Below are 56939 nucleotides of genomic sequence, written 5' to 3'. Positions count from 1 at the left end.
GGGGTATTGGCGGAAACCGGACGCATCGTCGGCTGCATTTGAAGACGGCTGGTTACGCACGGGGGACATCGGGCGTGCCGACACAGAAGGCTGGTTTTATGTCGTAGACCGCTCAAAGGACATGATCGTCGCATCCGGATTCAAGGTCTGGCCGCGCGAGGTCGAGGACGTGTTGCTTGAGCATCCAGCGATTAGCGAGGCCGCGGTGATTGGAGTGCCTGATAGTTACCGTGGCGAAGCACCAAAAGCGTTCGTCGTGTTGCGTCCATCGGCGACGATTACGCAAGAGGAGTTGACGCTGTTTTGCCGGGAGCGACTGGCGTCGTACAAGGTGCCGCGCCTGATCGAGGTCCTCGACGAGTTGCCTAAGACCAATTCGGGCAAGGTGCTACGGCGTGTTCTGCGGGAGAAATCGGTATGAGCAATGGCGCAGGCGGGCCATTTGATTTATCCGGACGGGTCGCCGTTGTGACCGGGGGATCGAGAGGACTGGGCGCCGCGGCGGCTGCCGCCTTGGCCGCTGCAGGAGCGCATGTCGTGTTGGTAGCACGTAACCAGCAATCGCTTGATGAACGGGCCGAAATCCTGGCAGGCGCTGGTGCGAAGGTTTCCTGCGTCGCTGGAGATCTGTCGCAACCTGGAACTGCGGAAGATGTGGTGGAAGCGACGATCAGACACGCCGGTAGCGTCGACATTCTCGTGAATTCTGCTGGCGCGATTGCTCGTGGAACGTTGCAGACCACGTCGGATGCCGACTTCGAGCAGGTCATGCGGGCGAACGCATACGGCGTATGGTCGATTTGTCGCGCCGCGGTTGCGCACATGAAACCCGGCAGTGCGATCGTCAATGTTGCATCCACCGCAGGGCTGATCGGAATGAGCGAGCGCTCGGCATATGCCGCCTCCAAGGGAGCGGTGGTGCAGATGACAAAAGCGCTGGCTGTCGAACTTGCGCCACGTGGCATTCGCGTCAATGCGGTTGCACCCGGACCGTTTGCTACAGAGATGTCGCAACAGAGCCAGGCAAGCGAGCGCTGGCGCATGCTCATTCAGCACAAGGTGCCGCTCGGTCGCGCTGCCCATCCAGACGAGATAGGTCCACCGATTCTATTTCTGGCGTCTCCGGGCGCGAGCTTCATAACCGGCGTGATTCTCCCGGTGGACGGCGGATGGACCGCGAGCTGACGTTTAGGGGTACGCGTACACATCGATGCGCACAGCGCGCATCTTCAAACGAGGAATGAGGAGTTTTATGGCCGAGATCGTGCTGGGACTGGCTATGTCGCACAGTCCTCAAGTTAGCCAGGAGCCGAAGTGGTGGAGCGAGCAGGCGCGGATTGACCAGAATCGCACACCCTATGAAGAGCTCCTGAAGCGCAAGCCTGACTGGATTGAGCAGGAACTCAGTCCAGAGGTTTGGGAAAAGAAGCATAGCGCAGTTCAGAGCGCCATCGCCGATCTCGCTCAGACGCTCAACGATGTCGCCCCCGACGTCGTCGTGTTGATCGGTGATGACCAGGAGGAACTCTTTCTCGACGACTGCATGCCGACGTTCTCGGTTTTCTGGGGGGACAAGAGCTGGGACAGGCCGGAATTTATCCATGGCGATATGAGCGTTCCTTCCAGAGCGGCAGTGCTGTGGGCATTTCATGGTGAGACGCAGGAGGCCTATCCGGGTCATCCGGAGTTCGGGCGCCATATCATTGAAAATCTGATGGAGCAAAACTTTGATGTAGCTCAGTACTCACGTCAGCATGAGCAACGCTCTTTGGGACATGCCTTTACTTTCGTGCGACGCCGCATCATGCGCGAGGACAGGATCATCCCGATGATTCCCGTGCTTATCAACACCTACGTTCCTCCGAACCAACCCACTGCGGCGCGTTGCTACGCGTTTGGACAGGCAATCCGCAAGGCGATCGAATTGTGGCCCGGCGCGGAACGCGTAGCGGTGATCGCCTCTGGTGGGCTTAGTCACTTTGTTATCGACAGCGAGTTTGATCGCCAGATACTGGAGGGCCTTGCCAAGGGAGATGGCGAGGCGCTCTCCTCAGTACCGAGGAGTAAGTTGCAGTCCGGATCTTCGGAGGTTTTGAACTGGATTGCGGCGGGCGGGGCTCTCGAAGGGTTGCGCATGAAGCTCGTTGATTACATCCCCGGATATCGCTCGGAAGGTGGGACGGGCGTAGGCATGGCGTTCGCAAAATGGCTATGAACCCAGACCGACCACACCGCGAGTCTTTTGATCTGGAAGGGATTTCGCATACCGTGCCGATTCCTTTTGGCACCCGAGTTGGAGACATGCTGTTCTCCTCAGGAATCATGGGAGTAGATCCGTCGACTGGTAGTCTCGCCGAGGGTCTCTCTGCGCAAGTCCGATTCGCTTTCGCAAACATGGAAAGGCTGTTGAAAAAGGCTGGAGGCGATTTGGGTGATGTCGGCCATGTCCGGGTGCTCGTTAGCGAGGAAGGAAATCGCGCTGCTGTCAACGACGAATGGCTGCGCGCTTTTCCTGATGCGCATGACCGTCCCGCTCGCCATACAGTCGTGTCCGCGCTCCGAGGCGGCATGCTTGTTCAACTCGAAATCATGGCCGTACTGAAATGACCAACGTGAACGATTCAACGATCCTGGAGCGGCTGGGCCGGCTTGATACTTGTGCCGTTTCCGACAGCCTGGACAAGCTCTCTCTCAAAGGCACAGTCACAGGACTCTCACCGCTATCGTGTCTCGCGAAAGTATGCGGACGCGTTATGACCGTGAAACTGGTGAAGGCCGATGAGGTTTCGAGCAGAGGAGCGCCCACTCCGCACCTCGGTGCTCGGGCCATCGAAATGGCGCAGAAAGGAGACGTCATCGTAGTCGAACAGCGTACTGGAATCGTCGCTGGATCCTGGGGCGGAATTCTGTCGACTGGCGCAAAAGTTCGCGGGATCGCAGGCGTTATCTCTGACGGGCTAGTGCGTGACGTTGACGAGGCGCGTGGATTGGGATTCCCGATCTATGCGCGTGGCTCGACAGCCCTCACAGCGCGTGGCCGAGTTGCAGAACTAGAGACGGGCGGAACAGTGCAGATCGCCGACGCAACTGTGCATACGGGCGATTACGTGATTGCAGATGGAACCGCCGTCGTGTTCGTTTCAGCCTCACACATCGCCGCTGTCCTCGATACCGCGGAGCAGATAGCAGCTCGCGAAAGCGTCATGAGCAAGGCTTTGATGGAGGGGATGTCGATTACGCATGTCATGGGTGCCGACTACGAGGAGATGCTGAAGCGATGAATCAGGACCGAAATGTTGACCGTGCAGCCTCGCTCGACTGCGCAACTTTGAGCGACGCATTGGATCGCCTTGGAATCCACGGGCAATGTGCCTGGATCAAGGCTCGTGCTGACGAGTTCCGGTTGACGGGACGAGCCTTCACGCTTCTTTACGGGCCGGCCTCCAAGCCCGCTGGTACGGTAGGCGACTATATCGATGACGTTCCTCCCGGATCAGTTGTCGTCCTCGACAACGGGGGCCGTGAAGATGTAACGGTGTGGGGAGACATCTTGACGGAGATCGCTCAGCGGAGAGGGATTGCCGGAACAGTCATAGACGGAATCTGTCGCGACGTCGCGCTCTGTCGCAAGCTCGGATACCCGGTGTTTTCTCGCGGACACTGGATGCGAACTGGCAAGGATCGTGTGCAGGTGGAGGCCACCGGAGTCGTGGTTTCAATTGGATCGGTTCGCGTCGCGCCAGGTGACCTCGTGCGCGGCGATGCGGACGGTGTAGTGGTCCTACCCAGCGCCCATGAGGATGCCATCCTTGATGCGGCTGAAGAGATTTCGCGTGCCGAAGACGCAATTCGCGCTCTCGCACGAGAGGGTACCCGGCTAGACGAGGCTCGCCGTCAGTTTGGGTACCACCGCCTTCAGTCTTTGAAGGACTAAGCATGAGTGACGAACACGATCCGTTCGCCGATACGTCAATCTCGGTGCGCAAAACGGTTGCTCTACCTGCAGACCAGATCAAACGAGCCGCCAGGCTTGGCTCGGCGACACTTCACGAAGCCGGAGGCCGGATCGGGGCATTACCGTCGTCGATCAAGCCGACAGCCGCGAGTTTCAGGCTAGCAGGGCCGGCTTTTACCGTGCATTGCCCGCCGAACGACAATCTGTGGATTCATCGAGCCATCAAGGTGGCCAGCCCGGGCGATATCCTGGTCGTCTATGCGAGCGGCCACTATGAAGCAGGATATTGGGGCGAGGTCATGTCGACTGCTGGAATGGTCGCCCGACTGGGCGGCCTGGTCATAGATGCGTGCGTGAGAGATGGCGCTCTGCTTGAGGAAGTTGGATTTCCTGTTTTCTCAAGAGGCTTATGCATCCGCGGTACCGGGAAAGATTTTGGTGCGACGGGATGGCTTAACAAGCCTGTGCTGATGGGTGACATCTTCGTGAGTCCTGGCGACCTGATCGTAGGTGACATTGACGGAGTGGTCTCTATCCCCAATGAGCAGATAAGTGAGGTGCTTCTCGCCGCCGAGAAACGTGAGGCGGCGGAGTGGGAAATTCTGACGAGGCTGCGCGCTGGAGAGTCGACCTTGCAAGTATTTGGTCTAGACCGTTGAGGAGTAACGCGATATGACGGTTAAGCCGCTTCGTGTTGGTGTGATTGGCGCAAACTGGGGCTTGAACCATATGACGCGTGGAGAGCGGTGCCCGGAGTCGAGGTAGCGGGCGATTTGCACTTCGCGCCGGGAGACCGCAGAAGCGGCGGCGCGCGTGACGGGTGCACCCTGTCCAATGTGGGATGCACGTGAGATGCTCGCTGATCCAACTCTCGAAATCATTGTCGCCCCCAGACTTCCTCCGGTGTCGGTCCGGTCAGCTTCTGCTCCGGCGGCTAATGCCGCCGCGCGGACACCGAAACGACATCCGCCACGCGTCACTGAAAAACATGAACAGAACGCTCATCGCATCATTACTGGTGGCGGCCTGTGTTTGGGCAAGCAAACATCGCGGCGCGTGACAAGGCAGGGTTGGCGGCCAATTGTTTGTCGAAGGGCAGCAAACTGAACCTTGATCGTCCCGCAGGTCAGGCTCTTTTCACATACGTGCTGCACCATCCCTTGGCACTGACCTCTTTTCCGCCAAAGATCGGACACGGCCCGGCAGCATCACCTGACTTGCCGATAGAGCTGGCAATTCGCACAGGCCTGTCCGGTCTGGCATTCTGGGTATTTGGCTTTGTCGATCTGGGTCGCGTCCGGTTTATACCCGAGCGACTGGGCCGTAGGATCGCTGTCGGAGAGCATGGGCGCGTCAGCTCGCGCCTCGTTGGTAAGTGCCGCGGTCGACGCCAGCGATGCGGCAAATAGGGTTCTGATGTGATGGATGATCCGTGCAATGCATCGTACGAATATCTTCGGTCTCATCGAGGCTCGGGTTGGTGCGCGGGCTGCGAAGCTGCATCCCAATAGACATTGAAGCCCATCAATGAAGTGAGGGTTTCTGCGGCGCGCTTCATCATGTCACCGACGGCGGCCATCGACGGCACAGGGGCATCGTCGATTCGCTCGATATATGGGGTAGTCAGTGCCGCAATGGCATGACCGTCCATGCCGAACACAGGGTAGGCCAGATTCTTCACCCCCTTGACCTGCCGGCTGGACATGCGCGCGTTGCCGTGCCTGCGGATCTGCGCGAGGTCCTTCGCAAGCGGTTGTGGGTCCACGGCCCGTTCGCCGTCCACGGGAACATGCAGTTCGAGCATTTCGACGCGTTGCGGTTCTTCCTGGAAGGCGAGCAGGACCTGCCCCGACGCGGTATCGGTGAGTCCTATCAACGTGCCGACCTTCAACGAAAAGCCCCACCGCTCCGGACTTTCGACGCCTGCGACGATCAGCACGCGTCCCTTCTGATACACGCACAGGTGAAACGACTGTCCAGCCTGCTTGGCGAGTTGCGTCATCAGCGGCAGTGCGGTCGACACTAGCGAGCGCACTGGCTGATGCCGGTGCGCCAACTGGAAGAGCAGCAACGACAGAACATACCGGTCGCCGATCGTGTGCAGGTAGCCGCGTGTTTCCAGCGTCACGACCATCCGGAATATTTCGGCGGTGGTACGGCCGAGCTCTTTTGCGAGTTCCGCAAGAGACAAACCCTCCGCGTGGTCCGCCAGCAGCTCGATGATGTCCAGACCCTTTTCCAGTGCCGGTGCCGAATAGCGCGTCGCGTTGGCGTTCAAGTTTCCTCCTGAAATCGCAGATGAAATGGCGCACATGATAACCAGACGGATTGTAGGGGGACTGAATGTCATGTGGGCGCCCAACAATCCGTTTGAGGGACGGGGAAAACACCTACAAGATTTTCATCAATAAAACGTCGTTTCATATATACAATTTCCTTACCCATACGGCGAGAGTGGTCAGTTGCGCTCAACGGCCGGTTACTGAATAACCCGGGAAGGAGGGCGGATGGCAGCCGTAGCATTCGAGCAGGTCCGAAAGTCGTTTGGCGAGCAGGAGGTGTTGAAGCAGATTGACCTGCAGGTTCCGGACGGGGAGTTTCTCGTACTGGTCGGGCCGAGCGGATGCGGGAAATCCACGCTGCTGCGTGCGCTGGCGGGCCTCGAAAGCGTCAGTCATGGGCGCATCGTGATAGACGGCGAGATCGTCAATGCGCGGCCGCCGCGCGATCGCGATATCGCGATGGTTTTCCAGAACTACGCGCTGTATCCACACATGACGGTGCTCGAAAACCTGACGTTCGCGCTCAAGCTGCGCAATCGCGATCCGCAGGAGATTGCCTCTCGGGCGCAAAAGGCGGCGACGATGCTGGGTCTGCAGGATCTGCTCGATCGTCATCCCCGCCATCTGTCGGGCGGTCAGCGGCAGCGGGTGGCGATGGGCCGCGCGATCGTGCGTGACCCGAAAGTGTTCCTGTTCGATGAGCCGCTCTCCAATCTCGATGCGAGGCTCCGCGTGCAGATGCGCGCGGAGATCAAGGCCCTGCACCAGCGTTTGCGCGCCACGACCGTCTATGTGACTCACGACCAGATCGAGGCGATGACGATGGCAGACCGCATCGTCGTGCTCAACGGTGGCGTGATCGAACAGATCGGCACACCGCTTGCGCTATATGACGATCCTGACAATCTCTTCGTAGCAGGCTTCATCGGCTCGCCTGCGATGAACTTCTTCAAGGGGATTTACGAGCCGCATGGGGATGGCGCATGCGTGCGCATTGGCGAGCTCGCGCTCCCTGCGCCGCCCGTCAACGCCGCGCAGGGACAGGAGGTGATGTACGGGATTCGTCCCGAGCATCTCAGCGTTGCTGGCGCAGGCGGCATGCCGTTCGCGCTCGACGTGGTTGAGCCTACCGGTGCGGCGACCGAACTGTTCGGTACGGTCGCCGGCCAGGCCTGTTGCGTCATGCTGAACGGCCGCACCGATGTGCCTGCCGGCACGACCATCTCGCTGCTAGCGGACCCCGCCAGAGTACTCGTGTTCGACCGCACCAGCGGGCGACGGCTGCGCTAAACAGGATTGCGAGCCAAACCGTCGCGGGCTCGCATTACACAGTTGCCGCCGGCGAGCCGCGCGGTCCACGGCGGAACCCATACAAGAGGAGACAAGGATGCGTTATAGAACCATGTTCAGGCTCGCAGCTTCGGTATTTGCGCTCGCGGGTGTTGTCGCGTCGGGTCTCGCACATGCCGACGGCGAATACAAGGGCTACACGCTGCGGGTCAAGCTGATCGGCGGCGTCCAGTATGAGGCGCTCTATGCGCGCATTCCGCTGTGGGAAAAACAGACAGGTGCGAAAGTCGAGATCGTGTCGCGCAAGAGCCATTTCGAGCTCGATCGCGAACTGAAGCAGGACATTGCATCCGGCCATATCGACTATTGCGTGTCGTCCAACCATACGAATTTTTCCGCACAGTACCCGATTTTCCGTGATCTGAAGGGCGTGTTCCCGGCCAGTTATCTGGCGGCGTTCTCGCCGAGCTTGCTCAAGCAGTCCGAGATCAACGGACATCTGGTGCAGATTCCGCGCTCGGTCGATATTGAGGCGCTCTACTACAACAAGGCGGCCTACGACGATCCGGTCAACCAGAGTGCCTATCACAAGCAGTTCGGCGAACCGCTCGCGCCGCCGAGGAACTATGCTGAATTCACGCAGCAGGCGAAGTTCTTCACCAAAGCACCGAATTTTTACGGCACACAGTTTCCCGGCAAGGACGAAGCGATTACTGGCACGTTCTATTCGTTGTTGATCGCCAACGGTGGCCAGTTGCTGGATGGGAAAAACCGTCCTGCGTTCAACTCGCCGATCGGTGTCAAGACGCTGAACTGGTTCGTGGATTTATACAAGGCGGGTGCCGTACCTAAGGGAGTGCCGAGCTATGTCTGGGACGATCTGGGCAACAACTTCGCTGCAGGCAAAGTGGCGCTGGATCTCGACTGGCCAGGCTTCGCTTCGTTCTACAACGATCCGAAGACTTCCAGAATGGCCGGCAACGTGGGCGTGGTGCCGGCGCCGCTAGGCACTGCCAACAAGCGGCCGGGCTGGTCAGGTTCGCATAGCTTTTCGATCACGAAGACCTGCGACCGCCCAGAAGTCGCGGCGAGCTTCATCCAGTTCCTGACCAGCTTCGATTCGCAGATGGTGGAGGCGCGGCTCGGGACGATCCCGTCGCGGGTCGATGCCCAGCAAGCGGTCGTGAAAGAGTTCGAGGCGAAACAAGATACGTATATGGCGCGTGCGATCTCGGTGTTCAGCACGGCGGCTCAGCAGGACGCCTTTACGCCTCCGCGGATCCAGCAATGGGACGAGATATCCAATGCGCTGTGGCCGGAATTGCAGAAGGCGCTAATCGGCGACAAATCGGCCCAGCAGGCGCTAGACGATGCGGCGAAAAAAGTTTCCGACATCATGCAGGACGCGTCCAACTAGCGACATGCATGGCGCGGCCCGCGCGCCGCGCCATGCAGTCAGTCTGCTTTTCCCTGCTTCAATATGCGCTCCAATATGCGATTCAATATCCGCTATTCGCCCGCCGTACAATCCCCCCGACCGGCCCTGCATGAGAGCATGGCCGTGCCGCTAAGGCTGCTGCTGCCGGCATTTGTTTCGGTAGCGATCGTCGTTGTGCTGCCGCTGCTTTTTTCGCTCTACACGAGTTTCACCGCGTACCGGCTCATCGATCCTGACACGATCTGGAATGTCGTCGGTTTGCGAAACTATCTGCGCGCGTTTGCGAAAGGGGATTTCTGGGCCGCGTTCGGTCGTACCGTGCTGTTCCTGACGATTGCGTTGAATCTGGAACTGTTGCTCGGCCTCGGGATCGCGCTGCTGCTCAACCAGATTGTGAAAGGCCAACGCGCGCTGCGCACCATCATGATGTTCCCGATGATGTTTTCGCCGGTGCTGGTCGGTTTTCAGTTCAAGTTCATGCTCAACGACAGCACGGGCGTCGTCAATCATGTACTGCAAACGGTATTCGGATTGAAGACCACGATTCCATTTCTGGTCGATGCGCAATGGGCGCTTGCTTCGTTGATCGCGGCGGAGGTGTGGAATTCGACGCCGGTGTTCGCGGTGATTCTGCTCGCTGGCCTGATGGCTTTGCCGAAGGATCCGATCGAAGCGTCCAAAGTCGACGGCTGCACGCCGTGGCAAACCTTCCGCTACGTGACGCTGCCGTACCTGATGCCGTTCATCTATATCGCGATGACGATCCGTTCGCTGGACGTCGGCCGGGCCTATGACATCGTTCGCATCATGACCAACGGCGGTCCCGGCGGACGTACCGAATTGCTCTGGACGATGGTAGGCCGTATCGCCTACGACGATTCACGCATGGGTTACGCAAATGCCATCGGCTACGTGTCCGTGCTCGTATCGGTGCTGTTCACGCTGTACTTTTTCCGCAAACTCAACGCAGCGCGCAAACACATGGGGCCGGCCTGACATCATGAGTATTACTTTCAATCACGCTTCCACATTCGATACGCTGCAAGCACCGATGAGACGTTGTGCTCTGTGGCTCGCAGTGTTCCTCGTGATGGCGGTCATCTGCGTGCCAGGCCTTTGGGTCATGCTCAATGCGTTCCGCTCGAATGTCGCGATTCTGTCGAACCAGCCACTGCTTGATGCCGGCAGTTATACGCTCGACAACTTTCGCAATGTGTTCGGCTTTGGCGGAATCGCGTCGCTGCCGATTCGCCAGTACTTCGTTAATTCGGTGGTGATTTCTCTAGCGAGCACGCTTGCTGCGATCGTGGTCGGGGTGGCCGGCGGCTATGCGTTTGCGCGTTTCGAGTTCCGCCACAAGAAGCTATTGTTCGTTGTGCTGATGCTCACGCGAGCGATTCCGGGCATCGCGCTCTCGCTGCCGATCTTCATGCTGTGGGCGTGGACGGGTTTGCTCGACACGCATGTCGGCGTGATTATCGTCTACCTCGCGATGAACGTGCCGTTCACGGTCTGGCTGATCGACGGGTTTTTTCGCGAAGTGCCGGCAGAACTCGCCGAGGCCGCACAGATCGACGGCTGCAGCCGCTGGCAGGCGTTCTGGCATATCGAACTGCCTCTGGCCCGCTCGGGCGTGGCGTCGGCTGCGATCTTCGCGTTTCTGACTAGTTGGAACGAGTTCGCGCTGGCGTCGCAACTGTGCCGCAGCCCCGATACCAAAACGCTGCCCGTCGGCTTGATGGACTTTACCGCGCAGTTCACGGTGGACTGGGCCGGCATGTGCACCATGGCCGTAATCATCATCATTCCGGCCATCATCCTCACGTTCATCGTTCAGAAGCACCTGATTGCAGGTCTCACGCTTGGCGGCGTCAAAGGATAGAACAAACATGACCCTCATCGAAACCGTAGAAATCCGGCAGGTCGACCTTCAGCCGAAGGTGCGGCGCACGGATGCCATCCAGTCGTTTGTCATTCAGGAAACGGTGCTGGTCACGATCCGTTGTAGTGACGGCAGCGCCGGCACAGGCTACACATATACGATTGGCACGGGCGGCTCGTCGATCGTCGCGTTGCTGCACGACCATCTGGCGCCGCAACTCATCGGCCGCAATCCCGCGGAATATGAAGCGATCTGGCGGCATCTGTTCTATCACACGCACGCGACCGCGGTCGGCGCGATCACGAGTCTCGCGCTTGCCGCAATCGATACCGCGCTGTGGGATCGCAATACGCGCGTGGCCGGACTGCCGTTGTGGGTTGCGGCAGGCGGTGCGAAGCCGCGTGTGCGGACTTACACGACAGAGGGCGGTTGGTTGCATCTGTCGGAGAGCGAACTTGTCGAGCAGACCCTGCAGGCACAGGAATTCGGATTCTGCGGCGCAAAGCTGAAAGTGGGGCGCCCGCATCTTTCCGAAGATGTGCGGCGACTTGCGGCCGTGCGGGAAGCGGTGGGCGGCAGCTTCGAGTTGATGGTCGACGCGAATCAGGGGTTCACGCTCTCCGAGGCGCTGCGGCGAGCGCACGCGTTCGAGCCGCTGCACCTCGCATGGCTGGAGGAACCGCTGCCCGCCGAAAACATCGCTGGCCATCGGCAACTGAGCGCAGCCACAGCGGTGCCGGTCGCGGTCGGCGAATCGATGTATCACCCCGCGCAGTTCGCCGAATATATGAAATCAGACGCCTGCTCGATCGTGCAGGCAGACGTGGCGCGCGTCGGCGGCATCACACCGTGGTTGAAGATTGCTCATTTTGCCGAGGCGATGAACATCGCGATCTGCCCACATTTCCTGATGGAACTGCATGTGAGCCTGTGCGCCGCGGTGACGAATTCCGCGTGGGTCGAATACATCCCGCAGATCGACACTCTCACGGGCTCGCGTGTGAAGATTGAGCAGGGGTATGCGGTCGCGCCGGATGAGCCTGGTCTTGGCATCGATTGGGACTGGGATGTGATTGGCGCGAGCCAGCACGTGCACAAGTCGATCGGTATGGCCGCCGCGTGTGTCGCCGCGGGAGGCGCATGATGGACCGCGCGCAGCCTGGGAGAGACGCAGTGAGGGGCATGCGCGAGCGTCCCACACCATTGCGGTTCAGCGCGCTCGGTTTCGGATCGGCGGGCATCGCTGGCATGTATCGCGACGTGACCCACGCACAGGCACTCGCCGCGGTCGACGCAGCCTGGGATGCTGGTGTGCGGTACTTCGATACGGCGCCGTTCTACGGCTATACGAAGGGCGAACACAGGCTGGGCGCCGCGCTCTCGAGTCGCAACCGCGACGAATTCGTGCTATCGACCAAAGCAGGGCGGATGCTGACACCGGCCGACGCGGGCGGCGCAGCCGTCTCGCAGGGCGGCTGGGCGAATCCGTTTCCGTTCAAGGTGCGTTTCGACTACACGCGCGACGCCATACTGCGCTCGTTCGAAGACAGTCTACAACGCCTCGGGATGGCAAGTATCGACGTGCTGCTGGTGCACGACATCGGCAGCTATACGCACGGCAACGAACCGGAGACAGCGGCGCATTACTGGCGACAACTTTCGGACAGCGGATTCAAGGCGCTGGACGAATTGCGATCGGCGGGCGTCGTTCGCGCAGTGGGGCTAGGCGTGAATGAGAGTGCCGCGATCGTCGATGCGTTGCGCGAATTCGATCTCGACTGCGCGCTGCTCGCGGGACGGTACACGCTGCTCGAGCAGACTGTCCTTGACGACCTGTTACCGATCTGCGACGCACGCGGCGTCGGCGTGCTGATCGGAGGCGCTTTCAATTCGGGCATTCTTGCGCGCGGACGTGGAGTTCCCGCACACAGTCCGGATGGCTCGTGCCCCGCGTTCAACTACGCGAGCGCGCCGCCGGAAATTGTGGCTCGCGTCGAGCGTTTTGTCGCAGTGTGCGATACGTTCGGCGTACCGCTGAGCGCTGCCGCGTTACAGTTTCCGTATGCGCATCCGACGGTGAAAAGCATCGTGACGGGCGCACGTTCACCGGACGAAATGATCGATAACGCACGCGGTTTCGCCCTCCCGATTCCACTCGCGTTTTGGCGTGAGCTGAAAGAACTCGGCTTGATCGATCAACGGGCGCCGGTGCCGGGCGAGTGCGCGGCAGCCACGCATGTCCGTGAGCTTGCACGGGAGCGCTCATGAAGATCGATGCGCATCAGCATTTCTGGCAGCGCAGCCGCGGCGACTACGGATGGCTCACCCCCGAGCTGGGCCCGTTGTGGCGTGACTTCCTGCCGGCAGATCTGGCACCCCTGGCGTCTGCTGCGTGCATCGAACGTACGATCGTCGTGCAGGCCGCGCCGACTCTGGCTGAGACCCGTTACCTGCTGGCGCTGGCGGCGCGTGAGCCGTCGATTGGGGGCGTCGTCGGCTGGGTGCCGATGCTCGTGCCCGAAGCACCCGCGCTAATCGCCGAGCTTGCACGCGATCCAAAGTTCAAGGGTGTGCGCCCGATGCTGCAAGACCTGCCGGATGACAACTGGATCGCTAATCCTGCACTAGCGCCCGCCGTAGAGGCGCTGCTCGCGCATGACGTCGCCTTCGACGCGCTGATTTTCGCGCGCCACGTCGAAGCGCTCGAGACCTTTGCGGCGCGCTTTCCACAGTTGCGCATCGTGGTCGATCATGGCGCGAAGCCGCCGGTCCGCGATGGCCATGCCGGCTGGCGAACGTGGGCCGACGGCACCACGCGCCTCTCGCGCCTGCCGAATACTCATTGCAAACTTTCGGGTCTTGCAAGCGAAGCCGCACCCGGCTGGACTGAAGAGACCCTACGGCCGTATGTCGATCATTTGCTGAATACCTTCGGCCCGGCGCGCCTGATGTGGGGCAGTGACTGGCCTGTGCTCAACATGAACGGCGATTACCTGTTATGGCATTCGGTGGCGAACACTTTGCTTGCGTCACTGTCCGACGCGGCGCGCGACGCGGTTTTCGGTGCGAACGCCGGAGCATTCTATCGCTTGTGAAGTTTGTTAAACCACGGTGAAGGGACGCTGGAATGCCCCCGAAGGCGAGTGTCGAGCAGGTACATGCGGCGTTCGTCGCGCGTCAGCCAATGGGACGTGTGGGTAAGCCCGAGGAGGTCGCAGCGCTCGATTTGTACCTTGCATCCGATGAGTCGTTGTTTACGACCGGCCAGATCCACTTGATCGATGGCGGTTGGTCGAATTAACTGCGCCATTCGGTGCCGTCTCAGCAACGACGAAAAGACAAGATGAAACTCCTCCGTTATGGACCGATGGGACAGGAAAGGGAGCGTCAATTGCCAGGTTCGTTCGTGGGACCACCGACGTGCTGCAGGTCTTTTTCCAGTCACATCAGGAGAAAGCGGGTTTGAATCACAGCATTGCGCTGCACAGAAAGCGCAGCAATTTACACGACCGTCGGAGAATGCGATGAGACGCTGCCTGATGTTGGACCTCAAGGATTCCCCTGATCTTATCGCCGAGTACGAGGCCATGCACCGCAAGATTTGGCCCGAGGTGGCGAATCATCTCCGCAGCCAGGGGATCACCTGTATGGAAATCTTCCGGCTGGGGACCCGGCTATGCATGCTGATGGAGACCGATGACACAGTCTTCAGCGCTCAGCGCATTGCGGATGCTGAAGCAAGCGATCCGGTGCTGACGGAATGGCAGCGCCTGATGTGGAATTTCCAGGCCCCGACGCCGTGGACCCCACCCGGCGAGAAATGGGTCGAAGCGGCGCTCATCTTCGATTTGTCACGGCAACAGTGAAATATGGTTCGGAGGAGTCGATTTTGTCGCGATAAGTCAAGTGCGGCAAGGTAAGCTCAGCGAGCCGTCCGTAGGCCTGGTGTGCAGGGTCTTGTGAATCAATTGGGCCAGTTGCTCATCATCGATCGTGCGCGGCTTGCCCGGGCGTACTTCGTCATACAGTCCGTTGATGCGCTGCTCCAGGAACCGCAGACGCCACTTGCCCACTGTCGCGCGCGTGAGTTGCAGGCGCTGGGAGATCGCGCTGTTGGGCTCTCCGTCAGCCGCTGCCAGTACGATGCGCGCACGCGTGACCAACGCAGCCGAAATCGAACGGGAACGTGCTATCGAAATCAGTTGCGAGCGCTCGTCTTCGCTCAGCATCAGTTCGGCCTTCGGTCGTCCCATCGGCATGTTGGCGTCTCCCATTCCGTTGACGTCAACATGCTACGCGAACATAGAGCAGTTAACAACGGAATGGGACACTAGCCGTGTGGCGCCCCGACGGTCCGCTGTCGAGTGCGCAGCTGACGCTCGACCGTCCATGCGCAAGCCATGGTGAACGGCTCTAGATGGCCGGCTTGTGCCCGCCGGGGGCGGTGCCGCTTGGTCTGCGACACCCTCAGCGTGCGGCGTCTGCATACTCCGGATTCTCGTTGGTAAGCGACTCGGGCAGTTGACATGTTTATTCGCGTCCCGGAAGCCATTGCCCAGCAAGGCTTCTCGCCCTTCAATGCACCGTGGCCCCGCGAATTGACGAGTTTAATGTCGCGAAGTTGACATGTTTATTGCGTTCTACGACAGCGGTGCCGAAGATGAAGAAGTCATACCATTCAATCACCGACTCGATGAGGCTCACAGTGGCAGCGCGCCGTTGGATCGTACGAGCGTGTCGAAAGTTGGGCGCATGATCGCGCGCGATGTCTTCTGAAGGGTTCGCCATGTCTGTCTCCGTTTGCTGATTTTGTGGGGCCATTGTCCAAGGCGCGACGTTCGGCGACAATGCGGAGTTCGCGAAGGTATCCTTGGGGTTTTCCGTAGGCTTGATCGCTCGTGGAATCAACGAAAACGAAGACGGAGACACTTCATGCGCTTCGACATAGCGGATTTACGGCTTTTCGTGGCCGTGGTGGAAGCGGGCAGCATTACGCACGGCGCCACGCGGGTAAACTTGGCTCTAGGCTCGGCGAGCGGGCGCATCAAGCAAATGGAGGAAGCAGTGGGCGTGCCGTTGCTCGCGCGCCAGCGGCTCGGCGTCCAACCTACGGAAGCAGGCCATACGTTGTTACGTCACGCACGCTCAACGCTCGCTTCCATGCAGCGATTGACCGACGACCTTGGCCAGTTCGCCCATGGACTGAAAGGCACGGTGCGGCTGCTGGCAAACACCAACGCGCTCACAGAGTTTGTGCCGACGCCTGTCAGCCATTTCCTTGCAGCACATCCCAACGTCAACATTGAAGTTGAAGAGCGCCTGAGTCACGAAATCGTCGAGGCGCTGATGGATGGCGTGGCAGACATCGGCATCGTGGCCGCGGCGGCAGATATGGGCGCGTTGCAAGCGTTTCCCTTTGTCACCGATCGCCTGTGCGCCGTCGTGCCCGCGTCTGCACCCGGCTTCGAAGGCATGCACGACATTGCGTTCGAGGACTTGCTTGAGCACGATTTCGTGGGGTATGCGAGCGGCGCATCGATTCAGACTTATTTGGAGGGCCATGCGCGCAGATTGCACCGGCGGATTCGCCAGCGTATCCAGCTACGGAGTTTCGACGCGATCTGCCGTCTGGTCGAGAATGGCGTGGGCGTATCAGTCGTGCCTGAGTCGGCGGCCCGCCGATGCAAGCGCACCATGGGTATTCGTGTTCTACGTCTCGTTGATACCTGGGCGCTGCGTGAAATGCGCGTGTGCGTGAGCGAGCGGGACGCACTCCCAACCTACGCTCGTCTGCTGTTCGACCACCTGATCGCAAGCGGCTCCAAGCAGTCACGCAGCAAAACCTGAAAATCAAGGCTTCCGGATTTCCGAAGGCTGACACCACTATTGCCGCATTGTCAGCCGCGCGCTGCATCACGAGAATGAAGAGGTCAAAACATTCTTCAGGTGCAAAGCGTCATGTCCGATCGTTCTGCTTGTCCCACTCGTAGTTGGCTCTTCACACCCGCCACTCGTCCTGACCGTCTCTTAAGCGCGGCCAAGAGTGGTGTGGACATTACCATCGCCGATCTCGAAGATTCCGTGTCCTCCGCTGAGAAGCCGGATGCACGAAAGAATCTCCTTGCGTGGCTCAACACGCCTCTGAACGAAACCACGCCGCGGCTTGCGGTGCGCATCAATCCAGTTTCTACGCGCTTCGGCCTGGACGACCTTGCCGCGTTGCTGGACGCCTCGCGTATGCCCGATTTTATCCTGCTGCCGAAAGTTGAATCGCCGGATCAGGTGGCACTCGTAGCAAGCCTGTTCGATCAAGCCGGTAAAACGAGCGTGCTGGTTCCCCTGATCGAATCGGCGCGAGGCATGTTCGCGGTCGAATCGATCGCCAGATCCAGCGCTTATGTCGGGGCGCTCATGTTTGGCGCCGCTGACTATGCCTCCGATGTGCTTGCCCAATCCGACTCTCTCGCGCTGCAGGTCGCGCGTTGTCGCGTAGCGGCAGCGTGTGCTTCGGCTGGCATCGAGGCGATTGACGCGCCGTGCTTCGCCATTCACGACGCTGACCTTTTGCAAAGCGATCTGGTTTTCGCGCTCGCCAATGGATTTCATGGCAAAAGCGCCATTCACCCTTCACATATTGAATCTATTAACCGCGTGTTCACGCCGTCCGCCGATCGCGTTACGTGGGCGAAACGCGTGCTCGAAGCAAACGAGCACGGCGTGGGCATCGTGGACGGGCGCATGATCGACGAGGCCATTGCTCGTGAAGCGCGTGGCGTGCTGGCTTCAGTCTGACAACTTATCTCTTTAGGGCAACATCATGACATCTTCTATTTCCGCGTATCGCCAGATTGAAGAAAATCGCTTCCGCGAAACGTCTGGCCTGTACTTCGAGGACTTTGTTCCCGGGACGATCTACGAGCATCGGCCAGGCAGAACGATCACCGATGTCGACAATATCTGGAACACGCTCCTCACCATGAACACGCAGCAGGTCCATTTCGACGCGGCTTATGCCGCGAAGACCGAGTGGAAGAAGCTGCTGGTCGACAGCACCTTCACCCTCGCTGTGATTACCGGAATGAGCGTACGCACCGTGAGTGCGAAAGTGGTGGCCAACCTGGGCTGGGACAAGGTCAAGGCTACGCATCCGGTATTTGCGGGCGACACGCTTTACGCGGAATCCACCGTGCTATCCAAGCGCGAGTCGGAGAGTCGTCCGACGCAGGGGATCGTGACCGTGGAAACAAAAGGACTCAACCAGGACGGCAAGATCGTAATGACGTTCGAACGCACGATGCTGATCTACAAGCGCGGTCATTCACCCGAAACCGACGCCAACTATTGATCCGGAGCTGTACTCATGAACCTCAGATTTCAAGTTGAAGAGTTGTACAAGAGCAAGCTTACATCGGCAGTGCAAGCGGTTTCGACACTACACAGTGACTCGTCAATCGCGCTCGGGATGGCGATGTCGCAGCCACCCTCATTACTCGAGGCGTTAGGGGCGCGCGCCGAAGCAGGGGACATTGATGCGCTGAAGGTCTACTACTTTCACTCGGAAGCGTTTTTGCGAAATAGTTTGCTGCGCTATTCGCTCATGGGCCGGATCCTGCCGCATTGCATGTTCATGGGCGCTCCCGAGCGCGAGCTCATCAAGCTCGGCGTTGAGGACGGCAACCGCAAGGTCGTGTTCTACGTGCCTAACTCGTTTAGCCAGTCTCCCCGGCTATTCGCTGACCATATCCCGGTCGACACAATGCTGGTGATGGTGTCGCCCATGGATGCGAACGGCTACTTTACGTTCGGCACCAACAACGATTACACGACGGGCGTCGCGCGCGCCGCACGCAGGTTGATTGTGGAAGTCAACCCGAACATGCCCCGCGTCTTCGGCGATTCGTTGTTGCATGTATCGGAAGTGGATGCGATCGTGGAATCGAATCACCCGATACCCGAGCTCAAGCCAAAAGCGGCGACTGCACACGACCGGACGATCAGCGCGCTGATTGCCGAGCTTGTTACCGACGGCGCCTGCCTGCAGATGGGGATTGGTGCGTTACCCAACGCGGTATGTGCCGCGCTTGCCGGCCATAGTCATCTCGGGATTCATACAGAGTTGCTGACACCGGGGCTGGTTGACCTGATTCAGCGCGGGGTAGTGGACAACTCTCGCAAGACGCTTAATCGGGGCAAGACCGTCTTCACTTTCGCGATGGGCGACCGCGAGATGTATCAGTACCTGGACAACAACCCGTCGATCGAGAGCTATCCGGTGAGCTACGTGAACGATCCGCATACGATCTCGCGCAACGATAACGTCATATCGGTTAACTCGACCATCGAATTGGACCTGACCGGTGCATGCAATTCAGAGCACGTGAAAGGGCATCAATACAGCGCAACCGGCGGGCAACTCGACTTTGTCCGTGGGGCATACGCGTCCCGTGGTGGTAAATCAATCATAGCGTTCCACTCAACAACAGGCGGCGGAGCGGTATCGAAGATCGTCTCCCGACTGAGCGGGCCGGTAACCACGCCGCGTACTGACACTCATCTTGTCGTGACCGAATACGGTGTGGCGAACTTGAAGGGTCTGTCATCGACCGAACGAGCGAACGCGATCATTCGTATTGCACACCCCGAGTTTCGCGAGGCGCTGTCGGCGCAGGCGCGCGAACTCCATTTACTTTAAAGCAGGAGACCATCATGGGTAGAACGATCGCCGATCATTTGGCGCACACCCTGGCGGCTGCCGGCGTAGAACGTATCTGGGGAGTGACAGGTGACAGCCTGAACGGGCTTTCCGACAGCCTCAATCGAATGGATTCGATCCGCTGGATGCACACGCGGCATGAAGAGGTCGCGGCATTTGCTGCCGGCGCCGAGGCCGCTGCAACGGGTCGGCTAGCTGTGTGCGCGGGCAGTTGCGGGCCGGGCAATTTGCACCTGATCAATGGTCTTTTTGATTGCCACCGAAATCACGTTCCGGTGCTCGCTATTGCGGCGCATATTCCATCGACTGAGATTGGTCTTGGTTACTTTCAGGAAACCCATCCAACGGAGCTTTTCAAGGAATGCAGCCATTTCGTCGAACTCGTTACTAGCCGCGAGCAGTTTTCGCGGGTACTCGAGCGCGCAATGCGGACCGCCATCAACGAACGCGGTGTTGCGGTCATTGTGTTGCCCGGTGACATTGCACTCGACGATGCGCCGTCGGAAGCGCCTTCCTGGGTCGATGCACAACCGCCAATGATCATCCCGGTTGCGCGCGATCTTGATCGATTAGCGGCTCTGCTCAACCAAGCAAGCGCCGTTACCTTGCTATGCGGTAGTGGCTGCGCCAACGCACATGATGAGGTTGTCGCTCTCGCGGACAAGCTTGGTGCCCCAGTTGTCCACGCACTACGGGGTAAGCAATATATCGAGCACGACAATCCGTTCGATGTTGGCATGACTGGATTTATCGGTTTCAGCTCGGGCTACCACGCGATGATGTCTTGCGACACACTCGTTATGCTTGGGACCGACTTTCCCTACCGTAACTTCTATCCTGGGCGAGCAAAGATCGTGCAGATCGATATACGGGGCGACGCGCTCGGCAGACGCACGCCACTTGCACTCGGACTCGTGGGCGGGGTCCGCGAAACGCTGACTGCCTTGCTGCCTCGCCTGGAGCGCAAGACGGACCGTCGTTTCCTCGATAGCGCAAGAAAGCACTATGTGTCGGCACGCAAGGGACTCGACGACCTCGCGCGACCCTCGCCATCGGGCCGGCCAATTCATCCGCAATACCTGACGCGGCTTGTCGACGAAATCGCCGAGAAGGATGCTGTCTTTACCGCCGACGTGGGCACGCCAACGCTATGGGCGGCACGCTATCTGACGATGAACGGCAAACGCAGCCTGCATGGCTCGTTCAACCACGGGTCGATGGCAAACGCGATGCCACAGGCGCTCGGTGCTCAGGCGGCAGATCTAGGACGGCAGGTCATCTCGCTTTCAGGCGACGGCGGACTGTCAATGCTGCTTGGGGACCTTTTGAGCGCACGGCAACTTGACCTCCCAATCAAGGTCGTTGTGTACAACAACAGTTCGCTTGGATTTGTCGCCATGGAGATGAAAGCGGGTGGGTATCTGGACACCGGGACTGATTTGAGCACGACAAATTTCGCGGATATTGCTGCAGCTGCGGGGATTTTTAGTATTCGGGTCGAACATTCCGAGGACTTACCTGATGCCTTGCGACGCGCTTTTGCACGGCCGGGCCCCGCGTTGATCGATGTGGTTACTGCCAAGCATGAAATCGCATTGCCACCGAAGGTGCAGTGGGCGCAAGCAAAGGGCTTCAGCCTATATATGTTGCGCGCCGTGCTGAACGGCCGGGCAGATGAAGTCGTGGAATTGGCGCATACGCATTTTCGTTGACCGTGAATCACGCACGCGCCTCAGGGCACGGAAAGGTTGACGTGTTTGGTCAGTTTGCGATGCGTCGTCAAATTCTTTTTCTACGCGAGATTAATGACATGGCGGTCGAAATCGTCGAGTCTGGAATTTATGCGCCGCTTCCACGCTCATTGTCCGCGTTCACCCGATAGCTTGCGCAGGAGCGAACACGATGGATCTCGATGAGGCAAGTAGAAGCCGCGGCGTCGCCGTACTCTTGACGCTGTCCGGAGGCTTTCTCGACGCGTATACGTACGTTGGCCACGGCGGTGTATTCGCGAACACGATGACGGGAAACGTGGCACTCCTCGGCATCAAGATAGCAGCTGGTGACTGGACCCAGGCGCGGCTGCACATTCCCCCGCTTGTCGCCTTTGTAATCGCGGTATTTATGGCTCACCTCCTGCGCCTCGACGCCGTCGCGAACTCGCTCCCGCGCCCCGCACTTGTCTGCCTTTTGCTTGAAATTTTCTTTCTGGCTGTAGCGGCTAGCGGTGTGTGCGGACGCTCAGAGCTTTGGCTGATCCCAGGTATCACATTCGTCGCTACGCTGCAGACCTTGTCCTTCACGCACATCGAGAATCTTACGTACACGTCTGTGATGACAACCGGAAACCTTCGCCGCGCAGCGAAGAAATTGCTCGAAGGACTGATCCCAAGATACGACAAGTCGGCTCTTCACGACGCGTCGCTGCTTGGAGCGGCAGGATTCAGCTTCTTCGCCGGTGCTGTGTTCGGGGGGCTCGCAACCAGACTGATACACGATGTGGCGTTATGGTTCGCAGTAGGGCTCCTCTTGGGCGCGCTACTGCGGATGGGGCTACTGGTACGCAGCAGCGCCAGCGCCTGACACTACCCGCGCTCAGCAAGCAGAGTCGCCGCAGCCATAGCGATCGAGGTCTCCGTCGACTCGCGGTATTATATTTCCGACTAACCGTTGCAAGACATCTTTGGCCGAAGAGCGCTGGCCTCTAAGACGCGGCCCTTTCAAGGTCTTGATCAAGATGTCCCGCCTTTGGCGCGTTTAAGCAGGCGAGCGGTACTGTGATGGGCACGGGCTACCGCCCCTTCGACATAGGGTACGGGTTTGCGGTTCTTGGGACCACGTCTGCGTGTGCGTACCTGAGCTGGATCGACGCCGCGTGCCAGCTCGAGCAGTTTGCAGGCAATCACATCGGGCGTCGCATCGCTCCAATGCGACCATTCGTTCGGCGGCAGTGCGATGAGCATGCCCTCATACTGGCCGCGAATCTGCACGGCAAGGTAATACGTCGAGACCTCCGGCGGCGGTGCGCCTGTTTCATCGGCTGCAGCATGCGCGGCTTCAACACTGCGCTTGAGCATGGCCAGCACGTTGTACGCCAGCAGCGCGACGGTAAAGCCCAGCAGCGCGGCACCTGGATGACCCAGGGAGCGGGATCTCGCTGTGCAGGACCGACTCGAGTCGCTGGAACACGCCTTCGATACGCCAGCGCTTGCGATAGAGTCGGGCGATCTCGTGTACGCCCACCGCGGCAGGCAGATTGCTCCAGAACCGGATCACCGTGTCGCCGGCCTCGGTGGGCTGGTCCAGTTGCAGTTCGATGCGCCGCCAGCCCTGCAGCCCCGACTTCAGGTCAATGCGTTGTTCACGTACCTGCCCGGTCTCGATGCGCGCAGCTTTCACCCACGGCCCACTGCTGGCTAGCGCCGGGCTGTTGCGGCCATGTTCACGCACGATGAAGCTGGCCTGCGCCTGATGCCAGCCCAGCAGGATCGCGCTGGTGCAAAAATTCCGGTCGGCCAGCCACAGCTCGCCCGGGTCGGCACACTTGAGCAGCGGGGCCACCGCGGAACGCTCCTGCGCGTGCGCGTCCTCAACCGCGATCAGATCCGTGACCAGACCCAGATCCGGCTCGTAGACGACTAGGGCGTGCCCGGGCAAGGCGGCGCCCCGCTGTTCGCGCAGCGCCGCCAGCCGTTCCTCACTGGCCGGCAGGTGATTGCCATCAAGCACCCGCACACGCCAGCCGGGCAGGCTGGCCTGGCCTGGCATGGCCAGGCCGCCAGCACCGGTTCCAGACGCTGTGCGCTACCCTGAACCAGGGCACGCAGGTTCGCGGGTTCGGTGCGGTTGACCTTCTCATACAGCGCGGCCAGCGACACCGGCAGGTGCTTCGTCTGCGTCGCGGCAGCGTGCAGCGACGGGCTCAGTCCCAGCGACACCAGCGTCATGAGCTCCACCACCGTCGAGAACAGCAATTCCCGTGGATATTGCCGTTGCCGGTGCTTGGTAAACACCTCGTCGATCCATTGCGGCGCGATGGCTCTCTGCAGTCCCAGGCGTGCCATCACGCATACCGGTGCCTGCTGCTCGAAACGCTTCATCACCTCTTCAAACGGCACTGATAATCATATAGCCGGCCTCGCGCCGTTCCTGTAGGACGGCTGGCGTAGAGTCAGGGTTGCGACACCGATGTGACGCACAGGAGGCCGGCTATATGATTATCAGAGCCGTCACGACGCCTACCGCCCTCCCGCGTGGCGCACCCACCTACCCGGCGCAGCGCGCGAGCCAGTCAACGATCAAGGCTGCGACCTCCGGGGCATTGCGGTCGTTCATCGGGAAGTGCGAATTGCCGCGAATGCCAAGGCCCGGCAGATCGAATACGTCGAACGGGTTTGTGGGGCCGGCATAGCGCACCGCGGCGGCGCAGTACGCGTCGGCCATCGCGCGATAACTGGACCAGACAGGATGCGGGCAAAGCGGCGACGGCGGCTCGAAATGGTCACCCCAGACGATAAGGTGCGGCGCGAGGGTGCGGGTGGGCGCGGCCGGCACACCGCCGGGCTCGATTGCAACCACAGCCGCGACGTGCCGTGCAGAGCGCTGAGCCGCTGCCATGGCGAACCCGCCGCCCTGACTATGGCCGATAACGATGGCGCGGCCGACCCAGGCAAGCAGCGCGTCGTAAGCCTCCAGTGTGAGAGGTTCGTGATCCGGCCAACGCGCCACCCACTGCTGCGAGAAGGCGTCAAATGCCTCGACCGGGAACTGCTGGCCGGCAAATGCGCGACGCAGGAGGGGATCGGTCGTGTAACCACCGACCGGACCAATGCGGAACATATGCCAGGCTTCCTCCCTCGTGCGAAACAGGGGCGGCCCTGCGTAGATTTCGGGGAATCGCGCCCAGGAGGCTCGACCGCGTTCGACCGCGTCGCAAACGAGAACGTCGTAGCCAGCTCTGAGCAACAACCACAACCATCCCACGTGGCCATCGGCAGTGCTCTCCCAATGGCTGCCCGTCATGCCGCCGCCATGCCAGAGGAGAATGGGCAACGCGTGGCGCGGCGCCGCGAGCCGGTATTCCTGGACATACATCTGCCCGACGCTGTAGTCGCCGTTCGGATCGACCGTACGCGGCACGCCTCCCATGACGGTGCGGCGCTGTTCAACGGGTAGCCCCGAGAGCCTGACCGTCCGGCCGCCCAGGAAGAAGCTGCGGATTGAACGCAGTTCAAGCGTGCCTGCAGTCGGATTCGGTTCGGAAAAAGTGATCGGGGGCGAGTCGATAGGCTGCCGCGGAAAATTGTGAAAGGTTTGGGCCATGGTGTAAGGCTTAAAAATTGACTACGTCACACACAAGCGCGAATCATTCCAGGCACCGCGCGAATGTCACACCGCGATCGCCGCTCCCGGCCGCATCGGCCAGTCGCGCTTGACAGCCTGCAATGCGACGAAACACAGTGCCGCCACCAGCAATGCGCCGATCATGAACAGAAAGCCGCCCGTGAACGACCCGGTCGCACCGACCAACCAACCGACGATGATCGGCGCAAAGAAGCCGCCGATCTGCCCACCGCAGTTGACGAAACCCGAGAACGCGCCGCGCAGGTTGCCGGGCGTCAGATCCAGCACCACCGACCACACCGGCCCGAAACCGCCGTACAGGAAGAACCCGGCTGCCGACAAACCGACGATGCTCGCCTGCGCAGTCGCGACGTTGTATGTCACATATAGGCAGACGGCCGTGCAAAGATAGATCGCAGCGATCAGCACACAGCGATGGCGGTACAGCACCTTGCTGCCGAGCCAGCCGAACACGAACATGCCGACCGTGCCGGCGAGGTACGGCACCGACGCGGCAAAGCCCAGCGCTTTCAGCTCGATGTGACGGCTGAGCGACAGATAGCTTGGCATCCAGCCAAGGTAGCCCCAGAACGCGATATTGAACGCCATGTAGGCGATCAAGATGAGCCACGATGTTGGCATACGCGTGACGTCGACAAAGCGGCCACTTTCTGCAGGCGCTTCGGCTCCCTCGCGGCTTATAGCCGTATCGCGCGACCGGCACGGAATCACGAAAAAGATCAGCAGCGCCATCACGAAGCCCGGTAATGCGAGCCAGCGGAACATGCCCTGCCAGCCGACGTGCGTCAGGAACCACACGGCGACCGGCGCAATAAACGCCGGCCCGAGTGCAAGCGCCGACAGGTACGCGCCGTTCGCGGCCGAGCGTTCATGCGACGGGAAATAATCGCCGATCAATTTGAAGCTCGCGCCGTTCGACAGGCCTTCGGCGGCGCCGAACAGCACCCGCACGATGGCGAGCGCAATGAAGCTCGCGACGAATCCCGTCATGCCGGTGAAAACGCTCCACAGAATCGGACTGGCGATTAGAAGGCTCTTCGCGCCAAAGCGGTCGGCCAGCACACCGCCGGGAATCTGCGCTACCGCATAGCCCAGGCTGAACGCGGCCAGCACGACGCCGAAGAGCGCCGGCCGTATCGATAGCTCTTTCATCATCGTCGGCGCGGCGATCGAGAGATTGATGCGGTCCAGATAGTTGACGAACTGGAGCATCCAGATCATCAGCAAAACCTTGTATTTGTCGCTGGAATTCATGTGTCCCTTCCAAGATTGTTTTGTGCCCTGGCGCCTCATTGGGACGCTAAAGTTTTCGCTGTAGTTTCGACGGCCGCTAGTACCCTGTCGACCTTGTGCTCGCGGTGCATCCGTGCGCCTCAACAAGCCGATATATCTATCAGGGATAGGTGGCGCAAGTCATACTGGCACGGGGTGGCACGTCGCCCACGAGCTTTTCACTGTTTCGGGCTTGCCGCGAGGACCAGTTGCAATAGCTTTGTCATCTGAGACTGCTTCATGCTCGGGAGGCCTTTTAGTTCGGTGTCGGAAACTGAGCCGGTGTTGTCCGGATAGTCCGTGTAGTTCAGGTAGACGACCACAATCCCCTTGTTAGGGAATATCACAAGGTTCTTTCCAAGCGTGCCTTTGGCGGTGTAGTGGGGTTCTGATACCCCTGGCCAGTCATCGATCCACCTCAATCTCTGTCAATTTTTGAGTGGACCAGCCCAGGTCTTCCGGACGGCCATGCGACCAGGATGCATCTGGATATAGCATTGGGCTTCCCCCTGAATATGCGCTGAGCGTGAAAGCGCTGATGACTGCCGCAACAGTTGCTTTTATGAATGTGTTCATTCATATTTCCTATGAAACGTTATTCATAGACTCAAAGTGGCTGATAAAGCCGGGGTGATTTACTCCTTGGGTGATGGTAGATTGTAGGCTAACGACGATTTTTTAACACTTCGGGATTCACAACATGCGTTGGATGGCCGTTTGAAAAGGCGACAATCTGATCAAAAATATCGGTAAATTGGATTTCAAATTCATCGCGCGATACATAGCCGATATGCGGCGTACAAACAACATTATCCATGTTGAGTAACGGATGTTTAATGTCTGGCACAGGCTCATCTTCGAACACATCCACGGCAGCCATTCCTGGGCGTCCTGCTTGTAGAGCCTGTACCAATGCGCCTGGTGTTACAAGTGCTGCTCGGCTTGTGTTGACGAACAGTGCGGTCGTCTTCATGTGGGCGAGATCGTCAGCGGTGACAATGCCGCGCGTTGCGTCGTACAATCGCATATGCAGAGAAATGACATCAGATGTTTCAAAAAAAGCCTGCTTACTTTCAGCAATTTCGTAGCCATCCTCTATTGCCTTCTTGAGTGATTCCGCGCGCGCCCATATCAACACTTTCATACCAAAGACTTTGCCATATCCAGCAACCACGCGCCCAATCCGGCCATAACCATAAATACCTAAGGTCTTCTCACGCAAAGTACTACCAGCACCGATTTGCCACTTTCCTGCCTTGAGAGCCGACATTTGCTGCGGAATCTGGCGCACACCGGCAAGCACTAAGCCCCACGTCATTTCTGCCGCAGCATAGTTAGGGGTATCAGCGTGCTGACTAGATGAGACGATCACACCGAGTCGTGTGCAGGCAACAATGTCGATGTGTGGATAAACGCTACGTTGGCTGATCAGTTTGAGATTGGGGAGGCGCTCTAATAATGCAGCCTGAATTTTGGTGCGCTCGCGATTCAATACTAGCACTTCGATCTCTTGTAATCGTTCAGCTAGCACATCAACATTTTGTACATGATCGTTCCAAATCTTGATTTCATGGCCTATCAATTTTTTAAAACAAGGTAGGGTGCGTATGGTGTCGTGATAGTCATCAAGTATTGCAATTTTCATTGGTCTTCTCTTCCTGAGTAAAGTGGACCCAGTAGTCAAGACAGTTTTTAACTGAGTTTAAACTGGGTCCGTTTTTGTCAGGCTACATCACGCATTCAATTGCTGCGATTTTTCGACAATTGGTTTCCGGCATCCGGATATAGACGAGAAGCGACACCGCCGCCCACGCGGTCACGTACCAATAAAAGTACTGTTCGTGACCGTTCGCCTTGAAGCGCAACGCGACGAACTCCGTCGTGCCACCGAGAATCGCCGTCGTCAGCGCGTAAGGCAAGCCGACTGCGAGCGCACGGATTCGCGCCGGAAACAGCTCGGTCTTCGCGAGCATGTGGACCGACGTGAAGCCGCTCAGCATCACGAGTCCTGCGAACGACAGCAGGAACGCAACGAGCGGATCTTTCGTGTGACTGAGCGCCGTGAACAACGGCACCGAGAAGAACGTGCAGCACACGCCGAAACAGATCAGCACCGGGCGCCGACCGAACACATCCGACGCGAGGCCGAACAGCGGCTGCAGCGGCAAATACAGCAGCAGCGCGCCGGCGGAGATAAGCGTTGATATTTCCTTGCTGAGGCCGACCGAATTGACCAGATACTTCTGCATGTACACCGTGTAGGTATAGAAGCCGACAGTGCCGCCGACCGTGATGCCGATTGCAAGCGCGAGCTGCCGCCAGTGCTGCAGCATCTGCTGGCCGACCGATGGCCCAGTTTGCCGCGCACTCTGTTTGAACGCTTCGGTTTCAGTGACGTTACGGCGCATGTACAGCGCAAACAGCGCGAGCGCACCACCGATCACGAAGGGAATGCGCCAGCCCCAACGCTCGATCTGCTGCGACGTGAATAGCACGTTCTGCATCACCAGCATCAACGCGAGTGCGACCAACTGTCCCGCCACCACGCTGACCTGCAGAAAGCCAAGATAGAAACCGCGGCGGTGTGGCGGAGCGATCTCGCTCAGATAGGTCGCACTGGTGCCGTATTCGCCCCCCATGCTCAAGCCTTGCAGCAACCGCGCGAGAATCAGCAGAACCGGCGCGAACACGCCGATCGTCGCGTAGCCCGGCGTGACGGCGATCATCAGCGAGCCGACGCACATTGCCGTGACGGACCAGGTCAACGCCGATTTACGGCCGCGCCGATCCGCATACAGCCCGATCAGCCAACTGCCGAGCGGCCGCGCCACATAACCGACCGCTGCGATCGCGGCGGTGTTCATCAACTGCACGGTCGGCTTGTCGCTCGGGAAGAACGACTTCGCGAAATAGATGGAGAAGATGCTGTATGCGAGAAAGTCGTACCACTCGATCAGATTGCCGGCCAGGCCGCCAACAATCGAGCGGATGCGTACTGGCGCCGCGGCGCTTTCTGCGCTGCCAGCATGCCGGGCGCTCGTGACAGCGGCCGCATTAACGTCGCGCGCGTCGCCTAGGTTGGGTGTCATTGCCATAAAGTCTCCGTGATTTTGTTGGTGTGATCAAATCGCGTTGCCGCTCACTTGCCTTTTGCTGCGTATTCGCGATCGAGTTGGTCGTACAACGGCTTGTTGACGAGGCGCTGGCGCTCGCTGAACGGCGCGACCAAGGTCGCGTCTTCGTCGAGTCGGCCGTTGCTCTTCAACGTGCCGAGCGCGCGCTGCATGCCGAGCACCGCGCCTTGCAGCGCCGCGTTCGTGTACAGCACGATGCCGTAGCCGAGCCTGGCGAGCGCTTCCCGCGATTGCACCGGTGTCTTGCCGCCGATCACGATATTGATCAGTTGCGGCTTGTCGAACAGCGACGGCAGGCGCTCGATGTCGGCAAGCGACTCGGTCGCTTCGATAAACAGAATGTCGGCGCCGGCCTCGATGAAGCGATGGCCGCGCTCGATCGCGTACTCGATGCCGTGGACCGCGGCCGCGTCGGTGCGCGCCATGATCTGCAGATTGCCGTCTTGTCGGCCATCGACGGCCGCGCGGATCTTGCCGACCATCTCGCTCGTGCTGACCACTTCCTTGCCGGAAAAGCGGCCGCATTTCTTCGGCATGATCTGGTCTTCGAACTGGATGAAGTCGGCGCCGCTGCGCTCGAGTACGCGCACGGTCTGGCGCACGTTCAGCGCGTTGCCGAAGCCGGTGTCGGCGTCGACGATCAGCGGCAACGCGACCGCGTCGCGAATCCGTGCGGTGTGTTCGGCGACTTCGGCCAGGCCAATGAAGCCGAGATCGGGCAGGCCGAGCGACATGTTGGTGACGCCCGCACCCGTGATATAGATCGCTTCTCGCATCATGGTAGGCGCTGCGCTCGACAGTTTGATGCGGTCGAGATAGTTGACGAACTGGAGTAGCCAGATCATCAGGAGTACCTTGTACTTCCCGGCTGTTCTCATAACTTCATCACCGTTTGACGTTCGGGTTGGGTGCTGCTCACGTGCGTTTCCGGCGATCTTGATAGATCGGTGAGATGGCTGAAATTTCCGTCGTTGTGATGTGCCGTTCCGGCGGATTGGCCGCCGCCCGGTCGAGGGGCTTATTCGAATCGATAAAGCGTGCGCGCCGAGCTGGTCAAAATAGACTCGCGCTGCGCCATGTCCGGAACCCACTGATCGAGTGCCCGCCGAGTAGCGTTGTAATCGACGATTTGCTGATGCTGCGTATGCGGCCAGTCGCTGCCCCAGATCAGTCGATCGGGTGTGTAAGTGTCGAGAATCTGGCTCGCCAGGGAGGTGCCCAACGCCGTGCCGTCATCGTTCGGCGCACTCCGGTAAGCCGCCGACAGCTTCACCCAGACGCGTCCCGTGGCAGCAAGCGACAGCAGGTATTGAAAGCCCGGATCGTCGGCAGCGGCGCGCGGATCGGGCCGGCCGAAGTGATCGACGACCACCGTGCAGCCCTGCTCGAGCAGCGGCCCGACAACGGTGTGCAAGTCCACCGCCTCACGGTGAACCTCGACATGCCAGCCGAGCGCGTTGACACGCGCGAACAGCTGCTGCCAGTCGGGCGCGGTCAGTTGAGGAAGTTTCAAGCCGACGAGATTCAATCGGATACCCACTACGCCTGTGCTATTGAGCAGTGCGAGTTCGTTATCAGTGACCGCGCAATCCACGACCGCCACTCCACGAAAACGTCGCGGATAGCGCTTCGCCACATCGAGGAAAAAGGAGTTGTCTGTACCGAGAAAACTTGGTTGCACGAGCACAGCGTGCGAGACACCGTTCGACAGCAGGTGGCCGGCGTAGGCATCGACCGTTGCGTCGTAATCCGGCGCGTGGCGACGCTGCTGCGCAAGCGGCAAACCGCGCACGAACACATGGGCGTGCGCGTCGATTGCGATGATCCGCAGATCTTTGGTGTGGTACCACTGGTCCGCCACCGTAGTGCCTTGGATCGGCATCGTTTGAATCTGTTCGTCGATCATGTGTTTCCCCGTTAGGCGCGGGTCGCGGCGTTGGCCGCTACCATCGCGATCGGGCGGTCCTTCGTTTCCGGCAGCATGAGAGCGGCCACGACCACGAGTCCATATGCAATGCCGGCATCGATGCCGAGCGCCGAGCCGAGCGGCATCGAGTTGCCCATGTGTCCGACCAGCACCGGAAAACCTGCCGAGACAATCCGTCCGAAGTTGTAGCAAAAACCGACGCCGGTGCCGCGAATACCTTGCGGATAGAGTTCGTTGAAAAGTGTGCCGAGCGTTGCGGGGATGCCGGCTGCAAAGAAACCCAGCGGAAAGCTGAGGAACAGCATGGCGGTGTCTCCCATCGGCAGGAAGACGTAGAGGTTGACCGTTGCGACGCAGCACACGGCGAAGAGGATCACGTTGAGCCGGCGGCCGATGCGGTCCTGGAGCCACGCGCTCACGAAGCAGCCGCAGATGAACGCCGTAATGACGACTGCAAGATAACCGCCCGTGCCGAGCACCGACAGATGCCGCTCGGTCTTGAGGTAAGTGGGCAGCCACGTAGTGATGGCGTGATAGCCGCCGTGCGCACCCACGCCGATCAGTGCGCCCATGATCGTCGTGCGGATCACCGACCGGTCGAAGATGCTCCTTACAGTGGGGAGCGCCTGCCTCGTCGACGCGCCAGGCATGACGGCTCGCGGTGGTTCGACCACATTGCGGCGCAGATAAAGCACGAGCCCGGCGGGGATCACGCCGATGCCGAACAGCAACCGCCACGCCCAATCCGGCGACACGAACGAGAAAACCAGCGTGTACAGAAGAACCGCGCCTGCCCAGCCGAACCCCCACGCGCTCTGCACAATGCCCATCGCCTTACCGCGATGCTCCGCGCGAATGGTCTCACTCAACAGCACCGCTCCCGCGGTCCATTCGCCTCCAAAACCCACGCCCTGCAACGACTTGAGGACAAGCAACTGTTCGAAGTTCTGCGCAAAGGCGCTGAGGAAGGTGAAGAGGGAGAACCAGACCACGGTGATCTGCAGCGCGCGCACGCGGCCGTACCGGTCCGATAGCATGCCTGCGAGCAGGCCCCCCAACGCACCGGCGACGAGCGTTGCGCCCCCGATCAAGCCCGCTTGGCCCTTGCCGATGCCCCAGGTCACGAGCAAGGTCGGGATCACGAGGCTGAACAACTGCGTGTCCACGCCGTCGAGCGCCCATCCGGCAAAGCAACTCCACAGGGTGCGCTTTTCCGGCGTCGATATGTCGCGGTACCAGTTCATCGTTGTCTCCAGAGTCTATTTTCCGTGACGACAATCGCTCGCTGCATCGCCCGTGGAGGCATTCTAGCGAGCACGTGGATAAACATATATGATGGAAATGATCAATTTTCATATCGTTTTAATATGGACACGCGCAACCTGAAGTACTTCCTCGCCGTCGCCGATGCAGGCAGCGTCACGCGCGCTGCTGAGCGCCTGAACATCGCGCAACCCGCGCTGAGTCAGGCGCTCACGCGTATGGAGAATGAACTGGGCGTCAAGCTGTTCAGCCGGACGCGGCGTGGCGCGGACCTTACCGCGGCCGGGCTGGCGATCGTCGAGGATGTGCGGATGAGCGTCGCGAGAATCGACGCCGCCTCGCACCGCGCTCGTGAGATCGGCGCACAACGAGCAGGGCGTCTGACGGTTGGTTTCGCGTCGGCGGCACTGTTCGAAGTGCTGCCGCGCGCTATTGCGGCGTTGCGCGCGTCGGTGCCGGATGTCGAGTTGGTGCTGCGCGAGATGAGCAATGCCGAGCAGGCGAGCGCGCTCGAGAAAGGGGAAATCGATATTGGCTTGCTGCATACGCCGGTGGCGGTCGCGGGCAAGATGCGGGAAAAGCTGATCGCGCGGGAGCAATTGGTCGCGGTGTTGCCGGAGACGTTTCCGTTGGAGGCCGGCGCGAGTGTGTCTTTACGCGAGCTCGCGCAGCACGGGCTCGTATGGTTTCCGCACGGCCAGTTGCCCAGCGTTCGCGCGGGCATCCTGAGCGCGTTCCGGCAAGCGGGTTGTGCGGTGGAGATCGTGCAGGACGCGAACCGGTCGCTGACCGTACTCGCGTGCGTCGCCGCGGGGTGCGGTGTGTCGCTGCTGCCGCGTTCGGTACGGGCGTTACAATTTAGCGGAGTCAGGCTGTGCGAGATCATTGATGGCGCCACGCTGCCGCGTTTCGAACTCAGCGCGATCTGGCCAGCACGTGCGAGACAGACGCTCGCTGACCGTTTCGCGGAACTGATTGAGCCTTACCCTGCAACCTCACTGGCGTAGACGTATGGCATCACGAGTCCGGCGAACGACAGCAGGAACGCAACGAGCGGATCTTTCGTGTGACTGAGTGCCGTGAACAACGGCACAGGACCGCTCGTTGCGCACCAGTCAGCGACCGAAACATCGGGTGGCACGGCACGTTCTGGCCGAGCTGCGCGGCGCACCCGCTCGAGAGCCGGCGACGCGCTATCTGGTGACTGCGATCGCCTCGTCCAGGTAAAGTCGCATGAGACCTTCCAGTTCGTCCATCACAGCTTTGCGACTGGCTATGGAGGTATCGCCGTTGATCGCGACGGCTGCTTTCATGATCTGCTGGATCACGGCGGCACGGACGGCGATCTCCGCAGGCTCCAGTTGCGGTGCCACTGCGGCCAGCACGGATGCGATTTCTCCGCGCAGACGTTCGCGGATGCTGATGGTACCCGGGAGAGCATCACTATAGGTCTCGGCTAAGGCCGCGAATGCCGGATGGGTCGCGCGGAATTTCACAAACGTTCTGGTCAACCGGCTCGCAAGAAGTGATACGTCCAAAGAAGGCGCAGCCTCGCGCAGCTTGTGGAACGTCTCTGCGAGCATGTTCACATAGCTTTCGAGCAACGCCCCCGCGATCTGATCCTTGGTGGGAAAAAACTGATACAGCGAGCCAATCGATGCACCCGCGCGCGCGGCAATCGCTGTCATGGTTGCTGCGTCGTACCCCTTGTCTGCGAATTCGGTGCCCGCTGCCTCCAGCAGCGACGCGACCCGCGCGTGACCGCGTGCACGCCGGGGGGCTTTCGCCTGGCCGCTTTCGGCACGCAATGTTCCGGTTGACTTTTGTGAGGCCATACTCATAAAATTGAAATGTGAGATAAACCTCACAATACACCTTTAGCTTGCTAAGTTCAACGGAAGGCAAACATGCTGCAGAAACTTGACCCCCAAACTACCGCGCTCGTTCTGATCGACCTCCAGCAGGGCATCCTTGGTTTTGGGAAGGCCCCTCGCAGCGCCGAGTCCATGCTGACCGCCTCGGCGAAGCTCGCGAAGCGCTTCCGGGAACTCAGTGCGCCAGTCGTGCTGGTGCGCGTGGGCTGGAGCCACGATTTCGGCGATGCGCTGAAGCAACCCGTCGACCGGCCTGCGACGCCTCCAGCCGGCGGACTTCCCCCGACGTGGTGGGACTTCCCCGAGGCGCTCGAAGCAAGCGAGCATGATCTCAAGATCACGAAGCGGCAGTGGAACGCAATTTCACGGCACCGAACTCGATTTGCAATTGCGTCGCCGAGGCATCAAGACCATTGTGCTCGGCGGAATTTCGACGAATATCGGTGTCGAGTCGACGGCGCGAGCCGGCTATGAACTCTATACACTCGTGCTCGCCGAGGATGCGATGAGCTGCGCCGCGGCCGAGCATCATCACGCTTCGGTTAATTACATTTTCCCGAGGCTTGGCCTGGTGCGACAGTCCGAGGACGTGATCAAGGCGCTCGCGAACTGACACCGGCCTACGAAAGGCCATGAGCCACACCATTGCGCAGCCGTTGACGGCATGGAAGGCGCGTCGATCGGTACACCTTCTCATCTGGAGCGACCGACACATCGGATCGAGTCAACCCGCGGCTGCTCCATTTGTGCACCGACCTATCCGTGCATTCGAGAAGGGCGGCAGCAGAGTGCGATGGTTTAGTGCAGGAGTCGCCGAGATGTTCAAATCAAGATCCGATGGACAATCAGTTAACCGTATAACCGCCGCTTCGCCGGCGCAAAAAAAGCCGTTACCAGGTCGTCGAGTCGGTGCTGTCGCACATCGGGGCTGCTATCGACAGCAACGCGCTTGTTCGCGCGTTGACTGCTCTTTTCCCGTTAATCGTGCTCACGCTGGTTTCCGGTCAGACGGAGTGGTTGCTCGTTTCGCTGGTAACGGCGTCGACCGCTAAATTAGCGAACATCAACAACGCGGTCGCTATCAGCCACGTGTTCTGTCTGGGTGATGTCGGCGAACGCGCGGCGCGATGCGGTCGTGAGCGTCTAAACTCGAGGGTTTTATGGACACACTAAAAAGTATGCGGGTGTTCGCTAGGGTCGTCGAAGCGGGCAGTTTCACCGCTGCGGCTCAATCGCACGACTCGACGACCGGCGCCATGTCTCGCGCGGTAGCAGATCTCGAAGCCCACCTGCGCACACGCCTGCTTAACAGGTCGACGCGGCGTCTTTCCGTCACGCCAGCCGGCGAGCGCTACCTGGAGCGTTGTCGGCAAATCCTCGCCGACCTCGACAAGGCAGAGGAGGAGGCGAGCGGCGCGCATGAGCGTCCCGCCGGCACGTTGCGATTGTTCAGCTTCGCGAGCATTGGGCAGCACTACCTGCTGCCGGCGATCTCAAGGTATCGAGCCCAGTACCCGGACGTGACGGTCGAACTGACAATGTCACAGAGCGCGCCTGATCTGTTCGGAGGCGGCAGCGATGTTGCCATAATTGGGGCTCCTTCGCTTTCTGACTCGGAGATGGTTTCTCACCTGCTCGGCTCGACGTGCGGTATCCTGTGCGCTTCGCCGCACTACGTGCGTTCGCGGGGTACCCCAGAGAAACCCGGCGATCTGGCGCAACATGAATGCCTGATATTGAACACGCCTGCTTTTCCACCGCACGAGTGGTTACTCGAAGGTCCCGGTGGCAGCGAATTGATTCTGGTTCGCGGCCCGTTGCAGGTGAATATCGCCGAATCGCTTGTGGTCGCCATTCGTGCGGGAATGGGTATCGGCATGCTGCCGCTGTATGCCGCCGTCGACGGTCTGCGCGACGGCACCCTGGTTCGCGTGCTACCCCATCACACGTTGCAAAACATGAATATTTACGCGCTCTACCCGTCGCGCAAGTTCATCGATGCGAAGACACGGACGTGGGTCGACTTCCTGCGCACCCATCTGCCAGAAGTCATTGCACGCGACAAGACACTGCTTGCCGGCTGACCGGCGATGAGCGCTAGAGATGGCCTCCACTCTCTTGAGGGCCGGCCGCGCGCTCAGCTCGCGTAAAAGGGAGCATCCCGGTCGAGCAGCGCACTTCGGATAAAGTGCAGATAGCTCAGAATCCGCTGCATTCGGTGACGTCTTTCGCTATTCTCATGCAGAGAGTTGCGCAAGGACTGCGCTATCCGGATCGCCGCGTCGACAGACGCCAGCGCATGCGTGAGCCTCCTCGTGTCTGGGTATTCGAACAGCTCCGCCAGATCTCGCCTGACCGCATCGATCGACGCGCTCCATCCCGGTTGCAGTTGCTCCGCGTAGGGTGCATCGAGCCCCTCGATACGAAGGTCGATTGCCGAGTGTCCAACTTCGAGGGTGACGAGCATCCAACACAGCGCATCGCGATGCTGTGCGGAGCGCTTCATCAGGATCATGCGCAACTGGAACATCATGTCGTGCGTGCTTGACTGGAACTGCTGATTGAGTCCGGTGAGCGCTCCCTTGCATACGAGCACTACTTGTCGCCGTAGATCGCGCTTGATCTTCTGGATCCGCCACGGCATCTCCGTGGGAAAAATCACGGTGAAAACCAGGCAGGAAACCAGCATACCTGCGACCGCCGCGATGCCGTTATTGATGAGGAGATCCGGCGCATAGACAATCACGTTGTCCGGCCCGGCAAGCAGGCAAAAGAACACACAAAAGCCAACGCCGTAGCCGGTCGTGCCGGGACGCATCGTCAGAAACGCACCGAACGCGAGCAGGGGCGCCAGCGCAACGCACAGCAGCGGAAAACCCTCGATGTTCGGATACCCATAACACGTGACCAGATACCCCACCACGGCCGCGAGTGACGCACCTGCGGCCATTTGTGCGGCGAGCTTTGGCGGGTTCGGCGATACCGAACTGAGGGCGCACGTTATCGCAGCCGCGATTACGGCCAGGCCGCCGCTCGGCCAATCGGTCGCAATCCAGAACGCCCCCACGCTTGCAACGGTCACCGCCGTACGCAAAAACGTGATCGCCACGACATAGACGTTGGTCTTGACGACGTATTTCGTCACCGATCGTTCGAGAACGTGGTTGTGGTCCGCCAGCGACGCATACGTCTGCGTATAGCGCAGGAATTCAACAACAAAGCGATACAGAAGCTCCATTGCCGTATCGAAGTCGAGCAATAATTCCGGCGCAGACGTCTCAAGCGAGCGCCGCGTTTCGCGGACAAGTTGTGGCAGCCGTGCCTTCAACGCACTGAGTTCAGCTGCCGCGCTCGCTGCACGGACCTCATCGGTCTTCCCTGGATCGTTCTGCCTGCCGAGCAAGCCTGAAAGCTCACGAAAGTATGGCGACGCTGCTTCAATGACCGGCTTTGCCTGCCCCGTATGCATGCGCTTTAACAACTGATGAAGCGCATGCAGTCTTGTACACGCGTCCATGAATTCGCTATTGAGCCGCGCCAGCCGTCGGCTTCGGACACGCATGTTCGGATCGTCGAACGAAGCGAAGCCACGGGCCGCTTCGAAGCCCACGATCTCATCGACCAGATCCGCGAATCGCGTTTCTAAAGCGCCGTTTCCCACCCGCTCGCCGAGCACGCTCGCCGCAAAGGCAGAAAAACTGGCATACCGGGTGCGCAGGGTGTGTTGCAGCGCGGTGCTCGATCGCAGCGGCAGCACCAGCGCGCTGACCGCGCCTGAACACAGAATGCCGATTGTCACTTCAGCGGCGCGTGTCAGTGCGGCCATAAACAGACCGTTTGGCTGCATGACCGTTGGGATACCAATCAGCGCGGTCGTGTACCCTGCGAGCACGAAGCCGTACCACCGGAAATGGCGATACCGGACTGCCGCAGCCGTGCAGGCACCGATCCATAACGTCAGCCCAAGCATGTATAGCTCGGGTTGTTGCACAAACACGCCGCCCAGCACTAACGCGGCGATCATCCCGACCGCTGTTCCAAAGACCCGATAGAAGCTCTTGGCCAGGACCATGCCACTCATCGGCTGCATCAGGACGAACACCGTCACCATGGCCGTGCGCGGACTCGGCAGCTCCAGCACCATCGCGATGCCCATCGCGAGCAACGCGGCCGTCACCGTCTTCAACAGGTGCAGCCAGACAAGACCGTCGCCAGCCATCCATTCCCTGGCAACTAACTTCGTCGCGCGCGCCCAGACCCACAATCGTGTAGATCCGGCCAGGGTTCGCCGCGCCGCTTTCCCGCTCCTCGTGAACACAGACTACCCCTTGTCTACAAAACTGAAACCGTCGGGAGTCGATGGCGGAGGTATCAATCCAGTCAAAACTGGCCCGCTACAGGGTTACCCCGATAGCGGGCCAGTTCTATGAAGGAGCGCGCGCCGAGATGCCGCGCGCTCAGAGAGCGAAGCCGGGCGACCGGTGGATCGCCAGCGAATCGCCAACGGGGCGCGGTTTAATGACCGAAGTAAAGCGGCTTCATGCCGTCATTGGCTGCAGGTCGGACCGCTGCGGGGGCGCCCGATGCCGACGAACCACTGACCATTCCACCCGCGCCACTGGTGTCAGCTACGGAAGCCTGTACCGCTGGGGCTTTCGCATTTTGTGCCGCCACGCGGCCCTCAGCAGCCTGAATATCGGCCGGGTAATACGGATCTTCCCCGCGCGCCGGGTTGTAGCCAGCCTTTTCCACTTTGACCAGTTCAGCACGCACCTGCGCGCGCGTGAGGCCTTGGTTCGCTTGGGCGAATGCAGCTACCGGAGCAGCAAGGGCGGCGGCGACGACAACGGCTTGAATAAGGGACTTCATGGGTTACTACCTCCAGACTTCGTTTTGTCCATCTACGAACAGCCCTGTTCGTAATCAGTAGCTACAGTCTAGGTGGGCAAACGCTTAAAATTAAGACCGATGTCTGGAGAAGACTGTTGTGTGATATTGGTGGTTTTGTCGCAGTAAGGCTTGCGGAGGAAAGTTGATCGATATGCGAAGTAGTGCTTATGTTACCAGTTCGTAGAATTGAACGGCGGCGGACGGGTGGGTTCCGCGAGCACACTTCATCTGTCCTTGTCGGGTAGCCGCCATGCATTGCTGCATAGCGGCCCCCTCAGAACCGTGCATGCACCTTTTAATGCACACGGCTCAAGCCGTTCAAAGCCCTCAGTTGGGAGCCGGTTTCGTTACTGTTAGACCACGGCTATGGATTTTTTGGTGGCAGACGACATGGACCATGACGAGATTGGCCCGCGCATTCGATCCGCCGTCCACACGACGCACGATGTGATGAACGTGCCATCCCGTCACCGCTGTGATCCGCTGCTGAGATACGACGCAAGCCCGTTCCTGGTCCAACCAGAGGCGGATCAGTTGTCCTCGGCCCGACAGGGTGTTCACCATTTTCAAACCGTAACGGTCTTCGAAGTAGCGTTCCCAGGTCGGGTCGAAGGGGTTGGCGTCGCCACGAACTCCGATATAGACCAGAAGCTTGGAGTGGGCCAGACGCAAATACAAGACACTACGGCGGCGAAAGCAGCGTAGTGTGCGATGGCTCGGCAAGATGATGGACCGAGCTCCGCGACTGTTCGTTCAATGGCGTATCGCACGGCGCGAGGTTGGGTAACGGGAGCCGGATGAGGGCGCGAGCCTCACGTCCGGTTCTGCGAGAGCCTCGGGGTGAAACTCCCCGGGGCTACTCACCACTAAGGCGTCACGTTAGACGGCTCGAAGCGACGCAGCATTGCCTGTTTCGTGACGTCGCGCGCCGTCGCTAGCGTCGGGATCGTTTGCGTGCCAGCAGACACCTTCCTCTCGATCTTCGTGAGCCACGAAGAGAGGCTGTAGCTCGCGTCTTCGAGCTCGTTTGCATAGAGGACGGATGCGGTCGACATCAGGGCGAGTGCGAACATCCCGTAGTAGACGAACTTCATATTCCTCCCACGGCCTGAATTCGGATCTCAGGCATGAGGAAGCGTGTACCGCTTCGCTCGATGGGCCGATGCCGGGCAGACGCCATGTGCACGGTGGCACCAGGTGCCTGCGCCGTCAATCGGACCACCTTGGAACGCACTCACGGATTCCGGTAAATCGTGCTGTTGAGGTAGTCGAGTTGGCCGTCCTTCTCGGCCTGGACGAGTTCGGCATAGACCTGCGCGCGCGTCTTGGGCACGTTGGCTTCGCCTTGCGGCGGCACCCACGCGCCGGTTTGTGACGCGGTGACCGAAGCGGAAGTATCGGCAGCCGTGGTGTTGGCCTGGGCGAAGGCCGAGGTGGTGACGACCATGCCGAGCAAAGCGGCGATCTTGATGACTTTCATGACAACTCCTTCTGCTATCGAGGTTGGACGATCCGGGCGCTGTGGCGGTGAGCCATGCGTGTTCCGGTAAGAAGGAGCTTAAAGAGGTGGGGGTAACGCCAACGGTACGGCGAAGTTAAGAATTTTTTAATGCTGGAGGATCCGAAAACGTCGGGCGCAAACCAGTTTCGTGTGAGATTGAGGCTGGGTTCGCCAAACAATGATTGCCGCGCTACCACGCAGCTTTGACAATCACGGGGAAAGTCAAAGGAGCGAGCCCATGTCCCTGCTGCGCGTATTGACTGTTGAAGACGATCCGATCTCCGCGGGTGAGATCGTCCATGCATGACAGTGCCGTTGCGAAAGCGTCCAGATGCACGCCGGCGGACGTGTTCGTTGCGCGGCGACGGGATGAGGCGCGGGGCAGCAACAGCATTCACGCCGAGACGCGGGGCTTGCCCTTGCTCTTCGGACCGACGCCTTTGCCCGAAGCGGAACGCTCCTTGGGTGTTGCGCCTCGTTGCGCTGCGCCGGTTCGTCCACCACGCGTGGCTTCCATCACGTCCTCAAGGTAGTGCTCTACCACGCGCTGGAAATCCAGCATCGCCGCATGCTGATCAGCGACGCTCGTATCGTGGCTCAGCCGTGACGGCTGCTTTCATCAGATGCTGGACGACTACGGCCCGAAACAAAGCCTCTTTCACGGACAGTCGCGGCGCGAGGGCGGCCACTACGGATGCGATTCCCTTGCACAGTCTTTCGCGCACGCTGGTGGCGCCGGGCAGCACGACATCATGCGCGTCGGCCAGCACCACGAAAGCGGGGTGCGTCGTGCGAAACGCCACGAAAAACGTCGTCAGCCGGCCCGCAACGACCGATACCTCAAGCAACGGCACCTCCTCGCTCAGCCGGCCGAACGCTGCTTCAAGCTCGGTCAGGTATTGCTCGATCAGCGTACCTGCAACCTGCTCGTTCGTCGGAAAGAACTGGTAGAGCGAACCGATCGACGACTCCGCGCGCGCGGCGATCGCTGTCATCGTCGTTGCTTTGTACCCTTTTTCGGCGAATTCCGCGCTTGCGGCTTCCAGTAACGACGCCACCCGCGCATGACCGCGGGCATGGCGCCTTCGCTTCGCCCGAATTCGGCGTTGACTTTTGTGAGATTATCCTCATATACTATTTGTGAGCACCCCCTCACAATACACCAGCGGCTCGCCGCTTTCAACGGAAGACCTTTATGTTGCAAAAACTTGACCCTAAGACTACCGCTCTCGTTCTGATCGATCTTCAGCAGGGCATTCTCGGATTCGGGAAAGCACCCCGCCCAGGTGTTGCCGTGGTGGCTACCGCGGCAACACTCGCGAAACGCTTCCGGGAAGTGGACGCGCCGGTCGTCCTGGTGCGGGTGGGCTGGAGCGCCGACTTCGGCGATGCATTGAAGCAGCCCGTCGATCAGCCCATGGCGCTTCCCACTGACGGACTGCCCTCGAACTGGTGGGACTTCCCGGCCGAACTGGCGGTGAAGGAGCGCGACATCAAGATCACGAAGCGCCAATGGAGCGCTTTTTACGGCACGGAACTCGACCTGCAATTGCGGCGTCGCGGCATCGAAACCATTGTGCTTGGCGGGATTTCGACGAACATCGGCGTCGAGTCGACGGCCCGCGCCGCACACGAGCACGGGTACTCGCTGGTGCTCGTGGAGGACGCAATGAGCTGCTCGGCGCCCGAGCATCACCATGCGTCGCTGAATTTCGTCTTCCCGAGGCTCGGTTTCGTGAGGCAATCCGGCGACGTACTCGAGGCGCTCGCAGGCTGATGAGACTGATGGACAAGCACAGCGTGGTCGGAGAGCGACGATGAGCAGCGAACGTCACACCGGAGCTTGGTCGCTCCTTCGCAGCGTCGAAACCGTGTTCGACCGGCGGGCGTTGGGTCGCGCCATGTTTGCGCTCGTCCCGCTGCTCTTGCTTGCACTCGTGTCAGGCAGATCCGAGTGGTTCACCGCAGCAATCGTGCCGGTCGCGATGCTCATCGCGCTCGACCACTCGCAGCTTGCACCGCTCGCCGTCTTCGCGCACGCTTTGGCCATCAGCGCGGGGTTCGTGATCCTGATGGCGTCGCTCGCGCACCCGCTGCTCTTTGTCGTAGCCACGGTCCTGATGGGCATGGGATCCGTACTGGTAACCGCGGGCGGCAGTGCCTTGCGCTCGCTCGGCAACTTCACGTTCATTCCGTCGCTGTATCTTGCCTGCGAGAGTGGGGAAGGGGTCACGCGGCAGGCGCTTACCACCCGGAGCGTCGAGCTTCTGCCGTTCTTGTTGATAGCGGCGTTGCCGATCCTGCTCGTTGCGTCAGTCGAGCACTTTCGCTCGCGTGAAACCGGCCGGCCGACTCTTGCGCATTTCGCAAAGTGGACTCGCCTCGCCCCAAACAGCGAGTGTAATGCATATATCGAGCTGGTGATCACCGTCGCACTCGCGGTCGCTTGCGCTTCCGCACTTGTCGAATGGCGACACGTCGATCATGGTCAGTGGATGATCTGGTCGGCCGCCAGCGTCGTTACCGGAAATGCGGCAAGCGCCCGGCAGAAGTTTCGCAACCGGCTCACCGGGGCCGTTGTCGGCGTCTGCTTCGGGGTGGTCGTCGGGTTGATGATCCCTCATGCGTTGTTTATGCGTGTGCTCGTTGTGTTCGCCGCAATGCTGACGCTCATCTGCATTCGACCGTACACGCTCGCATTCGGCGTCCGGTGCGCTTGTGCGGCAATCGCATTTGTATTAGCGGGAAAGCCGTGGATTTTTGGAGGCGAACGCCTGCTGAACGTGGCAGTCGGCAGCGCCATTGGGCTGCTGTGTGCGCTCACGGCAGCCGCCATTGCGGCGCACATGAAAGACACGTGCCGCTCGACGTGTGACTCCCCATGATCCAGGCAAGACTGAGCGGGACTGCGCAGTCGCCTCTGATTAAGGGCGCACGAGGGTGTGGGCAGATTCGATGTCCTGGATAATTGTACCGGCGAAATTCGCTGGCTAAGGAAGAGCGGCATGTCAAGAGTGCTCACGATCGAAGACGATGAAACTACCGCGAGCGACATCGCAGTGGAGTTGCGGAAACGCGGTTTCAGCGTCGATTGGGTCAACAACGGACGCGAAGGAATTGCGCGGGCGATGAGCGATGAGTACGACATCATCACGCTCGACCGCATGCTGCCCGGCGTGGACGGGCTCACCATTGTGACTGCCATGCGCAGCGTCGGCGTGCACACACCTGTGCTGATGCTCAGCGCGCTAGGCGACGTTGATGAACGCATTCGCGGCCTGCGCGCGGGTGGCGATGATTACCTGACGAAGCCGTTCGACCTGGCCGAAATGGCGGCTCGTCTGGAGGTGCTGCTGCGTCGCCAGCAGGCGCTAGCAGGTCAGACGGAGACGACGCTGCGCGTTGGCGCTCTCGAGCTCGACCTCATCGCCCGCAAGGTGAGGCGCGGCAACCAGGAAATTGCGCTGTTGCAGACAGAGTACCGCGTGCTGGAGTTCATGATGCGGCATGCGGGCAGGACGATCACGCGCACGATGTTGTTCGAGGCGGTATGGGGGTACCACTTCGATCCCGGTTCGAAGCTCATAGATGTTCATATCGGACGCCTGCGCAAAAAGATCGATCCGCCCGACACGACAACGTTGATTCAGACTGTTCGCGGTGTTGGCTTCGTCCTGAGCGCGAATTGAGAACGCCCACTTCGCTCACGCAATCCCTCGCGTTTGCGCGACACTGGCACTCGACGTCCGTCCGGTTGCTGCTTCTCCATGCGGCTATCTTTTCGCTGTCGGTCATGGTGTTGCTCGGACTGATCGGCTGGGCCGTCACAGGCAACATGGAGCGCGAGACGGACGCCATCATGTACTGGCAATTGGTCTATTTCGACTCCGCGGCGGACAGCGACTTGAGCGCGGTCGTGCGCATGCGGGTCGAACGCGAGCGCATGCACACCAACTACTACGGTCTCTTTACGCCGGACCACCGTTATCTCGCAGGCGACGTGATGGCGCTCCCGCCGCAGTTGCCGGGCGACGGCAGTTCGATGACCATTCGCCGGTCACTCAAGGTTGCCGGAGCGGAGCATCCCCCTGTGGTGCGCGTGAAGGGGGAGCGGCGCGCGGACGGCAGTATCCTCGTGGTCGCGCGGGATATTAGCCAGGAGTTGAAGATCCGCAATACGATCATCAACGCACTCATCGCCGGCGGGCTGCTCTGTCTTGGCGCGGGCCTGGCGGGGGCGCTCGGATTGAGCGTGCGTCAGATGCGCCGCGTTGCACAGATCCGCCGTGTGACTCGACACATTTCGCAAGGCGATCTTGCCCAGCGCCTGCCGATTGGCGGGCGCGACGAGGTGGACATGCTCGCGCATCTCGTCAATCACATGCTGGGGGAAGTTGAGCGTTTGATGAACGAGGTTAAAAGAGCATGCGACGGTATCGCTCACGACTTGCGGACGCCGCTCACCCACGTGTGCGCGCTGCTCACACGCATCGAGGAACATGCAGGCCGCTCGGATGATGAACTGCTGGCAACCCTTGTCATTCAGGCGCGGCGGGAGACGGACGCGCTGCTCGAGCGGTTCCGCGCCATGCTTCGCATTTCGGAGATCGGGTCGATGAAACGGCAGGGCGGATTCAGCGAAGTCCGGCTCGAAGAGCTTGTCCGGGAGGTGGGTGAACTGTACGAGCCGCTCGCGGACGATGGCTCGACGGCACTGTCAATTGAGGTGACGCTGGTTGAGCCAATACGGGGTGACCGCGCGCTGCTCTTCGAGATGCTCACGAACGTCGTGAGCAATGCCGTCAAGTTCACCACTCCGGGCGGCGCGATCCGCATCGCGCTCACGAGCGTGCCTAACGGGGCGCGGATCGAGGTGGTCGATAACGGGCCCGGCATCCCCGAGAATGAGCGCGAGGCTGTGCTTCAGCCTTTCTACCGGGCAAAGAACGCGAGTCAGTTCGTCGGCTCGGGGCTGGGCCTGAGCATCGTTTCCGCAGTCCTCCGCGTCCACGACTTTTCGATGCGGATTACCGATGCAGAACCCGGTACACGGGTGACAATCGACTGTTGGCCGAAAACGCTGGCGTGACAAAGAGGAGACTCGGACATTTTCGGAATTTGCCCCTCTTATGCGCATATTGTTCATTCCCTGTCAGCATTCCCATTCAGCGTGGCTCTTCAATGCGCTTGAGGAAAGCGTGCATAGCCTGCAGCGTGCCGAGGACTTGCCAGACGGCATCCTGCTGGCGGCGCAGGAAGTGTTCGACGCCGTCGTTGCCACGGCACTCGATCCCCAGAGTCACGGCGCACTGATCACTGGACTGAGCGCCTTGGCGACCGCGGCTGGCCCAGCGGCCGTCGTCACCATACTCGGTCAATCGGCGCCGGCCGAGCGCGTTCGCATTCTTCACGCCGGAGCGGCGGCCTGCTTCTGCCTGCCATTGTCGTTCATCGAGTTGCACGAGCGGCTGCATGCACTACATCGTTCAGGGAAAGCGCAACTCGTGAAGTCGCAGGTCGCACAGCATGGACTCAGGCTGGATCTGCTCTCACATGTGCTCATTGCGGGCGAAGAGCGTGTCGCGGTGACTCGACGTGAATGTCTGCTTCTCGAGTGCTTGATTCGCCACTTCAATTCGCCCGTCCCGCGCGATCAGTTGATTCGTTATGCGTGGCCGGATGCGGAATATGTCGAGCCTTCGAACGTCAATCTCGCCGTTGCGCGATTGCGCCAAAAGGTCGAACTTCGTCTGCCGAGGGTGCACATCGAAACCATCAAACGCTATGGCTATCAGCTGACCACGAGCAGGGTGGCTACCCGTTTTACTCAACCGTCGCTGGCTTGCACGACCTGAGCAGGTTGGTCTGCGTGAGCTCGAGCACTCGTCGCTGCGCCCATTCAGCACCGCACGCAACAAATCGAGACTGAAGCCTTTCGCATGTGCCCATTCAACCTTAGGCGGCAGCGCCAGTGCGTGCCGGTTTGTCACGACGTCGAGCACAGCTGGGCCCGGATGAGCGAGGAATCTTTCGATCGCCCCGGGTAATGCCTCGGACTCGGTAACACGAGTGCCGCGTATGCCCGCGCCCTCGGCGATCGCCGCGAAATCGGTTGCCTGGAGGTCAGTGCTGCCGTTGTGCAGGTAACCGCTCGCCTTCATTTCCATCGCCACGAATCCCAGCGAACTGTTGTTGTATACAACGACTTTCACGCGAAACTCGAGCTGCCCCGCCGAAAGCAGATCACCGAGCAGCATCGAAAGACCACCGTCGCCCGAAAGCGGAATGACCTGACGATCCGGATGCGCTGCCTGGGCGCGCAGTGCCTGAGGCAACGCATTGGCCATCGAGCCGTGATTGAACGACCCGTGCAACCGGCGTTTGCCGTTCATGGTGAGATAGCGCGCCGCCCATAGTGTCGGCGTGCCCACGTCGGCCGTAAAAATGGCGTTACGATCCGCGAGTTCGTTGATCAGCCTTGTGAGGTACTGCGGATGGATCGGCCAACCTGCCGGAGATGGTGTCGCGAGCTCATCGAGCCGCCGGCGCGCGGACGCGTAATGCGCCAACGCGCGTTCGAGGAACTGGCGCCGGGTTTTGCGCTGAATGCGCGGTAGCAGCGCCGTCAGCGTCGATCGGACATCGCCAACGAGGCCGAGCTCGATCGGTGCGCGTCTGCCACGCCCGCTCGCGCGCCGGTCGATCTGCGCAATCCGTGCCTGTGTCGGGTAGAAGTTCCGGTAAGGGAAGTCCGTGCCCAGCATAAGCAGGGTGTCGCAAGACCGCATCGCGTGATAGCCGGAGCTGAATCCAATCAGTCCTGTCATGCCCACGCAGTTCGGGTTGTCGTACTCGACATGCTGCTTGCCCCGCAATACATGCACGACCGGCGCCGCGAGTGCGTCGGAAAGCGCCAGCAATTCGTCTTGTGTGCTTTTACAACCGCTGCCGCAAAGCGGCGTCACCGCATCCGACTCGTTGAGCAGCGCCGCGAGGCGGTCGATATCCGCATCGGGCCGGCCTCACGATGGGCCGAGCGATATCGAACCACGTCGGCTCTTGCACCCGTGCCTCAGCCAAAGCGACATCGCCAGGCAAAACGATCACAGCGACGCCCCGCTCCTCGATCGCAGTGCGCATTGCCCGCTCGAGGACGCGAGGGAACGTCGAGGCGTTCGTCACTAGTTCGACGAAATGGCTGCACTCCTTGAACAGCTCTTGCGGATGCGTTTCCTGGAGGTAGCCAAGGCCAATCACTGCCGACGGAATCTGCGCGGCAATCGCGAGCACAGGCACGTGGTTGCGATGACAGTCAAAGAGCCCGTTGATCAGATGAAGCTTGCCCGGGCCGCAACTGCCGGCGCATACCGCCAGCTTTCCGGTCTCGGCCGCTTCGGAACCGGCCGCAAAGGCCGCGACCTCTTCGTGGCGCGTATGCATCCACCGAATGCTGCCGGGTCGACGCAGACTGTCGGAGAGCCCATTCAGACTGTCACCGGTGCGCCCCAGATCCCGGTCACCCCGGCTGCCGCGAGGGTTTGCGCAAGATAATCCGCAATTGTTTTCGCCATGATCACACTTTCATAAGAGACGCAGTTCGCGAGCCTGCAATGTCAGTTGATCCCGGAAGGTGGGATGAACTATCCGGATCAACGCCTTGCAACGTTCGGCCGACGACAGGCCCTTGAGATCGGCCACACCATCGATCTCAAAAACCTTTACAGCCGCAGTCGTCGAGTGAAAGGCGATGAACGACTTACCGCCACGCGAGGCATAGGCGCCGCGTACGAAGTCGAGCCGCCCGCTCAGCTCAATCTTGGTGACCCTCGCGTCCGTCTCCGCAAGCCGACCGGTGCAAAGCGGCGCTGCCAGTGCCTGTTCGATGGAAACAACGAGAAGCCCATCCAGCGGCCTCGGCGATGACGCGCTGTTCGCAAGCCCATTCAATTCGATGCCTCCCTTTGAGGATTGGGTGAAGCCAAGTCCGGGAACGCGCCGCGACGGCTCAACTGCCAAAGTACGGGACGCAGTAGCCCGGCGGGCCGACACATCCGGCCGTCGACTCTGTGCCAGGCGTTGCACACGCCGCGAGCAGCAAGCCAGTTGAAACTGCTGTCGCGGCGTAAATCGCAACGCGTTTTAGCCAATTACGTTGTTTCATGGAATTTAGATACCTTACGGATGCGCGTAGACGGTCGAGTTGAGAGTGGCCAGCTGGCCGTCACGCTCCGCTTGGACCAGCTCGTTATAGACCTGAGCGCGCGTCTTCTCTACGGGCGCCTAGCCATGCGGACCAACCCATTGGTCGGCGTTGCTCGACGCGATTTGCGGGCTGCCGTTTGCAGTCTGTGCAGAGGATGGCGTCTGCGCGAAGGCCGAAATGCAGGTCGAGCTGGCAACGAGGGCGAAAGAAAAAAATAGGCGTTTCATATCAATTAACCTCACAACAAGTAAAATAGCAATATAAATATGCACGACTGAGTAACGTTCTCTATCGGCTGTTTATAAGTATGCGCAAACCAAGGTATCGGAGCTGCGATAACACGGTAAAAGATAATTTACTGAAGCTGCAACACGGATCGGCGAAACTTCCGTGGCAGTAGAACGCGGTATCCGTGCCTGCATACAACGGGCGTTTCTACGGGGACATGTTCACGACGCGGCTCGGCGCATTCCACCCGCCGCCAAGCGCTTCGATCAGGCCAACAGTTGCAAGCAAGCGTCGAGTTTGAAGCGATACCGTGACCAACTGTGTTTGCAGTTCGGTGGTCTGAGCCGTGACGACGTCGAGATAGCTGACCACACCATCGCGGTACTGCGACATCGATAGATCCAACGTGTGCTTGGATGCGTCGAGCGCTTCGTCTTCGCGCATTGCCTCGTCGCCAAGATGATGCTCGAGCGCGAGGTTGTCTTCGACTTGCTGGATGGCCTTGATCACCGTCGACCGATAATTCGCGCTGTACTGCGCCAATTGCGCACGCGCTTCGGCCGTTTTCGCGCGACGCAGTCCCCCGTCGAAGAGCGTCTGCGCCAAGGTCGGCCCGAGCGACCACATTTCCTCCGGCGCTGCGAACCACGGCGAGAACTTGTCGCTCTCGAAGCCGCCCGCGATTCCGAGCGAGATGTCAGGGAAATAGGCAGCACGTGCGACACCGATCTGTGCATTAGCAGCTGCCACCCGACGTTCGGCCGCCGCGACATCGGGCCGCCGTTCGAGCAGCGTCCCCGGCATGCCGGCCGGAACAGAGGGGAGGTACGACAACGCGTCGCTTGGGTTCAACGCGAACGTGGACGCGGACGTGCCCGTCAGTGCGGCGATCGCGTGTTCCTCTAGCGCGCGTTGTGCTTTTACATCCTCGGCCTGCGCTTTTGCCGCGGCAAGCTGAGTCTGCGCGCGCGAAACGTCGAGGTCGGAGGAGATGCCGCCGGCGCGGCGGCTCACAGTCAACCGCAATGCGCGCCGATAGGTGTCTATCGTATCGGCGAGCACCTGAGCCTGCTCATCGAGGCCACGCAACCGCCAGTACGCTTCAGCGAGATTTGCCTGCAGGCTGAGGCGCAACGAGCCGAGATCGTCCGCAGCGGCCTCGCTTTGCGCCTTGCTTGCGGCAACTTCATTGCGGACCTTACCCCACAGGTCGAGGTCGTAGTCGAACGCGAGCTCTGCGAGGTTGGCGTCGTAACTGGAAGGCATGACAGCCCCGAAACGAAGGGGACGTCGCTCTGATTGCCGGTTTCTGGTCACCTGAGCGTCGGCGCCGAGCGTCGGATAGAGACTCGACTCTGCTTGATGCTCATACGCAATCGCTTCGTCATGGCGGGCGACGGCGGCCTGCACGTCGGGATTGGCCGTGGCCACGAGGGGTTCCAGCCGGTCGAGCTCGGGGTCGTGATAAACCTTCCACCATGAGTCGCGCTCGATGCGATCGGAAGGCTGCGCAACCTGCCAACTGCCGGCTTCCTTGTAGGCCGCCGATATCGTCGTCGACGGTACGTGGTAAGTGGGGGCGAACGAACAGCCGGCGAGCAATGCGCCGGCGACGGTGGTCATGATCCTGCGCTTATCCATGGGCGGGCCCGGTCTGATAGTGATCCGCCGCCACCGGCTCGTGCATGGGCGTCGGGCTCGGCGAGGCAATGCGGACCGAGTCGCCAGAGGCGAGCGAGTCGGGGGGATTCGCGATGACGCGATCGGTGGGACTGAGTCCGGAGTCGATCTCGACTTGCGTGCCCAGGTCGGTCTTCACCGACACGGTTTTGAGCTCGGCGCGGCCGTCCTGGTCGACCACGGCCACTTGCAGGCCTTGCTGGCGGAAGATGAGCGCGCTCGCCGGAATCAGCATCGAATGAGAATGCGCGGGGAGCGTGAGCGTCACCTTGGTGTAATCGCCGGGAATCAGCAAGCCCGAGCTGTTGTCGACCATCAATTGCACGAGCAGCGTGCCCGAGGACTGTGTGATCGAATCATCGGTGTTGTCAAGCGTTGCATTGAACGTCATGCCCGGGCGCTCGGGGACCGTCAGCGTCGCGGTCAGGCCGGGCTTGATCTCGGACGCATAGCTCTGCGGCACGTTCACGTAGACGCGCAGACGATCCTCGTCGGACACGGCGAAGAGCTCCGGCCGATTGCCCCCGCCCGCGTCGATGAGATCGCCGATGTCGGTCGTGCGCGCCGTCACGACGCCGTCGAACGGCGCAACAATGCGCTTGAACGATTCGAGTGCCTCGAGGCGCTTGACGTTCGCTTCGTTGGCGGCGACGAGGGCCTGCTTCGCCGAAAGGTCGCTCGTTTTCTCATCGGTGACCTGCTGCGAAACCGAGCCTTCCTGATCCATTTTTTGCCAGCGGCCAGCGGTCACGGTGGCCAGTCTCTCGTTGGCGATCGAGTTTTGCAGGTCGGCTTTGGCCTGCTCCAGTTGCTGGTCGAGATCAGGCGTATCGATCAGGCCGAGCAGTTGCCCCGCTTTGACATGCGTGCCGATATCGGAATACCACGCATGCAGGTAGCCCGATACGCGCGCGTAGATCGGTGCATTGACGAGGGCCGCAAGATGTCCTGGTAGAACGAGCGCCTGTGTCTCGGCCGATTGCGACGGCGACGCGGCTACGACCGTCGGCACCGCCTGCTCGGCGGACCATTGCGCGAGTTGCGTGTGTGCATGCAGGCGGCTGACGATGCCGCTTGCCGCGATGCCGGCCGCGACGACAAGCACGGCGAGGCCGACGAGTCTCAGATGCGGCAAGCGCTTGTTGGGGGCGATGTCGATTTCACTGGACATGAATAACTCCTGATTCCGAAAGGGATGCCGAAGGTGTTGCCGCACCGCGGCGATGCACCAGGCTGAAGACGACAGGCACGAAGACGAGGGTCGCAAAGGTCGCGCAAATCAGGCCCCCGATCACGGCACGGCCGAGCGGCGCGTTTTGCTGGCCGCCATCACCGAGGCCGAGCGCCATTGGTCCCATACCAATGATCATGGCAAGCGCTGTCATCAGCACGGGGCGAAAGCGCGTGAATCCGGCTTCGAGCGCGGCGACGAGCGCGTCGCCCGTGGCGGCCAGCCGCTCGCGCGCAAAGCTCACGACCAGAATACTGTTGGCCGTGGCGACGCCCATGCAGAGGATCGCCCCCGTGAGCGCGGGGACAGACAACGGCGTATGCGTCGCAAACAGCATCCATATGATCCCGGCAAGTGCCGCTGGCAGTGCGCAAACGATCACGAGCGCGTCGCTCCAGGAATGGAAGTTGACGACAATGAGCAGATAGATCAGCACGATGGCGCCGACGAGACCGAGCAACAGACCGGTGAATGCCGTGTTCATGGTCGGCACCTGGCCGCGCACGGTGACGATCGAACCCTTCGGCAAATCCTTCGCGCTCGCACGGATGATCTTCTGGATGTCGCCCGCGACGGCGCCGAGGTCGCGCCCCTGCGGGGTGGCGAAGATGTCGAGGTCGGGTTCGATGTTGTAGTGCGAGACGACATTGGGCTCGACGCCGCGGTCGATCGTTGCAATGCCGCCGAGAAGCTGAGGCGCTCCATTCGGTCCTGTCACCTGCAGATTCTCGAGGTCGGAGAGTGAGGTCATCTGGTATTGCGGCGTCTGGGCGACAATCGCATACGACACGCCGTTGCGATGATCGAGCCAGTAGGTCGGCTGAACCTGGCTCGTACCCGAAAGCACCGCCACCACCGAGTTCGTGACGTCCCGCTCCGTGACGCCGACCTCGTCGGCGCGCGTGCGATCGACGTTGATCGTAAAGGACGGGACGCTCGACGCTTGCTGGAGTCGCGCGTCGGCAAGGCCGGGCACATATGTCATCCGTTGCAGCAACTCCTGCGCGTAGCGCGCGTTTGCAGCCTCGTTGACGCCTGACACCTGAACGTCGATCGGCGCCGGCGCACCGAAATTGAGAATCTGGCTCACGATATCGGCCGGCAGGAACGCGAACGTCGTGCCTGGAAACGCGCGCGGCAGCGTCTCGCGGAGGCGGCGCACATAGTCGGCCGTCGGTTCATGATCTTCATTCAAGGAGATCATGATGTCGCCGTCCTGCGCGCCGGTCGTCCCGGTGTTGTCATAAGTCAGGTTGATGCCGCTTACAGGCAACCCGATGTTATCGACAATGCTTGCGAGTTGACGCGGCGGAATCGTCGCACGCACCGCATTTTCAACGCGGTCGAACAGGGCGGCCGTGTCCTCGACGCGGGTACCGAGCGGCGCGCGGACATGAATCAGGATTTCGCCTGCGTCGATGTCGGGGAAGAAATTACGGCCGAGCCACGGCACGAGCAGGAGCGTTACCGCGACGGCCACGAGGAACCCGGCGACAAGGCGCTGCGGACGCGCCAGCGCAAGGCCCAGTGCGATGTGATAGACAGAGCGGAGCCGCTCGAACCGTGCTTCGAAACCGCGCTGAAAACGTAGGAGCGGATTGCGCGAAGGGACCGCGCCCGGGTGGCCTCCATGCGGAGTTATCCCCGCCGCAGGCTCGCCCGACGTGTGAGCACCCGATACGTGTGGACGCAACAGGTACTGCGCCATCATCGGCACGAAGGTCCGGGACAGAACGAAGGATGAGATCATCGCGAAGATGACCGATTCGGCCATCGGCACAAACAGGAACCGCGAAATTCCGCTCAGGAAGAACATCGGCACGAAGACAATGCAGATGCAAAGCAGCGAAACGAGGGCTGGCGTGACGATTTGTGCGCCGCCGTCGAGGGTCGCCGTTCGCACGTCCTTGCCTTGTTCGAGGTGCCAGTTGATGTTTTCGATTGTCACGGTGGCATCATCGACGAGAATGCCCACTGCGAGCGCAAGTCCACCGAGCGTCATCACGTTGAGCGTCTCGCCGATCGCCGACAGCTCCGCGATTGCTGCCAGCACGGCGAGTGGGATCGACGAGGCGATGATGACCGTCGAGCGCCAACTTCCGAGAAAGAGTAGGATCATCAGCGAGGTCAGGGCCGCCGCGATAATGCCTTCGCGCGCGACGCCGCGGATGGCCCCTTTCACGAAGGTCGACTGATCTCCCATGGTCACGATCCGCAAGCCTGGCGGAAGGGTCGCTTCGATGCGCGGCAGCTTTGCCTTCACGCCCGCGATGATGTCGAGCGTCGAAGCCGAGCCGTTCTTCATGACGCTGATCAGCACCGCGCGGTGACCGTCGAGACGCACGACGTTCGTCTGCGGCGGATTGCCGTCCCACACATGCCCGACATCGCGGATGTAGATCGTCGTTCCGTTGACCGACTTGATCGGCAGCGAATTGAGTTCGTCTATCGACAAGGGGCTGTCGTTGAGCTTGATGTCGTATTCGAACGAACCGATCTTCTGCGTCCCGGCGGGAATGATCTGATTCTGCTGGGCGAGCGCGTTGGCGACGTCCTGCGCGGAGAGGCCTTTGGACTGCAGCGCTTGCGGATCGAGATCGATCTGCACCTCGCGCGTTTTGCCGCCGTAGGGCGTCGGAATCGCCACGCCGGGTACGCTCAAAAGCTGCGGCCGGATGAAGTTCGTCGCGTAGTCCGCCAGTTTTTGCTCGTCGAGCGTGTCGCTCGTCAGAGCGAGTTGCAGCACGGCTACCGTGGAAGCGTTGTAGTTGAGAATCAGGGGCGGCGTTGTGCCGGGTGGCATCTGCTTCAACACCGTCTGCGAGATCGAGGTGACCTGCGCCGTTGCGGTGCGGATGTCGACGGTCGGTTGAAAAAAGATCTTGACGACCCCGTAGCCATCGAACGACTGGGACTCGATGTGCTCGACATCGTTGACGGTCGTGCCTAGCTGCCGCTCGTAGTAGGTAACGATGCGGCCAGCCATATCGCCGGGCGGCAGCCCGGTGTAGCTCCAGACGACGGCGATGACGGGGATCCGGATGTCGGGAAAGATATCCGTCGGCGTTTTCAGCGCCGAAAGCGGGCCGGCGATCAGAATTAATATCGCCAGCACGATGAAGGTGTAGGGCCGGACGAGCGCCAGCCTGACTAGCTTTAACATCGGTAGAGGTTCTCTCTCATGTGTACGCCGGCGCAGTCGAGCACCAGGCGCGGACTTCGTTGACGGTTACGCGACAGCGCGCAGGGAAACGGCGTTTTCGGGCGTTCGATAGTGAGCGACCGTGTAGTCGATGAATGTGCGGACCTTGCGCGGGAGGTTGGAGCGACCCGAATAGAGCAGCGAAAAGTGGCGCGGCCCACCTTTGACCTCGAATCTCTGCAGGAGCCTCACCAACGCCCCAGACCGGATATCCTCCGTGACGAGCGAGGCCGGCAGCAGCGCGATGCCCATGTGATTGAGTGCCGCCTCGCGCACGAGTAGGCCGCTCGTCGCGGTCATGCCGCTGCCCAAGCCGACTCGACATACGCCGCTGGCGACGGCGAACTCCCATGCGCGTGTCGCGCCGTCCGTCGTCGCCAACAGACAGTGTCTGGCGAGTGCGGGCGGATCTGCGGGGGTCCCGCAACGGCCGAGGTAAGTCGGCGAGGCGACGACGATTTCCTCAACGACGGTAAGGTTGCGGCTGACGAGCGTCGAGCTTGCGGACCGCAGATCTTCGGAGAAGCAGACGTCGAATCCGCCTTCCACGAAGTCAATGCGCGTGTCGAACGTCGTGACGTCGAAGTCGACGCGAGGATGCACTGCCCGATAGCCTGCGAGCAGCCCCGCGAGCCCGGACGCAACGAAGCCCGTTGGCGCGGCGACGCGCAGCGTGCCCCTCACTTCGCGACTCGCCTGTAAAACAGAGGATTCGAGCTCTTCGAGTTGCTCGATAAGGGAACGGCAACCTTTAAAATAGTCTTTGCCAATTTCAGTCAATGACAGGCTGCGGGTGTTGCGGTTAAGCAGGCGCGTGTTCATGTGCGCCTCAAGCATGCTGACGCAACGGGTCACAGCGGCGCCGGATATTCCGGCGTGCCTCGCGGCCATCGTAAAGCTCCCGAGCTCGACAACCCGCGTAAAGACCCGCATCGCTTGTAGATGGTTCATATGCGAACGCCATAAGTTGAAGTATGTCTCGCATACTCCGCTAACGCGGCCAAACGGGCTCCTTCAATTCGGTAAATTTTTTTTCAATCTGCCTTTTGCGTACTATTTCCGGGAACGTCCGCCATTCAACGTAAGACCCGTATTTCGGACACCTGGTTGCCTGGAGATGGCACCGATTACCAATCGGAGTGCGAATAGTAACCACACGATGATTCCAGTGATCGGCTGCGTCTTCGAGCGACAAGGGAGGTTCGCGGCAGGGCTCCTGTGCAAATATCCGGCGGGGCCGAAATGTCTGTAATAAATACGGATGCCTTATTTATTGAGCATGACGGCATTCCAGACGTAGAGCGCAGCGGTATCCTTGAGCCCGAGAGCACAGAGGTCGAACTGACCCTTGCGAATTCGATGCATCATCTCGATGCCTGAAATCGTGATCGCGGCACTCCTGAACCGTTTGAAGCCGAGCATTACGTTCGTTCCGGACTTGATGTTTCGATGATCCTGGTCGGGTAGCCGTACCGCATTACTGCGGTACGGCCCCCTTCTATGAGCAGGAAGTTGTCAAGGCCTTTCACGACCTGTCTCACGAATCATTGGCCAGGTCCCATCGGGCGGCTCCGTAAAGAAGCGCCGTAGCGGGGGTCAAGGGCAGGCGAAGC

The 56939-nt window shown here is 60.3% G+C and carries 54 protein-coding genes and 7 pseudogenes (1 of these 61 running past the window's edge); 31 read left to right on the top strand and 30 right to left on the bottom strand.

Translation table 11 applies throughout. The features are described from left to right. The 7 genes from FVF58_RS36865 to FVF58_RS36835 all read left to right on the top strand — a co-directional run. On the top strand, positions 1 to 421 hold the final stretch of the coding sequence (locus FVF58_RS36865) for an AMP-binding protein (RefSeq protein WP_223191196.1). 1289 nt of this gene lie to the left of the window's left edge; 421 of the gene's 1710 nt are visible here — the last part of the coding sequence; the start codon falls outside the window, past its left edge; it ends in the stop codon at positions 419 to 421. After that, complete coding sequence (locus FVF58_RS36860; RefSeq protein WP_149674634.1) at positions 418 to 1185, top strand: SDR family NAD(P)-dependent oxidoreductase; 768 nt, start codon at positions 418 to 420, stop codon at positions 1183 to 1185. Before FVF58_RS36865 ends, FVF58_RS36860 begins: the two co-directional genes overlap by 4 nt. A 67-nt stretch (positions 1186 to 1252) precedes the next feature. After that, entirely contained in the window at positions 1253 to 2215 is a 963-nt protein-coding gene (locus FVF58_RS36855) for a DODA-type extradiol aromatic ring-opening family dioxygenase (RefSeq protein WP_188131041.1), read from the top strand. Then, positions 2206 to 2607: a RidA family protein gene (locus tag FVF58_RS36850; protein WP_149674632.1), complete on the top strand. Its 402-nt coding sequence runs from the start codon at positions 2206 to 2208 to the stop codon at positions 2605 to 2607. The genes FVF58_RS36855 and FVF58_RS36850 overlap by 10 nt, the downstream gene beginning before the upstream one ends. Beyond that, complete coding sequence (locus FVF58_RS36845; protein ID WP_149674631.1) at positions 2604 to 3281, top strand: RraA family protein; 678 nt, start codon at positions 2604 to 2606, stop codon at positions 3279 to 3281. The genes FVF58_RS36850 and FVF58_RS36845 overlap by 4 nt, the downstream gene beginning before the upstream one ends. Further along, positions 3278 to 3934: an RraA family protein gene (locus FVF58_RS36840; RefSeq protein ID WP_149674630.1), complete on the top strand. Its 657-nt coding sequence runs from the start codon at positions 3278 to 3280 to the stop codon at positions 3932 to 3934. Before FVF58_RS36845 ends, FVF58_RS36840 begins: the two co-directional genes overlap by 4 nt. Before the next feature lie 2 nt (positions 3935 to 3936). Beyond that, complete coding sequence (locus FVF58_RS36835) at positions 3937 to 4614, top strand: RraA family protein (protein ID WP_149674629.1); 678 nt, start codon at positions 3937 to 3939, stop codon at positions 4612 to 4614. 467 nt (positions 4615 to 5081) lie between these two features. On the opposite strand, the pseudogene FVF58_RS53300 reads toward FVF58_RS36835, so the two are convergent. Both FVF58_RS53300 and FVF58_RS36825 read right to left on the bottom strand, forming a co-directional pair. Further along, a pseudogene (locus tag FVF58_RS53300) lies at positions 5082 to 5301 on the bottom strand (high-potential iron-sulfur protein). Between the two features lie 116 nt (positions 5302 to 5417). After that, positions 5418 to 6269 carry an IclR family transcriptional regulator gene (locus FVF58_RS36825; RefSeq protein ID WP_149674628.1) on the bottom strand — a complete coding sequence of 284 codons (852 nt, stop codon included), beginning with the start codon at positions 6267 to 6269 and terminating at the stop codon, positions 5418 to 5420. Between the two features lie 193 nt (positions 6270 to 6462). On the opposite strand from FVF58_RS36825, the gene FVF58_RS36820 reads away from it, so the two are divergent. The 9 genes and pseudogenes from FVF58_RS36820 to FVF58_RS36780 all read left to right on the top strand — a co-directional run bounded on the left by FVF58_RS36820 (position 6463) and on the right by FVF58_RS36780 (position 14713). Further along, on the top strand, positions 6463 to 7527 hold the full coding sequence (locus FVF58_RS36820; protein ID WP_149674627.1) for an ABC transporter ATP-binding protein: 1065 nt from the start codon (positions 6463 to 6465) through the stop codon (positions 7525 to 7527). A gap of 97 nt (positions 7528 to 7624) precedes the next feature. Further along, a complete protein-coding gene (locus FVF58_RS36815; RefSeq protein WP_149674626.1) occupies positions 7625 to 8944 on the top strand; it encodes an ABC transporter substrate-binding protein in 1320 nt (439 codons plus the stop codon). A 138-nt stretch (positions 8945 to 9082) separates the two neighbouring features. Beyond that, on the top strand, positions 9083 to 9961 hold the full coding sequence (locus FVF58_RS36810) for a carbohydrate ABC transporter permease (RefSeq protein ID WP_246217347.1): 879 nt from the start codon (positions 9083 to 9085) through the stop codon (positions 9959 to 9961). 55 nt (positions 9962 to 10016) lie between these two features. Next, positions 10017 to 10847: a carbohydrate ABC transporter permease gene (locus FVF58_RS36805; RefSeq protein ID WP_149674674.1), complete on the top strand. Its 831-nt coding sequence runs from the start codon at positions 10017 to 10019 to the stop codon at positions 10845 to 10847. A gap of 7 nt (positions 10848 to 10854) precedes the next feature. Further along, positions 10855 to 11991, top strand: a complete 1137-nt coding sequence (locus tag FVF58_RS36800; protein ID WP_149674624.1) for a mandelate racemase/muconate lactonizing enzyme family protein — start codon at positions 10855 to 10857, stop codon at positions 11989 to 11991. A 38-nt stretch (positions 11992 to 12029) separates the two neighbouring features. Continuing rightward, complete coding sequence (locus FVF58_RS36795; RefSeq protein ID WP_149674623.1) at positions 12030 to 13115, top strand: aldo/keto reductase; 1086 nt, start codon at positions 12030 to 12032, stop codon at positions 13113 to 13115. Beyond that, positions 13112 to 13942, top strand: coding sequence for an amidohydrolase family protein (locus FVF58_RS36790; protein WP_149674622.1), 831 nt, complete (start codon positions 13112 to 13114; stop codon positions 13940 to 13942). Before FVF58_RS36795 ends, FVF58_RS36790 begins: the two co-directional genes overlap by 4 nt. A 50-nt stretch (positions 13943 to 13992) precedes the next feature. Next, positions 13993 to 14148: pseudogene (locus FVF58_RS36785) on the top strand (SDR family oxidoreductase); the annotation flags it as partial. Positions 14149 to 14371: 223 nt separating this feature from the next. Beyond that, a complete protein-coding gene (locus FVF58_RS36780) occupies positions 14372 to 14713 on the top strand; it encodes an L-rhamnose mutarotase (protein WP_149674621.1) in 342 nt (113 codons plus the stop codon). Positions 14714 to 14773: 60 nt separating this feature from the next. Here the strand turns inward: FVF58_RS36780 and FVF58_RS36775 are convergent. After that, positions 14774 to 15106 (bottom strand): annotated as a pseudogene (locus FVF58_RS36775) (helix-turn-helix domain-containing protein); the annotation flags it as partial. Between the two features lie 316 nt (positions 15107 to 15422). Beyond that, entirely contained in the window at positions 15423 to 15635 is a 213-nt protein-coding gene (locus FVF58_RS36770) for an MHS family MFS transporter (protein ID WP_149674620.1), read from the bottom strand. Between the two features lie 144 nt (positions 15636 to 15779). On the opposite strand from FVF58_RS36770, the gene FVF58_RS36765 reads away from it, so the two are divergent. The 6 genes from FVF58_RS36765 (at position 15780) to FVF58_RS36740 (ending at position 22140) form a co-directional block, all read left to right on the top strand. Then, complete coding sequence (locus FVF58_RS36765; RefSeq protein ID WP_149674619.1) at positions 15780 to 16694, top strand: LysR family transcriptional regulator; 915 nt, start codon at positions 15780 to 15782, stop codon at positions 16692 to 16694. Positions 16695 to 16805: 111 nt separating this feature from the next. After that, complete coding sequence (locus FVF58_RS36760) at positions 16806 to 17639, top strand: aldolase/citrate lyase family protein (RefSeq protein WP_149674618.1); 834 nt, start codon at positions 16806 to 16808, stop codon at positions 17637 to 17639. A 25-nt stretch (positions 17640 to 17664) separates the two neighbouring features. Then, positions 17665 to 18192: a (R)-specific enoyl-CoA hydratase RipB/Ich gene (ripB, locus tag FVF58_RS36755; RefSeq protein WP_149674617.1), complete on the top strand. Its 528-nt coding sequence runs from the start codon at positions 17665 to 17667 to the stop codon at positions 18190 to 18192. Between the two features lie 15 nt (positions 18193 to 18207). Next, on the top strand, positions 18208 to 19539 hold the full coding sequence (locus tag FVF58_RS36750; RefSeq protein ID WP_149674616.1) for an acetyl-CoA hydrolase/transferase family protein: 1332 nt from the start codon (positions 18208 to 18210) through the stop codon (positions 19537 to 19539). Between the two features lie 14 nt (positions 19540 to 19553). Further along, positions 19554 to 21272, top strand: coding sequence for a ubiquinone-dependent pyruvate dehydrogenase (gene poxB, locus FVF58_RS36745; RefSeq protein WP_149674615.1), 1719 nt, complete (start codon positions 19554 to 19556; stop codon positions 21270 to 21272). Positions 21273 to 21462: 190 nt separating this feature from the next. Continuing rightward, positions 21463 to 22140 carry a YoaK family protein gene (locus tag FVF58_RS36740; protein WP_149674614.1) on the top strand — a complete coding sequence of 226 codons (678 nt, stop codon included), beginning with the start codon at positions 21463 to 21465 and terminating at the stop codon, positions 22138 to 22140. Between the two features lie 149 nt (positions 22141 to 22289). On the opposite strand, the pseudogene FVF58_RS36735 reads toward FVF58_RS36740, so the two are convergent. From FVF58_RS36735 to FVF58_RS36700, 9 genes and pseudogenes are all read right to left on the bottom strand, one after another. Next, positions 22290 to 23621, bottom strand: a pseudogene (locus tag FVF58_RS36735) (IS4 family transposase). Positions 23622 to 23823: 202 nt separating this feature from the next. Further along, on the bottom strand, positions 23824 to 24879 hold the full coding sequence (locus tag FVF58_RS36730; RefSeq protein WP_246217345.1) for an alpha/beta hydrolase: 1056 nt from the start codon (positions 24877 to 24879) through the stop codon (positions 23824 to 23826). Positions 24880 to 24945: 66 nt separating this feature from the next. Continuing rightward, a complete protein-coding gene (locus FVF58_RS36725; RefSeq protein WP_188131039.1) occupies positions 24946 to 26175 on the bottom strand; it encodes an MFS transporter in 1230 nt (409 codons plus the stop codon). Between the two features lie 423 nt (positions 26176 to 26598). Further along, positions 26599 to 26769, bottom strand: coding sequence for a hypothetical protein (locus tag FVF58_RS51775; RefSeq protein WP_188131038.1), 171 nt, complete (start codon positions 26767 to 26769; stop codon positions 26599 to 26601). An 88-nt stretch (positions 26770 to 26857) separates the two neighbouring features. Beyond that, positions 26858 to 27838 (bottom strand): D-2-hydroxyacid dehydrogenase family protein, encoded by a 981-nt coding sequence (locus FVF58_RS36720; protein WP_149674612.1) that lies wholly within the window; start codon positions 27836 to 27838, stop codon positions 26858 to 26860. 82 nt (positions 27839 to 27920) lie between these two features. Next, a complete protein-coding gene (locus tag FVF58_RS36715; protein WP_149674611.1) occupies positions 27921 to 29282 on the bottom strand; it encodes an MFS transporter in 1362 nt (453 codons plus the stop codon). Between the two features lie 50 nt (positions 29283 to 29332). Further along, the gene (locus FVF58_RS36710; RefSeq protein ID WP_246217344.1) at positions 29333 to 30205 is read right to left on the bottom strand and encodes an isocitrate lyase/PEP mutase family protein; all 873 of its coding nucleotides are present in this window, start codon (positions 30203 to 30205) and stop codon (positions 29333 to 29335) included. A gap of 140 nt (positions 30206 to 30345) precedes the next feature. Continuing rightward, positions 30346 to 31233 (bottom strand): amidohydrolase family protein, encoded by an 888-nt coding sequence (locus tag FVF58_RS36705; protein WP_149674610.1) that lies wholly within the window; start codon positions 31231 to 31233, stop codon positions 30346 to 30348. A gap of 11 nt (positions 31234 to 31244) precedes the next feature. Then, positions 31245 to 32498, bottom strand: coding sequence for an MFS transporter (locus tag FVF58_RS36700; RefSeq protein WP_149674609.1), 1254 nt, complete (start codon positions 32496 to 32498; stop codon positions 31245 to 31247). A 123-nt stretch (positions 32499 to 32621) separates the two neighbouring features. Between FVF58_RS36700 and FVF58_RS36695 the strand changes: the two genes are divergently transcribed. Next, positions 32622 to 33524 (top strand): LysR family transcriptional regulator, encoded by a 903-nt coding sequence (locus tag FVF58_RS36695; RefSeq protein ID WP_149674608.1) that lies wholly within the window; start codon positions 32622 to 32624, stop codon positions 33522 to 33524. A gap of 186 nt (positions 33525 to 33710) precedes the next feature. On the opposite strand, the gene FVF58_RS36685 is transcribed toward FVF58_RS36695, so the two are convergent. Beyond that, positions 33711 to 34352, bottom strand: a complete 642-nt coding sequence (locus tag FVF58_RS36685) for a TetR/AcrR family transcriptional regulator (RefSeq protein WP_223191195.1) — start codon at positions 34350 to 34352, stop codon at positions 33711 to 33713. 72 nt (positions 34353 to 34424) lie between these two features. Between FVF58_RS36685 and FVF58_RS36680 the strand changes: the two genes are divergently transcribed. The 3 genes from FVF58_RS36680 to FVF58_RS36675 all read left to right on the top strand — a co-directional run bounded on the left by FVF58_RS36680 (position 34425) and on the right by FVF58_RS36675 (position 36475). Then, on the top strand, positions 34425 to 34865 hold the full coding sequence (locus tag FVF58_RS36680) for an isochorismatase family protein (RefSeq protein ID WP_246217343.1): 441 nt from the start codon (positions 34425 to 34427) through the stop codon (positions 34863 to 34865). Next, positions 34807 to 35004 carry an isochorismatase family protein gene (locus FVF58_RS53295; RefSeq protein ID WP_246217342.1) on the top strand — a complete coding sequence of 66 codons (198 nt, stop codon included), beginning with the start codon at positions 34807 to 34809 and terminating at the stop codon, positions 35002 to 35004. Before FVF58_RS36680 ends, FVF58_RS53295 begins: the two co-directional genes overlap by 59 nt. A 547-nt stretch (positions 35005 to 35551) precedes the next feature. Further along, positions 35552 to 36475 carry a LysR family transcriptional regulator gene (locus FVF58_RS36675; protein WP_149674605.1) on the top strand — a complete coding sequence of 308 codons (924 nt, stop codon included), beginning with the start codon at positions 35552 to 35554 and terminating at the stop codon, positions 36473 to 36475. Between the two features lie 53 nt (positions 36476 to 36528). Here FVF58_RS36675 and FVF58_RS36670 read toward each other — a convergent pair whose 3' ends face one another. The 7 genes from FVF58_RS36670 to FVF58_RS36645 all read right to left on the bottom strand — a co-directional run bounded on the left by FVF58_RS36670 (position 36529) and on the right by FVF58_RS36645 (position 41840). Beyond that, positions 36529 to 38673, bottom strand: coding sequence for an FUSC family protein (locus FVF58_RS36670; RefSeq protein WP_425469003.1), 2145 nt, complete (start codon positions 38671 to 38673; stop codon positions 36529 to 36531). 233 nt (positions 38674 to 38906) lie between these two features. After that, on the bottom strand, positions 38907 to 39260 hold the full coding sequence (locus FVF58_RS36665; protein ID WP_149674603.1) for a DUF4148 domain-containing protein: 354 nt from the start codon (positions 39258 to 39260) through the stop codon (positions 38907 to 38909). A gap of 348 nt (positions 39261 to 39608) precedes the next feature. Next, positions 39609 to 39959: an HNH endonuclease signature motif containing protein gene (locus FVF58_RS36660; RefSeq protein WP_223191194.1), complete on the bottom strand. Its 351-nt coding sequence runs from the start codon at positions 39957 to 39959 to the stop codon at positions 39609 to 39611. 188 nt (positions 39960 to 40147) lie between these two features. Then, positions 40148 to 40375 carry a hypothetical protein gene (locus tag FVF58_RS36655; protein WP_149674602.1) on the bottom strand — a complete coding sequence of 76 codons (228 nt, stop codon included), beginning with the start codon at positions 40373 to 40375 and terminating at the stop codon, positions 40148 to 40150. 140 nt (positions 40376 to 40515) lie between these two features. Next, positions 40516 to 40761, bottom strand: coding sequence for a DUF4148 domain-containing protein (locus FVF58_RS36650; RefSeq protein ID WP_149674601.1), 246 nt, complete (start codon positions 40759 to 40761; stop codon positions 40516 to 40518). Between the two features lie 415 nt (positions 40762 to 41176). Further along, entirely contained in the window at positions 41177 to 41344 is a 168-nt protein-coding gene (locus tag FVF58_RS51770; protein ID WP_188131037.1) for a hypothetical protein, read from the bottom strand. Positions 41345 to 41357: 13 nt separating this feature from the next. Next, positions 41358 to 41840 carry a TetR/AcrR family transcriptional regulator gene (locus tag FVF58_RS36645; protein WP_223191193.1) on the bottom strand — a complete coding sequence of 161 codons (483 nt, stop codon included), beginning with the start codon at positions 41838 to 41840 and terminating at the stop codon, positions 41358 to 41360. A 137-nt stretch (positions 41841 to 41977) separates the two neighbouring features. Here FVF58_RS36645 and FVF58_RS36640 point away from each other — a divergent pair, with 137 nt between their 5' ends. The 4 genes from FVF58_RS36640 to FVF58_RS36625 all read left to right on the top strand — a co-directional run bounded on the left by FVF58_RS36640 (position 41978) and on the right by FVF58_RS36625 (position 45871). Next, entirely contained in the window at positions 41978 to 42559 is a 582-nt protein-coding gene (locus FVF58_RS36640; RefSeq protein ID WP_149674599.1) for a hydrolase, read from the top strand. Between the two features lie 40 nt (positions 42560 to 42599). Continuing rightward, positions 42600 to 43667: an FUSC family protein gene (locus FVF58_RS36635; protein ID WP_149674598.1), complete on the top strand. Its 1068-nt coding sequence runs from the start codon at positions 42600 to 42602 to the stop codon at positions 43665 to 43667. Positions 43668 to 43787: 120 nt separating this feature from the next. After that, complete coding sequence (locus FVF58_RS36630; protein ID WP_149674671.1) at positions 43788 to 44471, top strand: response regulator transcription factor; 684 nt, start codon at positions 43788 to 43790, stop codon at positions 44469 to 44471. Positions 44472 to 44539: 68 nt separating this feature from the next. Next, positions 44540 to 45871, top strand: coding sequence for a sensor histidine kinase (locus FVF58_RS36625; RefSeq protein WP_425469002.1), 1332 nt, complete (start codon positions 44540 to 44542; stop codon positions 45869 to 45871). A 76-nt stretch (positions 45872 to 45947) separates the two neighbouring features. On the opposite strand, the gene FVF58_RS53290 is transcribed toward FVF58_RS36625, so the two are convergent. After that, positions 45948 to 46256 (bottom strand): hypothetical protein, encoded by a 309-nt coding sequence (locus tag FVF58_RS53290; RefSeq protein WP_246217340.1) that lies wholly within the window; start codon positions 46254 to 46256, stop codon positions 45948 to 45950. 30 nt (positions 46257 to 46286) lie between these two features. On the opposite strand from FVF58_RS53290, the gene FVF58_RS53285 reads away from it, so the two are divergent. Next, the gene (locus FVF58_RS53285; RefSeq protein ID WP_246217339.1) at positions 46287 to 46637 is read left to right on the top strand and encodes a winged helix-turn-helix domain-containing protein; all 351 of its coding nucleotides are present in this window, start codon (positions 46287 to 46289) and stop codon (positions 46635 to 46637) included. Here FVF58_RS53285 and poxB (FVF58_RS36615) read toward each other — a convergent pair. The 8 genes and pseudogenes from poxB (FVF58_RS36615) to FVF58_RS36580 form a co-directional block, all read right to left on the bottom strand. Then, positions 46606 to 48353, bottom strand: a pseudogene (poxB, locus tag FVF58_RS36615) (ubiquinone-dependent pyruvate dehydrogenase). The gene FVF58_RS53285 and the pseudogene poxB (FVF58_RS36615) overlap by 32 nt on opposite strands. A gap of 10 nt (positions 48354 to 48363) precedes the next feature. Then, positions 48364 to 48831 (bottom strand): acetyl-CoA hydrolase/transferase C-terminal domain-containing protein, encoded by a 468-nt coding sequence (locus tag FVF58_RS36610; protein ID WP_342802427.1) that lies wholly within the window; start codon positions 48829 to 48831, stop codon positions 48364 to 48366. Positions 48832 to 48957: 126 nt separating this feature from the next. Continuing rightward, positions 48958 to 49041: pseudogene (locus FVF58_RS54510) on the bottom strand (DUF4148 domain-containing protein); the annotation flags it as partial. Between the two features lie 379 nt (positions 49042 to 49420). Beyond that, complete coding sequence (locus FVF58_RS36600) at positions 49421 to 50854, bottom strand: efflux transporter outer membrane subunit (protein ID WP_149674596.1); 1434 nt, start codon at positions 50852 to 50854, stop codon at positions 49421 to 49423. Beyond that, positions 50847 to 52064 carry an efflux RND transporter periplasmic adaptor subunit gene (locus tag FVF58_RS36595; protein ID WP_149674595.1) on the bottom strand — a complete coding sequence of 406 codons (1218 nt, stop codon included), beginning with the start codon at positions 52062 to 52064 and terminating at the stop codon, positions 50847 to 50849. The genes FVF58_RS36600 and FVF58_RS36595 overlap by 8 nt, the downstream gene beginning before the upstream one ends. Further along, positions 52054 to 55287, bottom strand: a complete 3234-nt coding sequence (locus FVF58_RS36590) for an efflux RND transporter permease subunit (protein ID WP_149674594.1) — start codon at positions 55285 to 55287, stop codon at positions 52054 to 52056. Before FVF58_RS36590 ends, FVF58_RS36595 begins: the two co-directional genes overlap by 11 nt. 66 nt (positions 55288 to 55353) lie before the next feature. Beyond that, positions 55354 to 56259, bottom strand: coding sequence for a LysR family transcriptional regulator (locus FVF58_RS36585; protein WP_425469001.1), 906 nt, complete (start codon positions 56257 to 56259; stop codon positions 55354 to 55356). Between the two features lie 333 nt (positions 56260 to 56592). After that, positions 56593 to 56817: pseudogene (locus tag FVF58_RS36580) on the bottom strand (DDE-type integrase/transposase/recombinase); the annotation flags it as partial. Positions 56818 to 56939 lie beyond the last annotated feature (122 nt).

This window comes from Paraburkholderia panacisoli, assembly GCF_008369935.1.
Classification (GTDB): Bacteria; Pseudomonadota; Gammaproteobacteria; order Burkholderiales; family Burkholderiaceae; genus Paraburkholderia; species Paraburkholderia panacisoli.
The sequence above is the reverse complement of the archived record's forward strand: the minus strand, read 5'-3'. Positions and strand labels throughout refer to the sequence as shown.

Coding starts and splice junctions, on each gene's coding strand:
- FVF58_RS36770 (WP_149674620.1), bottom strand. CDS start 15,635: ATGGCGAACCCTTCAGAAGACATCGCGCGCGATCATGCGCCCAACTTT.
- FVF58_RS36765 (WP_149674619.1), top strand. CDS start 15,780: ATGCGCTTCGACATAGCGGATTTACGGCTTTTCGTGGCCGTGGTGGAA.
- FVF58_RS51770 (WP_188131037.1), bottom strand. CDS start 41,344: ATGCTGGATTTCCAGCGCGTGGTAGAGCACTACCTTGAGGACGTGATG.
- FVF58_RS36595 (WP_149674595.1), bottom strand. CDS start 52,064: ATGTCCAGTGAAATCGACATCGCCCCCAACAAGCGCTTGCCGCATCTG.
- FVF58_RS36600 (WP_149674596.1), bottom strand. CDS start 50,854: ATGGATAAGCGCAGGATCATGACCACCGTCGCCGGCGCATTGCTCGCC.
- FVF58_RS36825 (WP_149674628.1), bottom strand. CDS start 6,269: ATGTGCGCCATTTCATCTGCGATTTCAGGAGGAAACTTGAACGCCAAC.
- FVF58_RS36635 (WP_149674598.1), top strand. CDS start 42,600: ATGAGCAGCGAACGTCACACCGGAGCTTGGTCGCTCCTTCGCAGCGTC.
- ripB (WP_149674617.1), top strand. CDS start 17,665: ATGACATCTTCTATTTCCGCGTATCGCCAGATTGAAGAAAATCGCTTC.
- FVF58_RS36680 (WP_246217343.1), top strand. CDS start 34,425: ATGCTGCAGAAACTTGACCCCCAAACTACCGCGCTCGTTCTGATCGAC.
- FVF58_RS36820 (WP_149674627.1), top strand. CDS start 6,463: ATGGCAGCCGTAGCATTCGAGCAGGTCCGAAAGTCGTTTGGCGAGCAG.
- FVF58_RS36840 (WP_149674630.1), top strand. CDS start 3,278: ATGAATCAGGACCGAAATGTTGACCGTGCAGCCTCGCTCGACTGCGCA.
- FVF58_RS36655 (WP_149674602.1), bottom strand. CDS start 40,375: ATGAAGTTCGTCTACTACGGGATGTTCGCACTCGCCCTGATGTCGACC.
- FVF58_RS36715 (WP_149674611.1), bottom strand. CDS start 29,282: ATGACACCCAACCTAGGCGACGCGCGCGACGTTAATGCGGCCGCTGTC.
- FVF58_RS36630 (WP_149674671.1), top strand. CDS start 43,788: ATGTCAAGAGTGCTCACGATCGAAGACGATGAAACTACCGCGAGCGAC.
- FVF58_RS36590 (WP_149674594.1), bottom strand. CDS start 55,287: ATGTTAAAGCTAGTCAGGCTGGCGCTCGTCCGGCCCTACACCTTCATC.
- FVF58_RS36855 (WP_188131041.1), top strand. CDS start 1,253: ATGGCCGAGATCGTGCTGGGACTGGCTATGTCGCACAGTCCTCAAGTT.
- FVF58_RS36640 (WP_149674599.1), top strand. CDS start 41,978: ATGTTGCAAAAACTTGACCCTAAGACTACCGCTCTCGTTCTGATCGAT.
- FVF58_RS36800 (WP_149674624.1), top strand. CDS start 10,855: ATGACCCTCATCGAAACCGTAGAAATCCGGCAGGTCGACCTTCAGCCG.
- FVF58_RS36720 (WP_149674612.1), bottom strand. CDS start 27,838: ATGAAAATTGCAATACTTGATGACTATCACGACACCATACGCACCCTA.
- poxB (WP_149674615.1), top strand. CDS start 19,554: ATGGGTAGAACGATCGCCGATCATTTGGCGCACACCCTGGCGGCTGCC.
- FVF58_RS36730 (WP_246217345.1), bottom strand. CDS start 24,879: ATGGCCCAAACCTTTCACAATTTTCCGCGGCAGCCTATCGACTCGCCC.
- FVF58_RS51775 (WP_188131038.1), bottom strand. CDS start 26,769: ATGAACACATTCATAAAAGCAACTGTTGCGGCAGTCATCAGCGCTTTC.
- FVF58_RS36700 (WP_149674609.1), bottom strand. CDS start 32,498: ATGAACTGGTACCGCGACATATCGACGCCGGAAAAGCGCACCCTGTGG.
- FVF58_RS36695 (WP_149674608.1), top strand. CDS start 32,622: ATGGACACGCGCAACCTGAAGTACTTCCTCGCCGTCGCCGATGCAGGC.
- FVF58_RS36740 (WP_149674614.1), top strand. CDS start 21,463: ATGGATCTCGATGAGGCAAGTAGAAGCCGCGGCGTCGCCGTACTCTTG.
- FVF58_RS36810 (WP_246217347.1), top strand. CDS start 9,083: ATGGCCGTGCCGCTAAGGCTGCTGCTGCCGGCATTTGTTTCGGTAGCG.
- FVF58_RS36675 (WP_149674605.1), top strand. CDS start 35,552: ATGGACACACTAAAAAGTATGCGGGTGTTCGCTAGGGTCGTCGAAGCG.
- FVF58_RS36685 (WP_223191195.1), bottom strand. CDS start 34,352: ATGGCCTCACAAAAGTCAACCGGAACATTGCGTGCCGAAAGCGGCCAG.
- FVF58_RS36585 (WP_425469001.1), bottom strand. CDS start 56,259: ATGCGGGTCTTTACGCGGGTTGTCGAGCTCGGGAGCTTTACGATGGCC.
- FVF58_RS36835 (WP_149674629.1), top strand. CDS start 3,937: ATGAGTGACGAACACGATCCGTTCGCCGATACGTCAATCTCGGTGCGC.
- FVF58_RS36725 (WP_188131039.1), bottom strand. CDS start 26,175: ATGAATTCCAGCGACAAATACAAGGTTTTGCTGATGATCTGGATGCTC.
- FVF58_RS36750 (WP_149674616.1), top strand. CDS start 18,208: ATGAACCTCAGATTTCAAGTTGAAGAGTTGTACAAGAGCAAGCTTACA.
- FVF58_RS36815 (WP_149674626.1), top strand. CDS start 7,625: ATGCGTTATAGAACCATGTTCAGGCTCGCAGCTTCGGTATTTGCGCTC.
- FVF58_RS36805 (WP_149674674.1), top strand. CDS start 10,017: ATGAGACGTTGTGCTCTGTGGCTCGCAGTGTTCCTCGTGATGGCGGTC.
- FVF58_RS36650 (WP_149674601.1), bottom strand. CDS start 40,761: ATGAAAGTCATCAAGATCGCCGCTTTGCTCGGCATGGTCGTCACCACC.
- FVF58_RS36760 (WP_149674618.1), top strand. CDS start 16,806: ATGTCCGATCGTTCTGCTTGTCCCACTCGTAGTTGGCTCTTCACACCC.
- FVF58_RS36850 (WP_149674632.1), top strand. CDS start 2,206: ATGGCTATGAACCCAGACCGACCACACCGCGAGTCTTTTGATCTGGAA.
- FVF58_RS36795 (WP_149674623.1), top strand. CDS start 12,030: ATGCGCGAGCGTCCCACACCATTGCGGTTCAGCGCGCTCGGTTTCGGA.
- FVF58_RS53290 (WP_246217340.1), bottom strand. CDS start 46,256: ATGCAGCCGCTCGTGCAACTCGATGAACGACAATGGCAGGCAGAAGCA.
- FVF58_RS36710 (WP_246217344.1), bottom strand. CDS start 30,205: ATGAGAACAGCCGGGAAGTACAAGGTACTCCTGATGATCTGGCTACTC.
- FVF58_RS36780 (WP_149674621.1), top strand. CDS start 14,372: ATGAGACGCTGCCTGATGTTGGACCTCAAGGATTCCCCTGATCTTATC.
- FVF58_RS36705 (WP_149674610.1), bottom strand. CDS start 31,233: ATGATCGACGAACAGATTCAAACGATGCCGATCCAAGGCACTACGGTG.
- FVF58_RS36790 (WP_149674622.1), top strand. CDS start 13,112: ATGAAGATCGATGCGCATCAGCATTTCTGGCAGCGCAGCCGCGGCGAC.
- FVF58_RS36845 (WP_149674631.1), top strand. CDS start 2,604: ATGACCAACGTGAACGATTCAACGATCCTGGAGCGGCTGGGCCGGCTT.
- FVF58_RS36860 (WP_149674634.1), top strand. CDS start 418: ATGAGCAATGGCGCAGGCGGGCCATTTGATTTATCCGGACGGGTCGCC.
- FVF58_RS36665 (WP_149674603.1), bottom strand. CDS start 39,260: ATGAAGTCCCTTATTCAAGCCGTTGTCGTCGCCGCCGCCCTTGCTGCT.